General features: G+C 71.9%; 56 protein-coding genes and 1 tRNA gene (1 of these 57 cut by a window edge). 28 read left to right on the forward strand and 29 right to left on the reverse strand.

The window, feature by feature from the left end; translation table 11 throughout:
* Positions 1-800 carry the 5' portion of a UDP-N-acetylmuramoyl-tripeptide--D-alanyl-D-alanine ligase gene (locus tag EIW28_RS13645; RefSeq protein WP_125248226.1) on the reverse strand. It extends 556 nt beyond the left edge of the window, so the window shows 800 of its 1,356 coding nt (coding positions 1-800); its start codon is at positions 798-800; its stop codon lies off the left edge, out of view.
* A 190-nt stretch (positions 801-990) separates the two neighbouring features.
* On the opposite strand from EIW28_RS13645, the gene EIW28_RS13650 reads away from it, so the two are divergent.
* From EIW28_RS13650 to EIW28_RS13665, 4 genes are read left to right on the forward strand one after another with little or no spacing between them, the layout of a single operon-like run.
* Complete coding sequence (locus EIW28_RS13650; RefSeq protein ID WP_125248227.1) at positions 991-2,046, forward strand: D-isomer specific 2-hydroxyacid dehydrogenase family protein; 1,056 nt, start codon at positions 991-993, stop codon at positions 2,044-2,046.
* A complete protein-coding gene (gene vanA / locus EIW28_RS13655) occupies positions 2,043-3,089 on the forward strand; it encodes a D-alanine--(R)-lactate ligase (protein WP_125248228.1) in 1,047 nt (348 codons plus the stop codon). Before EIW28_RS13650 ends, vanA begins: the two co-directional genes overlap by 4 nt.
* Positions 3,086-3,715, forward strand: a complete 630-nt coding sequence (gene vanX, locus EIW28_RS13660) for a D-Ala-D-Ala dipeptidase VanX (RefSeq protein WP_125248229.1) — start codon at positions 3,086-3,088, stop codon at positions 3,713-3,715. Before vanA ends, vanX begins: the two co-directional genes overlap by 4 nt.
* Entirely contained in the window at positions 3,709-4,188 is a 480-nt protein-coding gene (locus EIW28_RS13665) for a GNAT family N-acetyltransferase (protein ID WP_232013975.1), read from the forward strand. The genes vanX and EIW28_RS13665 overlap by 7 nt, the downstream gene beginning before the upstream one ends.
* Here the strand turns inward: EIW28_RS13665 and EIW28_RS13670 are convergent.
* Positions 4,160-5,254: a sensor histidine kinase gene (locus tag EIW28_RS13670; RefSeq protein WP_125248231.1), complete on the reverse strand. Its 1,095-nt coding sequence runs from the start codon at positions 5,252-5,254 to the stop codon at positions 4,160-4,162. The genes EIW28_RS13665 and EIW28_RS13670 overlap by 29 nt on opposite strands.
* 7 nt (positions 5,255-5,261) lie before the next feature.
* Positions 5,262-5,933, reverse strand: coding sequence for a response regulator transcription factor (locus EIW28_RS13675; protein WP_125248232.1), 672 nt, complete (start codon positions 5,931-5,933; stop codon positions 5,262-5,264).
* Positions 5,934-6,020: 87 nt separating this feature from the next.
* On the opposite strand from EIW28_RS13675, the gene EIW28_RS13680 reads away from it, so the two are divergent.
* The 4 genes from EIW28_RS13680 (at position 6,021) to EIW28_RS13695 (ending at position 11,007) form a co-directional block, all read left to right on the forward strand.
* Positions 6,021-6,608, forward strand: a complete 588-nt coding sequence (locus EIW28_RS13680) for a M15 family metallopeptidase (protein WP_125248233.1) — start codon at positions 6,021-6,023, stop codon at positions 6,606-6,608.
* A gap of 381 nt (positions 6,609-6,989) precedes the next feature.
* Positions 6,990-8,090, forward strand: coding sequence for an RICIN domain-containing protein (locus EIW28_RS13685; protein ID WP_125248234.1), 1,101 nt, complete (start codon positions 6,990-6,992; stop codon positions 8,088-8,090).
* A gap of 175 nt (positions 8,091-8,265) precedes the next feature.
* Positions 8,266-9,726: a non-reducing end alpha-L-arabinofuranosidase family hydrolase gene (locus EIW28_RS13690; protein ID WP_125248368.1), complete on the forward strand. Its 1,461-nt coding sequence runs from the start codon at positions 8,266-8,268 to the stop codon at positions 9,724-9,726.
* Positions 9,727-10,071: 345 nt separating this feature from the next.
* On the forward strand, positions 10,072-11,007 hold the full coding sequence (locus EIW28_RS13695; RefSeq protein ID WP_125248235.1) for a DUF6414 family protein: 936 nt from the start codon (positions 10,072-10,074) through the stop codon (positions 11,005-11,007).
* A 693-nt stretch (positions 11,008-11,700) separates the two neighbouring features.
* On the opposite strand, the gene EIW28_RS13700 is transcribed toward EIW28_RS13695, so the two are convergent.
* Both EIW28_RS13700 and EIW28_RS24980 read right to left on the reverse strand, forming a co-directional pair.
* The gene (locus tag EIW28_RS13700) at positions 11,701-12,876 is read right to left on the reverse strand and encodes a helix-turn-helix domain-containing protein (protein ID WP_125248236.1); all 1,176 of its coding nucleotides are present in this window, start codon (positions 12,874-12,876) and stop codon (positions 11,701-11,703) included.
* A 181-nt stretch (positions 12,877-13,057) separates the two neighbouring features.
* A complete protein-coding gene (locus EIW28_RS24980) occupies positions 13,058-13,267 on the reverse strand; it encodes a hypothetical protein (RefSeq protein ID WP_125248237.1) in 210 nt (69 codons plus the stop codon).
* Between the two features lie 12 nt (positions 13,268-13,279).
* On the opposite strand from EIW28_RS24980, the gene EIW28_RS24985 reads away from it, so the two are divergent.
* Complete coding sequence (locus EIW28_RS24985) at positions 13,280-13,930, forward strand: site-specific integrase (RefSeq protein WP_232013976.1); 651 nt, start codon at positions 13,280-13,282, stop codon at positions 13,928-13,930.
* Positions 13,822-14,169 carry a tyrosine-type recombinase/integrase gene (locus EIW28_RS25665; protein ID WP_408612217.1) on the forward strand — a complete coding sequence of 116 codons (348 nt, stop codon included), beginning with the start codon at positions 13,822-13,824 and terminating at the stop codon, positions 14,167-14,169. Before EIW28_RS24985 ends, EIW28_RS25665 begins: the two co-directional genes overlap by 109 nt.
* Before the next feature lie 4 nt (positions 14,170-14,173).
* Here the strand turns inward: EIW28_RS25665 and EIW28_RS13715 are convergent.
* Positions 14,174-14,249, reverse strand: a tRNA-Ala gene (locus EIW28_RS13715).
* Between the two features lie 398 nt (positions 14,250-14,647).
* Here EIW28_RS13715 and pcaD point away from each other — a divergent pair.
* Positions 14,648-15,421, forward strand: a complete 774-nt coding sequence (gene pcaD / locus EIW28_RS13720; RefSeq protein WP_158630401.1) for a 3-oxoadipate enol-lactonase — start codon at positions 14,648-14,650, stop codon at positions 15,419-15,421.
* A gap of 89 nt (positions 15,422-15,510) precedes the next feature.
* Positions 15,511-16,308: an IclR family transcriptional regulator domain-containing protein gene (locus EIW28_RS13725; RefSeq protein ID WP_125248239.1), complete on the forward strand. Its 798-nt coding sequence runs from the start codon at positions 15,511-15,513 to the stop codon at positions 16,306-16,308.
* Positions 16,309-16,363: 55 nt separating this feature from the next.
* On the opposite strand, the gene EIW28_RS13730 is transcribed toward EIW28_RS13725, so the two are convergent.
* Positions 16,364-17,731, reverse strand: a complete 1,368-nt coding sequence (locus EIW28_RS13730; protein WP_125248240.1) for an amidase — start codon at positions 17,729-17,731, stop codon at positions 16,364-16,366.
* Between the two features lie 51 nt (positions 17,732-17,782).
* A complete protein-coding gene (locus EIW28_RS13735; protein WP_125248241.1) occupies positions 17,783-18,928 on the reverse strand; it encodes a cystathionine gamma-synthase in 1,146 nt (381 codons plus the stop codon).
* A 94-nt stretch (positions 18,929-19,022) separates the two neighbouring features.
* Here EIW28_RS13735 and EIW28_RS13740 point away from each other — a divergent pair, with 94 nt between their 5' ends.
* Positions 19,023-19,286: a hypothetical protein gene (locus EIW28_RS13740; protein ID WP_125248242.1), complete on the forward strand. Its 264-nt coding sequence runs from the start codon at positions 19,023-19,025 to the stop codon at positions 19,284-19,286.
* 193 nt (positions 19,287-19,479) lie between these two features.
* On the opposite strand, the gene EIW28_RS13745 is transcribed toward EIW28_RS13740, so the two are convergent.
* A complete protein-coding gene (locus EIW28_RS13745) occupies positions 19,480-19,890 on the reverse strand; it encodes a VOC family protein (protein WP_125248243.1) in 411 nt (136 codons plus the stop codon).
* Positions 19,891-19,955: 65 nt separating this feature from the next.
* Here EIW28_RS13745 and msrA point away from each other — a divergent pair, with 65 nt between their 5' ends.
* Both msrA and EIW28_RS13755 read left to right on the forward strand, forming a co-directional pair.
* The gene (msrA, locus tag EIW28_RS13750) at positions 19,956-20,561 is read left to right on the forward strand and encodes a peptide-methionine (S)-S-oxide reductase MsrA (RefSeq protein ID WP_125248244.1); all 606 of its coding nucleotides are present in this window, start codon (positions 19,956-19,958) and stop codon (positions 20,559-20,561) included.
* Positions 20,562-20,641: 80 nt separating this feature from the next.
* A complete protein-coding gene (locus EIW28_RS13755; protein WP_125248245.1) occupies positions 20,642-21,820 on the forward strand; it encodes a cryptochrome/photolyase family protein in 1,179 nt (392 codons plus the stop codon).
* Here EIW28_RS13755 and EIW28_RS13760 read toward each other — a convergent pair.
* The gene (locus tag EIW28_RS13760; RefSeq protein ID WP_125248246.1) at positions 21,793-22,302 is read right to left on the reverse strand and encodes a MarR family winged helix-turn-helix transcriptional regulator; all 510 of its coding nucleotides are present in this window, start codon (positions 22,300-22,302) and stop codon (positions 21,793-21,795) included. The two genes, EIW28_RS13755 and EIW28_RS13760, sit on opposite strands and share 28 nt — an antisense overlap.
* 102 nt (positions 22,303-22,404) lie before the next feature.
* Between EIW28_RS13760 and EIW28_RS13765 the strand changes: the two genes are divergently transcribed.
* From EIW28_RS13765 to EIW28_RS13780, 4 genes are all read left to right on the forward strand, one after another.
* Positions 22,405-24,486: an MMPL family transporter gene (locus tag EIW28_RS13765; protein ID WP_125248247.1), complete on the forward strand. Its 2,082-nt coding sequence runs from the start codon at positions 22,405-22,407 to the stop codon at positions 24,484-24,486.
* A 140-nt stretch (positions 24,487-24,626) separates the two neighbouring features.
* Positions 24,627-24,872, forward strand: coding sequence for a hypothetical protein (locus tag EIW28_RS13770; protein ID WP_125248248.1), 246 nt, complete (start codon positions 24,627-24,629; stop codon positions 24,870-24,872).
* 21 nt (positions 24,873-24,893) lie between these two features.
* Entirely contained in the window at positions 24,894-27,962 is a 3,069-nt protein-coding gene (locus tag EIW28_RS25405) for a helix-turn-helix transcriptional regulator (RefSeq protein WP_158630402.1), read from the forward strand.
* Between the two features lie 162 nt (positions 27,963-28,124).
* A complete protein-coding gene (locus EIW28_RS13780) occupies positions 28,125-29,651 on the forward strand; it encodes a multicopper oxidase family protein (RefSeq protein WP_125248250.1) in 1,527 nt (508 codons plus the stop codon).
* Positions 29,652-29,810: 159 nt separating this feature from the next.
* Here the strand turns inward: EIW28_RS13780 and EIW28_RS13785 are convergent, their stop codons facing one another.
* The 3 genes from EIW28_RS13785 to larB are packed head-to-tail and all read right to left on the reverse strand — an operon-like array spanning position 29,811 to position 32,567.
* On the reverse strand, positions 29,811-30,185 hold the full coding sequence (locus EIW28_RS13785; RefSeq protein ID WP_125248251.1) for a PH domain-containing protein: 375 nt from the start codon (positions 30,183-30,185) through the stop codon (positions 29,811-29,813).
* Positions 30,186-30,219: 34 nt separating this feature from the next.
* Positions 30,220-31,884, reverse strand: coding sequence for a nickel pincer cofactor biosynthesis protein LarC (gene larC, locus EIW28_RS13790; RefSeq protein ID WP_125248252.1), 1,665 nt, complete (start codon positions 31,882-31,884; stop codon positions 30,220-30,222).
* A complete protein-coding gene (gene larB / locus EIW28_RS13795) occupies positions 31,881-32,567 on the reverse strand; it encodes a nickel pincer cofactor biosynthesis protein LarB (protein ID WP_232013977.1) in 687 nt (228 codons plus the stop codon). The genes larC and larB overlap by 4 nt, the downstream gene beginning before the upstream one ends.
* Before the next feature lie 315 nt (positions 32,568-32,882).
* Here larB and EIW28_RS13800 point away from each other — a divergent pair, with 315 nt between their 5' ends.
* The 3 genes from EIW28_RS13800 (at position 32,883) to EIW28_RS13810 (ending at position 35,685) form a co-directional block, all read left to right on the forward strand.
* A complete protein-coding gene (locus EIW28_RS13800; protein ID WP_158630403.1) occupies positions 32,883-33,614 on the forward strand; it encodes a glycerophosphodiester phosphodiesterase in 732 nt (243 codons plus the stop codon).
* Between the two features lie 116 nt (positions 33,615-33,730).
* On the forward strand, positions 33,731-34,132 hold the full coding sequence (locus EIW28_RS13805; RefSeq protein WP_125248255.1) for an ATP-binding protein: 402 nt from the start codon (positions 33,731-33,733) through the stop codon (positions 34,130-34,132).
* Between the two features lie 254 nt (positions 34,133-34,386).
* A complete protein-coding gene (locus EIW28_RS13810) occupies positions 34,387-35,685 on the forward strand; it encodes a glycosyltransferase 87 family protein (protein ID WP_125248256.1) in 1,299 nt (432 codons plus the stop codon).
* A gap of 13 nt (positions 35,686-35,698) precedes the next feature.
* Here EIW28_RS13810 and dnaB read toward each other — a convergent pair whose 3' ends face one another.
* Positions 35,699-37,132 (reverse strand): replicative DNA helicase, encoded by a 1,434-nt coding sequence (dnaB, locus tag EIW28_RS13815; RefSeq protein WP_125248370.1) that lies wholly within the window; start codon positions 37,130-37,132, stop codon positions 35,699-35,701.
* 323 nt (positions 37,133-37,455) lie between these two features.
* On the opposite strand from dnaB, the gene EIW28_RS13820 reads away from it, so the two are divergent.
* Positions 37,456-37,845: a hypothetical protein gene (locus EIW28_RS13820; protein WP_125248257.1), complete on the forward strand. Its 390-nt coding sequence runs from the start codon at positions 37,456-37,458 to the stop codon at positions 37,843-37,845.
* A 316-nt stretch (positions 37,846-38,161) separates the two neighbouring features.
* Here EIW28_RS13820 and rplI read toward each other — a convergent pair whose 3' ends face one another.
* From rplI to rpsF, 4 genes are all read right to left on the reverse strand, one after another.
* Positions 38,162-38,623, reverse strand: coding sequence for a 50S ribosomal protein L9 (gene rplI / locus EIW28_RS13825; RefSeq protein WP_106362738.1), 462 nt, complete (start codon positions 38,621-38,623; stop codon positions 38,162-38,164).
* A 14-nt stretch (positions 38,624-38,637) separates the two neighbouring features.
* Positions 38,638-38,883: a 30S ribosomal protein S18 gene (rpsR, locus tag EIW28_RS13830; protein WP_106362737.1), complete on the reverse strand. Its 246-nt coding sequence runs from the start codon at positions 38,881-38,883 to the stop codon at positions 38,638-38,640.
* Between the two features lie 62 nt (positions 38,884-38,945).
* Positions 38,946-39,461: a single-stranded DNA-binding protein gene (locus tag EIW28_RS13835; RefSeq protein ID WP_125248258.1), complete on the reverse strand. Its 516-nt coding sequence runs from the start codon at positions 39,459-39,461 to the stop codon at positions 38,946-38,948.
* Positions 39,462-39,500: 39 nt separating this feature from the next.
* A complete protein-coding gene (rpsF, locus tag EIW28_RS13840; protein ID WP_106362735.1) occupies positions 39,501-39,791 on the reverse strand; it encodes a 30S ribosomal protein S6 in 291 nt (96 codons plus the stop codon).
* A gap of 262 nt (positions 39,792-40,053) precedes the next feature.
* Here rpsF and EIW28_RS13845 point away from each other — a divergent pair, with 262 nt between their 5' ends.
* Both EIW28_RS13845 and EIW28_RS13850 read left to right on the forward strand, forming a co-directional pair.
* Complete coding sequence (locus tag EIW28_RS13845) at positions 40,054-41,715, forward strand: fumarate hydratase (RefSeq protein ID WP_125248259.1); 1,662 nt, start codon at positions 40,054-40,056, stop codon at positions 41,713-41,715.
* 345 nt (positions 41,716-42,060) lie between these two features.
* Positions 42,061-42,864 (forward strand): MHYT domain-containing protein, encoded by an 804-nt coding sequence (locus EIW28_RS13850; protein WP_125248260.1) that lies wholly within the window; start codon positions 42,061-42,063, stop codon positions 42,862-42,864.
* Positions 42,865-42,934: 70 nt separating this feature from the next.
* Here the strand turns inward: EIW28_RS13850 and EIW28_RS13855 are convergent, their stop codons facing one another.
* The 4 genes from EIW28_RS13855 to EIW28_RS13870 all read right to left on the reverse strand — a co-directional run bounded on the left by EIW28_RS13855 (position 42,935) and on the right by EIW28_RS13870 (position 46,766).
* The gene (locus EIW28_RS13855) at positions 42,935-44,110 is read right to left on the reverse strand and encodes a glycosyl hydrolase family 18 protein (protein WP_125248261.1); all 1,176 of its coding nucleotides are present in this window, start codon (positions 44,108-44,110) and stop codon (positions 42,935-42,937) included.
* A gap of 170 nt (positions 44,111-44,280) precedes the next feature.
* Positions 44,281-44,628, reverse strand: a complete 348-nt coding sequence (locus EIW28_RS13860; RefSeq protein ID WP_197717268.1) for an ArsR/SmtB family transcription factor — start codon at positions 44,626-44,628, stop codon at positions 44,281-44,283.
* Positions 44,629-44,675: 47 nt separating this feature from the next.
* Entirely contained in the window at positions 44,676-45,332 is a 657-nt protein-coding gene (locus EIW28_RS13865; protein WP_125248263.1) for an SRPBCC family protein, read from the reverse strand.
* A gap of 69 nt (positions 45,333-45,401) precedes the next feature.
* Positions 45,402-46,766, reverse strand: coding sequence for a cystathionine beta-synthase (locus tag EIW28_RS13870; RefSeq protein ID WP_125248264.1), 1,365 nt, complete (start codon positions 46,764-46,766; stop codon positions 45,402-45,404).
* 179 nt (positions 46,767-46,945) lie between these two features.
* Here EIW28_RS13870 and gndA point away from each other — a divergent pair, with 179 nt between their 5' ends.
* The gene (gene gndA, locus EIW28_RS13875; protein WP_125248265.1) at positions 46,946-48,376 is read left to right on the forward strand and encodes an NADP-dependent phosphogluconate dehydrogenase; all 1,431 of its coding nucleotides are present in this window, start codon (positions 46,946-46,948) and stop codon (positions 48,374-48,376) included.
* Between the two features lie 46 nt (positions 48,377-48,422).
* Here gndA and EIW28_RS13880 read toward each other — a convergent pair whose 3' ends face one another.
* From EIW28_RS13880 to EIW28_RS13900, 5 genes are all read right to left on the reverse strand, one after another.
* Complete coding sequence (locus tag EIW28_RS13880) at positions 48,423-48,626, reverse strand: NUDIX domain-containing protein (RefSeq protein ID WP_125248266.1); 204 nt, start codon at positions 48,624-48,626, stop codon at positions 48,423-48,425.
* A gap of 4 nt (positions 48,627-48,630) precedes the next feature.
* Positions 48,631-49,161: an NUDIX hydrolase gene (locus EIW28_RS13885; RefSeq protein ID WP_125248267.1), complete on the reverse strand. Its 531-nt coding sequence runs from the start codon at positions 49,159-49,161 to the stop codon at positions 48,631-48,633.
* Positions 49,158-49,715, reverse strand: coding sequence for an NUDIX hydrolase (locus EIW28_RS13890; RefSeq protein WP_125248268.1), 558 nt, complete (start codon positions 49,713-49,715; stop codon positions 49,158-49,160). Before EIW28_RS13890 ends, EIW28_RS13885 begins: the two co-directional genes overlap by 4 nt.
* Before the next feature lie 95 nt (positions 49,716-49,810).
* Positions 49,811-50,227, reverse strand: coding sequence for a DUF6220 domain-containing protein (locus tag EIW28_RS13895; protein WP_125248269.1), 417 nt, complete (start codon positions 50,225-50,227; stop codon positions 49,811-49,813).
* Complete coding sequence (locus EIW28_RS13900; protein WP_125248270.1) at positions 50,220-51,224, reverse strand: carboxymuconolactone decarboxylase family protein; 1,005 nt, start codon at positions 51,222-51,224, stop codon at positions 50,220-50,222. Before EIW28_RS13900 ends, EIW28_RS13895 begins: the two co-directional genes overlap by 8 nt.
* Before the next feature lie 215 nt (positions 51,225-51,439).
* Between EIW28_RS13900 and EIW28_RS13905 the strand changes: the two genes are divergently transcribed.
* Entirely contained in the window at positions 51,440-52,702 is a 1,263-nt protein-coding gene (locus EIW28_RS13905; protein ID WP_125248271.1) for a sensor histidine kinase, read from the forward strand.
* Positions 52,699-53,361 carry a response regulator gene (locus tag EIW28_RS13910; protein WP_125248272.1) on the forward strand — a complete coding sequence of 221 codons (663 nt, stop codon included), beginning with the start codon at positions 52,699-52,701 and terminating at the stop codon, positions 53,359-53,361. Before EIW28_RS13905 ends, EIW28_RS13910 begins: the two co-directional genes overlap by 4 nt.
* 134 nt (positions 53,362-53,495) lie before the next feature.
* Here EIW28_RS13910 and EIW28_RS13915 read toward each other — a convergent pair whose 3' ends face one another.
* Positions 53,496-54,365, reverse strand: coding sequence for a YihY/virulence factor BrkB family protein (locus tag EIW28_RS13915; RefSeq protein ID WP_125248273.1), 870 nt, complete (start codon positions 54,363-54,365; stop codon positions 53,496-53,498).
* Positions 54,366-54,413: 48 nt separating this feature from the next.
* On the reverse strand, positions 54,414-54,854 hold the full coding sequence (locus EIW28_RS13920; RefSeq protein ID WP_125248274.1) for a DUF7144 family membrane protein: 441 nt from the start codon (positions 54,852-54,854) through the stop codon (positions 54,414-54,416).
* Positions 54,855-54,930 lie beyond the last annotated feature (76 nt).

The raw sequence follows: 54,930 nt of genomic DNA on the forward strand, positions 1-54,930 counted from the left end.
GCCCGCAGTGTGAAGGACGGCCGGCCGAGCCGGTCCAGTTCCAGGCCGGTGACGCGCACGTCGGCGTGCTCGGCCGCGCCGAACGTCAGCACCGGGCCGTCCGTGAGCGCGCGCATCGCGACCACGGCCGGGTCGTCGGCGTTGAGGACCGCCGTGCCGCCCGGCGCGAGGCCCGCCACGAGTTCGCCCTTCGCCTGCGCGATGCCCTGCCGCGACCCGAAGTACGTCAGGTGCGCGAGCCCGACGTTGAGCACCACGCCCGCGTCGGGCGCGCAGAGCCGCGCGAGCGCGGCGATGTCGCCGATGCGGCGCGCGCCCATCTCCAGGGCGAGGAACCGCGTGTCCTCGTCGGCCCGGAGCATCGTGACCGGCACGCCCAGTTCGTTGTTCGCCGAGCCGTGCGCCGCGATCGTCGGCCCGGCGCTCGCCAGCACCGCCCCGATCAGGTCCTTCGTGCTCGTCTTCCCCTGCGACCCGGTCACCCCCACGGCCGTGAGCCGGTGGCGCAGCCGGCGCACGACCTCGGCCGCGAGCGCCTGGAGCGCGGCCTGCGCGTCGGCGACCACCACGGTCGGCAGCGCGGTCGGCCGCGACCCGAGGACCGCGACCGCGCCCGCCTCCCCGGCCTGCGCGGCGAAGTCGTGGCCGTCGACCCGCTCGCCCGCGAACGCGACGAACAGGCCGCCCGGTTCGGCCTCGCGGCCGTCGAGCACGGCCGGGGCGGTCACCCGCACGTCCCCGTCGCCCTTGACCGTCCCGCCGGTGACCGCGGCGATCTCGTCGAGGCGCAGGGGGATCATGCCGCGGCCCCGCGGGGCCGCTCATGCGTCTTCTCGTTGCAGCACATGCCGCCCAGTGAAGACCGCGGGGCGTTGCGCGGGCGTATGCGCTTCCCGATACGCCGGCGATATGTTCGCGCCCGGAGCTTATCGCCGGCATATGGAAAAGCCCATACGCCGCGACAACAGCGCCGCGGCTTCACTGGGCACCATGGCAGACACAGGCCGATCGACAGACCCGGGCCGCGGGCCCGAACCCGCGGCGGACGCGGGCCGCGGCGCACCGGACGGGCCGCCCGCCGGCATCACCGTGTACGGGTGCGGACGCGACGAGGCCGCCCTCTTCGCGGAGCTGGCGCCGCGCTTCAACGTGCGCCCCACGATCGCCGAGGCCCCGGTCTCGGAGGGCAACATCGAACTCGCCCTGGGCAACCGGTGCATCAGCGTCGGCCACAAGTCCCGGGTCACGAGCGCGACGCTGCTCGCGCTCAGCCGCGCGGGCGTCGCGTACGTGTCGACGCGCAGCATCGGCGTCAACCACATCAACGTGAAGTACGCCGAGAGCGTCGGCATCACCGTCGGGAACATCGCCTACTCGCCCGGCTCGGTCGCCGACTACACGCTCATGCTCATCCTCATGGCGCTGCGGCACGCGAAACCGGTGCTCCTGCGCGCCGAGGCCCACGACTACCGGCTGCACGAGACCCGCGGCCGGGAGCTGCGCGACCTCACCGTGGGCGTCGTCGGCACCGGCCGCATCGGCTCGGCGGTCATCGAGCGGCTCAAGGGCTTCGGCTGCCGCATCCTCGCCCACGACAGCCGCCCGGCGGGCGGCCGGTCCGACGGCGTCGACCGCGTCCCCCTCGACGACCTGCTGCGCGGCAGCGACGTCGTCACCCTCCACACGCCGCTCAACGCCGGCACGCACCACCTCCTCGACCGGCACCGCATCGAGCGGCTCCGTCCCGGCGCGGTCGTCGTCAACACCGGGCGCGGGCCGCTCATCGACACCGAGGCGCTCGTCCCGGCGCTGGAGAGCGGCCGCCTCGGCGGCGCGGCCCTCGACGTCGTGGAGGGCGAGGAGGGCGTCTTCTACACCGACCGCCGCCGCGAACCGATCGAGGACAAGACGCTGCTCCGCCTCCAGGAGCTGCCGAACACGATCATCAGCCCGCACACCGCGTACTACACCGACCGCGCGCTGCGCGACACCGTCGAGCAGTCGATCGCCGGCTGCCTCGACTTCGAGAAGGGAACCCGGCGATGACCGAACCGCACGCGAAGCTCCACCTCGGCGTCCTCTTCGGAGGCGCCTGCGAGGAGCACCCCGTGTCCGTCAAGTCCGCGCAGGAGGTCGCGCGCAGCCTCGACCCGGACCGCTACCGGCCCTACTACATCGGCATCACGAAGGCCGGCGCGTGGCGGCTCTGCGACGGGCCCGGGCCCGACTGGGAGGACGGCGACCACCGGCCCGTCGTGCTGTCCCCGGACCGCGCCGCGCCCGGCCTGCTCGTCCTCGACGACGGCAAGTACGAGTCGATCCGCCTCGACGCGGTGCTCCCGGTCCTGCACGGCCGCCTCGGCGAGGACGGCGCGGTCCAGGGACTCCTGGAGCTCGCGGGCCTGCCGTACGTCGGCTGCGACGTGCAGAGCTCGGCGGTGTGCATGGACAAGTCCCTCGCGTACGCCGTCGCCGCGAACGCCGGCGTCGCCGTCCCCGACTTCCGGACCTCCTACGGCGAGGGCGACATCGACCCCGACGACCTCGCGTACCCGGTGTTCGTGAAGCCGGCCCGCTCCGGCTCCTCCTTCGGCGTCACCAAGGTCGAGCGGAAGGAGGAGCTCCCCGCGGCCCTCGCGACCGCGCGCGAGTACGACACGAAGGTCCTGGTCGAGGCGGCCGTCGCCGGCAGCGAGATCGGCTGCGCGGTCCTCGGCCGCGGCGGCGACCTGCTCACGGGGGAGCTCGACCGGGTCGCGCTCTCCCACGGCTTCTTCCGCATCCACCAGGAGGACGCGCCCGAGACCGGATCGGAGAACTCGACGTTCATCGTGCCCGCCGACATCCCGGACGACGCCCGCGACCTGGTCCGCGAGACCGCGATGCGCGTCTACCGCGCCCTCGGCTGCGGCGGCCTCGCGCGCGTCGACCTGTTCCTCACCCCGGACGGGCGCGCGGTCCTCAACGAGGTCAACACGATGCCGGGCCTCACCTCGTACAGCCGCTACCCGAGAATGATGAAGGCCGCGGGCCTCCCGCTCGCCGCAGTGTTGGACCGGACGATCGCACTGGCCCTGGAGCAGCGTTGACTTTCCCGCACGGCTTCGTCTTCGTGGACGAGCACGTCCCCGGCGTACGCTGGGACGCCAAGTACGCCACCGCCGACAACTTCACCGGCGCGCCCGTCGACGGCTACCTGACCGGCCGCATCGTCGGCACCCTGGCCCTGTGCGCGGCCCTGGAGCACGTCCAGGAGAAGGCCGCCGCGCACGGCTTCGGCCTGCACCTGTGGGACGCCTACCGGCCGCAGCGCGCCGTCGACCGCTTCCTGCGCTGGACCGCGCAACCGGAGGACGGCCGCACCAAGGCCCGGCACCACCCGAACCTCGACCGGTCCGAGCTGGTCGCGCGCGGCTACATCGCCGCCGAGTCGGGCCACAGCCGCGGCGGCACCGTCGACCTGACGCTGTGCCGCCTCGACACCGGCGACCTCGCCGACATGGGCGGCGGCTACGACCTGATGGACCCCGTCTCGCACCACGGCGCGGCCGGCGTCCCCGAGGCCGCGGCCGCGAACCGGCGGCTGCTGCGCTCGCTCATGGAGGACTGCGGCTTCCAGGCGTACCAGTGCGAATGGTGGCACTACACGCTGCGGGACGAACCGCACCCGCGCACCCGCTTCGACTTCCCGATCACCGAGGAGCCGGAGTGCTGATCCGGGCCCTGCGCCCGGCCGACGCGGCGGCGGTCGACGCGCTCCTGGCCCAGCTCGGCTACCCGCAGGCCGGCCCGGCGGCGACGGCCGAGCGGATCGAGGCGTGGACGAACGACCCGTCGAGCGCGGCGTACGCGGCGGCCGTGGACCCGGCGCCGACCGGCGTTCCCGACGGCGTCGCCGGCCTGGTCGCGGTCCACGTCTGCCCGTACTTCGAGCGCCCCGGCGCGTGGGGCCGGATCGTGGCGCTCGTCGTGTCGGACACCGTGCGCGGCAACGGGATCGGCACCCGCCTGGTCGAGGCCGCCGAAGCCTTCGCGCTCGAGCGCGGCTGCGTCCGCATTGAGGTCACCAGCAACGACCGCCGGGCCGGCGCGCACGCGTTCTACCGCGCCCGCGGCTACACCGTCCAGACAGGACACTCGTCCCGGTTCCTCCGCGACCTCACGACGGGGCCGGCAGCGCCACGGTGACGCGGAGCCCGCCCTCCGGGCGCGCTTCGAGCAGCAGGGACCCGTCGTGCGCGTGCACGATGCTCTTCACGATCGCCAGCCCGAGCCCGACCCCCGCGTGGTCGGCGCGGATGCGGCGGGTGCCGCGCTCGAACGGCTCGGTGAGGGTCGCGAGCAGCTGCGGCGTGAGCCTCGCGCCGGTGTTCTCCACGACGAGCGTCACGGTCTCCGGCCCGGCGCCGGTCGCGACGTCCACGGTCCCGCCCTCGGCGAGGTTGTGGACGATCGCGTTGTGCATGAGGTTCACGGCCACTTGGAGCAGCAGCGCGTAGGAACCGGAGGCCGTCGCGACGTCCCCGGCGGTCCGGATCTCGACCCCGCGCTGCTCCGCGAGCGGCAGCAGCGTCTCGGCGGCCTCCTCGGCGAGCAGCGACAGGTCGACGGGCTCGTGCGTGAACGACCGCTGGTCGGCGCGGCTGAGCAGCAGGAGCGCCTCGGTGAGGTCGATCGCGCGCGCGTTCACGAGGTAGAGCCGCTCCACGAGCTCGCCGACCTCCTGCCGGGGATCGTTGCGGGCGACCTCCAGCATCGTCTGCGTGATCGCGAGCGGGGTCCGCAGCTCGTGGGAGGCGTTGGCGGCGAAGCGCCGCTGCTCGGCGACGTGCGCTTCGAGCCGCGCGAGCATCGCGTCGAACGCGTCGGCGAGCTCCCGGTACTCGTCGGCCCGCCCGGGCAGCCGGATCCGGTGCGAGAGCGAGCCTTCGGCGACCAGCCGCGTCGCCTCCGTGATCTGCGCGACCGGCGCGAGCATCCGCCCGGCCAGGACCCAGCCCCCGCCGAGCCCGAGCGCCAGCAGGAACACCGCGAGCACGGCCGCCTTCGGCGCGAACGCCCGCCACAGGTCGAGCCGGCCGGGGATGAAGTACCCCGGGCCGTGCCTCCCGTTCTCGTCGAGCTCGCCGCGGAGGCTGATCGCCTCGGCCGGCGCGTACCGCAGCAGGAACAGCCAGATGGCGGCGAGCAGCAGCACCCCCGCGATCATGAGCAGGCCCGCGTAGCTGAGCGTCAGCTTCAGGCGGACGCTCATGCCCGGCCTACGCACCGGCCTCCTCCTCGATCCGGTAGCCGACGCCGGGGACCGTGGCGATCACCCACGGCTCGCCGAGGCGCTTGCGCAGCGCGGACACCGTGATGCGAACCGCGTTCGTGAACGGGTCGGCGTGCTCGTCCCACGCCCGCTCCAGCAGCTCCTCGGCGCTGACGACCCCGCCTTCCGCCGCGACGAGCACCTCCAGGACCGCGAACTGCTTCCTGGTGAGCGCCACGTACCTGCCGTCCCGGAACACCTCGCGGCGGAACGGGTCGAGCCGCAGCCCGGCGATCTCGCGCACCGGCGGCCGGCTGTGCGCGCGCCGCCGGTCGAGCGCCCGCAGGCGCAGCACGAGCTCCCGCAGCTCGAACGGCTTCGTCAGGTAGTCGTCGGCGCCGAGCCCGAACCCGCTCTCCTTGTCGTCGAGCCGGTCGGCGGCGGTCAGCATCAGGATGGGGATCCCGCTCCCGGACGCGACGATGCTCTGGGCGACCTCGTCCCCGCTCGGCCCCGGGATGTCCCGGTCGAGGACGGCGATGTCGTACGAGTTCACCGACAGGAGTTCGAGCGCGGTGTCACCGTCCCCCGCCACGTCGGCCGCGATGGCCTCCAGCCGCAACCCGTCGCGGATGGCCTCGGCCATGAAGGGCTCGTCCTCGACGACCAGTACACGCATGCGCCCAATGCTACGAGTCCGGGCATATCGCCCGCATATCGAAATCCGCATACGGGCTCACAACAGCGCCGCCCCTTCACTGGAGCTATGACCCGAACCACCGCAGTCCCCCTGGCGCCCCGCCTCCGCCGCCGGGCCGCCGCCACCCTCCTCCCGCTCCTGGCCCCGCTCGCCCGCGCCCTCGGCTACCGCCTCCTGCGCATCCGCGACCGCGGCGGCCTCGGCCTCGACGACGGTGCGATTCCCTACGGCACCAGCGTCTTCGACGACGACGTCCCCGGCGTCGCCAACCTCGACCCGCCCTTCCTCGCGGCCCTGCGCCGCGCCGCGACGGACGCCGCCGCCGACGGCATCGCGTTCACCGTCAACAGCGGCTGGCGCACCCCCGCCTACCAGCGCCGGCTCCTGCGCGAAGCGGTCGCCGAACACGGCTCCCCCGAAGCCGCCGCCCGCTGGGTCTCCACCCCCGAGACGTCCTCCCACGTCTCGGGCGACGCGATCGACCTCGGCCCCGCCGACGCCCAGGCCTGGCTCGAGGCCCACGGCGCCGCGTACGGCCTGTGCCGCGTCTACCGCAACGAGCCCTGGCACTTCGAACACCGCCCCGACGCCCCCACCCGCGGCTGCCCGCCCCTGTACGACACCCCCGCATCAGACCCCCGCCACCAGAGGTGACCCGCTCGCCTCCACGTTGAACCGATGCCCGTCCGTCGGGATCAGGCACGATCATCGCCGGAGATCAGTTGCAGCCCAAGGATAACGACGGCGAAGGCGGCACATTGGGCAGCGACTTGAACCGGCCGTGCCAACAAACTTCGGCCGAGTCATTGACTAGACATAGATGCATCTCTATAGTTCGAGATGTCGAAATCGTCAAATGTTTCGAAGCCGACCTGCGCCATGTGAGCGATAACTACCGCATCGGCCGGGTCCGCGGCAAGACGCAGGCTCGGCTCGGATCTCTCGAGGTGACGGGCGGGCTCGGTACGGGGGCCGAGCCCGGATCCCTCCGGCCACCTGAAACGGAAATGACCCTACGAATGCAAGGGGCAAGGGATGCGAACAGCAAGGTGGCTCGGACCGATCGTGGCGCTCGGTCTCATGATGGGCCTGGTGGCGGCGCCGTTCGACACCGCCAGCGCGGAGTCGAACGGCGGGGTGCGGGTCATGCCGCTGGGCGACTCCATCACCGAGGGCACCGCCACCCCGGGCGGCTACCGGATCGGCCTGTGGCAGCGCCTCGCCGGCGGCGGGTACACCACCGACTTCGTCGGCTCGCAGTTCAACGGGCCGGGGAGCCTCGGCGACCACGACCACGAGGGCCACCCGGGCTGGCGCATCGACCAGATCCACGCGAACATCGTCAACTGGCTGAACACCTACCAGCCGCAGACCGTGCTGCTGCACATCGGCACCAACGACATCCTCCAGAACCACGACGTCGCCGGCGCCCCGAACCGGCTGTCCGCACTCATCGACCGGATCACCACCACGGCGCCGAACGCCGAGGTGTTCGTCGCCCAGATCACGCCGCTGGGGTGGAGCGAGGGGGACGCGGCGGTGAACCGCTTCAACGCGGCGATCCCCGGCATCGTGCAGGCCAAGGTCGACGCCGGCAAGAACGTGCACCTGGTCGACATGCACAGCGCCCTCACCGCCGCCGACCTGGACGACGGCGTCCACCCGACCGCCGCCGGATACGACAAGATGGCCGCGGTCTGGTACGCCGCGTTGCAGTCCGTGCCCGGCAGCATCGGGACGCCGGGGAACAGCACCGAGATCGTGGGCGCCCAGTCCGGCCGCTGCCTCGAGGTCACCGGGCTCGGCACCGCCAACGGCACCGGCGTGCAGCTGTGGGACTGCTGGGGCGGCTCCAACCAGCGGTGGACCTACACCGCGGGCAAGCAGCTCGTGGTGTACGGCAACAAGTGTCTGGACGCCCAAGGTCGGGGCACCGGCAACGGCACCGCGGTGATCATCTGGGACTGCAACGGGCAGGCCAACCAGCAGTGGAACCTCAACGCCAACGGCACCATCACCGGCGTGCAGTCCGGCCTGTGCCTGGACGCCTCGGGCTGGGGCACCGGCAACGGCACGAAGGTCCAGCTCTGGACCTGCGGCGCCGGACAGGCCAACCAGCAGTGGACCAGACGGTGACCGCGGCTTCAGGCGCGAGTCGCAGTGGTCCCGTGATCGCGATCGCCGATACGACCGCTCAACGCGCTGCGATCCGACCGAACGCCGGTCCGCGACCCCCCGGTCCCCTCCATAGCAACGATCCCGCATCCCCATGACCCGAAGAATCTCAACGAAGGAGGCCACCATGGCCTGGATGGAAAACCCCAAGAGCCGCAGGCGGATGCTCCTCGGCGGAGCCGGCGTGCTCGCCGGGGCCGCCGCCGCGACCGTACTCAGCCCGTTCACCGCGGCAGCCGCCACCGTCGACACCGCCGCCTGGTATGTGCTGGTGAACCGCAGCAGCGGCAAGGTCCTGGACGTCAGCGGTGCGTCCACCGCCGACGGGGCCCTGCTGCAACAGTGGACCCGCACGAACTCCAACAACCAGCAGTTCCAGTTCGTGGACGCCGGCGGCGGCTACTACCGGATCAGGGCGCGGCACTCGGGCAAGATGCTCGACGTCTCCGGCTGGTCGACCGCCGACGGTGCCGCCATCCACCAGTGGACCGACCACGGCGGCGCCAACCAGCAGTTCCGGCTGGCCGACTCCGCCGGCGGCTACGTCCGCCTGATCAACCGCAACAGCAACAAGGCGGTCGAGGTCCAGGGCGCGGCGGCCAACGACGGCGCGAGCGTCGTGCAGTACAGCGACTGGGGCGGCGCCAACCAGCAGTGGCAGCTCGCCCTCGTCGGCGGTGGCGCCGCCTGCGGGCTCCCGTCGACGTACCGCTGGACCTCGACGGGCCCGCTCGCGCAGCCGAAGAACGGGCAGGTCTCGCTCAAGGACTTCACCGCCGTCCGCCACAACGGCCAGTACCTCGTCTACGCGACGACGCACGACACCGGAGACGCCTGGAACTCGGTGGTCTTCAGCCCGTTCACCAACTGGTCCGACATGGCCTCGGCCGCCCAGACCAGGGTGACGAGCTTCAACCCGGTGGCCCCGACGCTGATCTACTTCGCCCCGAAGAACATCTGGGTGATCGCCTACCAGTGGGGCTGGCCGTACAAGTTCTCCTACCGCACGTCGACCAACCCCGCCGACCCCAACAGCTGGGGCCCGCACCAGGAGCTCTTCAACGGGCAGATCCCCGTGAACAACCCCATCGACCAGACCCTCATCGCCGACGACCAGAACATGTACCTGTTCTTCGCGAACGACGAGGGCCAGATCTACCGCTGCAGCATGCCCCTCGGGAACTTCCCGAGCAGCTTCGGCACGAGCTACCAGCTCGTCATGAGCGACACGAGGGAGAACCTGTTCGAGGCCGTCGAGGTCTACAAGGTCCAGGGCCAGAACCAGTACCTCATGATCGTCGAGGCCATGGGCAGGCAGGGCCGCTACTTCCGCTCGTTCACGGCCACCAGCCTGAACGGCACCTGGACGCCGCAGGCCGCGACGGAGAGCAACCCCTTCGCCGGCAAGGCCAACAGCGGTGCCACGTGGACCAACGACATCAGCCACGGCGACCTGGTGCGCACCAACCCCGACCAGACCAAGACCATCGACCCCTGCAACCTGCAATTCCTCTACCAGGGCCGCGACCCCAGCTCCGACGGCATGGACTACGGCCTCCTCCCCTACCGCCCGGGCCTCCTGACCCTCCAGCGCTAGCACCCCAACCCAAGTCCAACTCGAATATCCCGAACCAACCGGGCGGGCTCCCCACGAGCCCGCCCGCATCAGCCCAGAGACTTCCCATCCGCAATCACTCCTGGAACAGCAAAGAGCGGCCATCACCACGATGACCGCTCTTCTGCTCGATATCCGAGTCTGTGGAGCTTAGGGGATTCGAACCCCTGACCTTTTCCATGCCATAGAACTAGACGTCTAGGTCTCCTAGATGTATCGATTGGATGCGGCTTGGACTAGGGATCTGTCCGAACGGCTACCATGCTCGATCCGAATCGCTGACCACTACGGGCTTCGCAAGCCATATCACGGGCTTAAGCTCCATGCATGGCAACAGCATCCACGTCAGAGCACGATGACGAGCTTCCCGAGGCTGCCCATGAGTTCGCGTACATCGATGCGGCGCGCACACAGTCTCTGCTCGCGTACCTCTTCGATGGCCTTCCCAACGCGGTCCAGACCGTCAGAAACTCCGGCAAGTTCAAGCTGGGTCTGAGGTACATCGCCTCGGCTGAATACGAAGCCCGAAGCGGCCAGGAAAGTGAAACTAGGTCACAGGATCTAGACTCCCTCCACTACCAGGTTCTGGAGTTGGCTCTCGAATCCGTAGGTTTCCTGCGTGATATCACTGACGAACTTACCGGGGCTGAAGTCTGGAATACAACCATTCAGGAGCTAGCGCCGCCGGGCAAACTGATCAGAGTTACGGGACCGACGACGATGATCGACTACCGCAAGGTCCTGCAATCATTTCAAAAGATCTATCCATACTTCAATTCTGATAGCTCATCTAAGAAGGGGCCCAGGCCCAAGAGTTTGGCCGACAAGTTCGCAAGCGGCGATACTCTAACAATCATCGCTGCTCTTGAAGAGCTATCGCCTGAAGGTGTCAGTATCCGTATCGAGCCACATGGGTCGGATCTCCCGAACTGCGGCTTCGTCGGCACACTGGACCCGCGCTACTTCCGCGACGATGGAGGGTCCTTCGCGATTCGTCACGGATATAAGCCTCAACTGTGGACAACTGTGGCTTACATCAGCCGGTATGCTGACACCGATGTCGCAGATGTGACCGCCATCTCCGATCCTATCCAGAACCTGTATACCGGAGAACGGATCGACCGCGGTGCTCTCGCCAAGATTGTACAGGGAGTTGGAAACTATATGGGAGACTTCGGAATGACCGAGGCTCCAACTGCACCAGGTGGCGCTATTACGCCAATTGCGGTGTACAAACATATTACGAAATATGAGGTTGAATGACGGCCATGCGAATTCCTTCTGCATAGGTGGGACGGCTCGCCACCTTGCCGCAGCCGACGCTTGCGGCGGCAAGTAGCCCTCTCTGCTCCTGCGATGGTGCCGCCGACCGCCACGGTCTCGATCCCAAGAGACCCGGACGCCGTTCATTCGGCCTGGGCAAGAACGGAGCCGGAGTCTCGCGCGTCGACCACAGGCGGTGGTGTCGGATCGCGACGCTCGCCCCGATCCCTCTGTCGCTGCCCTGGCGCCCCTGCGCCCACCTGGATCGGAGTCCTGCCCGTGTCGGCCGTACTTCGTCTGGTTCGTCTCGTTGGCGCCGCCGCCCGCGGAACGGCCGGAGGCCGCACGCCCCGGGCGAGCGGCGTGCGCCAGGCGCGCGAAGCGCGCCCTTGATCCAGTAGAGAAAGTTTGAACACAAGCCGGGGCTACCAGGTTCATGAGCGCCGTTCGGCTAGTCTCAGATTCCACTGATGCTTCGGTTGGTCCGAATGTCGGTGAAAGCCCGTCCACCCCGTTAGGCGGTGTCTCTTGTTCGATCGAGATTCGGATATCAACGTAACCGCAATACTCATTGGTGTTGCGGTGCTGGTGCTTTGCGGCCTTGGTTGTCTTGGAATGACAGGAGGAGGCGGCGGTCCCTGGCAGTAGACATCGGGTGGCAGTCGAACCTTTGGCTGCCACCTACACGGAGACCTACCCAGCGAGGGCGCGGAGACGTTCCTGAAAGTCCTTGGTGGCGCTCTCTTCCGGGAATCGCTGCTGGAGTTCGCCGGACAGTTCGCCTGCGACCATGAGCAGGGACGGCAAAGACTTCCGCTCGGAGTCGAAGACTCGGTCCGCCTGCTCGATTGCCTGGTCAAGCTCGCCTTTCCGAGCGGCCGTGATCGCGAGGACCAGGCGGGCCTCCTGGTTCCTCATCGGCGAGATCTCAATGCCGTTCGGCGTGGTCCCGAACTTGATCACTTCGCCTGCGTACTGAGTCGCGAGGTCGTAGTCCTGTGCCTGCGAGTACGCGTCCATGGCGTAGAACTGCCACTTCGGAAGGTCGATCGCGAAGTGGTTATCTGACCGTGAGGGAGCCTCGAAGCGCTCAAGGATCTCCGCGCCCTCGTCTAGGGCCCTGCGGACACCCTGGACGTCCCCGAGTCGACCGAGCGCCTTGGCCTCCTGCCCGATGAGTTGGACGGCGAAGTTGTGTCCTGCCGCGAGGTGGCGGCCCTCGGCAACCGCGTTGAGAACATCGGGATAGCGCCCCTGGGTCAGAGCGATCCACGCCTTCATTTCGAGGGCCCAACCGTGGATCTCGGGCGCTCCGGCCTCGACGCCGAGGTTCGACGCCATGATGCGGGTTGCCTCGGCCGATGCTCGCATACCGAGGTCGTACTCAAGGCAACCGATGAGTAGTGCGAGCCACCCAGCGTTGACTAGCAGCTCCCTATGAGCTTGCAGCCCAATGGGTTGCTTGATCATTCGAGCGACCTCGCGGAGCCACCTGTGGCCCTCGGCGCGAAGCTGGGTCGGGTCGGTGGTGGCGTACTGGCAACAGAGGTCCTCGACCGTGGACCGGAGGGCTTCAATGGTGGTGCTGCTGGTGTCGGTCGCACGGATGCGCTCCAGAAGTTCGACCGTCTCGTTGGGCCGAAGATCCCGCGCGGCGGCGATATCGAGGTGTGCGGCTCCGATGAGATCGCCCCGGGCGTTCAGTAGCTCGTCACAGCGTTGAGCAACGCCCTCGGACGGTTTCTGCCGGCCGTTGATGAGCTTCGACAGGTGGCCCTTGTTGCACGGGATCGCGGCAGCAAGCTGGTTCTGTGACCAGCCCCGTTCCTGAAGGAGGCGGCGCAGCGTCTCGGCAAACAATGACCTCATGCCTCCATCGTGCGGTTGCCTAGTTGCCAACGTCAACGAGGCAACTTGGAACGTCTGGGCAACTTCTGTCCCGCCTGGGACCTTGGTCCCATGATGGCACAGATTTCGAACACCCAAGCGACGGAGATCATTGAGCGGATTGAGGCGATGCGAGTTCAGGTGCGCGGGATCAAGAAACGCGTCATGGCTCTTGAGTCCGCTGGCTCTCCAGCTGAGCAACCCGCTCGGACAGGTCGTTGATCTCGGCCTGCAACCCCTCGAGTTGGGTGAGGATGGCCTCGCCGGGGTTGACCTCGACCGGGTCGGGGGCCTCGGCGCCGTCGCGTTCCAGGACGAGTGTTCCACGCCCCTGGATCGCGCGGACAAGGTCCTCGCTCTCGCCAAGGATCATGCCACGTCGACCGTGAAGCTGCTGCTTAGCCTGCTGCGGCGGATCATCCGGTTCGCCGAGGCGCGCGGCAAGGTCATGCGGAACGTCGCCGAGCTGGTCGACCCGCCCGAAGGGCAGGAGGGCCGCCCGTCCAAGTCCATGACTATCGAGCAGGCGCACGCCGTGCTCAAGGTCAGCCGCGGATCCTGGCTTCACGGCTACATCGCGTTGTCGGTCTTCACCGGTGTCCGTACCGAGGAGGCACGGCCGCTGAGGTGGCGGAATACCCACCTGAACCCGGTTGCCGGGCAGCTCTGCACCTGCGGCGAGCGACACCGCGAGACCATAGCCCCGCACGTCGAGGTGTGGCGCTCAGTGCGCACCAAGGGAGAGACCAAGACGCCCAAGTCGCGGCGGACCATCGCGCTGCCGCGCCAGGTGGTGACGGTCCTGACCGCCGTCCGCGTCTCAGCCGAGATCGACGCCGAGGACGCCGGGCGGGCCATCCGGCCCGAGCACTACGTGTTCGCCACCGGGGTCGGCACCGTGCGCGACGCAGCCAACGTCCGCGTGACCTGCGCAAGGCGGTCAAGGATGCCAAGATCGAGGGCACCTGGACGCCTCGGGAGTTCCGGCACACCTTCGTGTCGCTCATGGCGTACGCGGGCGTGCGAGAGGAACTGATCGCCGACCTCGTCGGCCACCAGCGGACCAGTACCACGAGAACGGTCTACCGCCACCAGCTCCGGCCGGTCATCACGGCCGGAGCCGAAGCCCTGGATGACCTCTTCGACAGTGGACAGCTTGGCGCGTTAGGTAACAAGAATCCGGGGTCTGACCTGCGGATACGCCACCCGATAGGTAGCAAATTGGGTAGCGAAAAGGCCACAAGGGATAACCTTGTGACCTGTTTTGCCTGGTAGATCATGGTGGAGCTTAGGGGATTCGAACCCCTGACCTTTTCCATGCCATGGAAACGCGCTACCAACTGCGCCAAAGCCCCTTGAGTGGCGTTCCAGAGGTCGTAGACCTTGGAACCGGGACTAGTTTACACAGTGTTCGGCGGGGGTCCCAGGGTGGGGCGCGAGACCGGGGTCACGTTGGTGAGCTGGGGTTTTGCTGGGGAGGAGTTGGGCGAGGATGCGGCGGGTGTCGGGAGGCATTTGGGGGCTGGCGGTCGGGCACTTCGGTCTGGGGGCTCGGTGGAGGTCGGCTTTCCCGCCGGGGCGCGGGCTCCGCTCTTGCTGCCGGTGTCACGCCTGCTGCCCGGTTGTCTGAAGAATTGCCTTGCTCGGTGGGTTTGTGGTGCGCTGGGTGGGAGACTCTTTCGGACTTCCGGGTCCGCGGCCTTGTGGGGCCGGAGAGCGACTTGACGGCATGCAGACTCCGGGAGGACTGAGGATGATCCCCGTTCACGAGATCGATGGCGAAGGCACGCCGCTCGTTCTGCTCAACTCGCTCGGGGCCACGCTCGAGATGTGGCAGCCGCAGGTGACGCCCTTGAGCGCCCGGTTTCGGTTGGTTCGTTTCGATGCTCGGGGGCATGGTCGTACGCCGTATGAGGGGGACGGTGCCCTCGCGTTGGACGAGCTTGTCGGAGATGTGATCGACCTGCTGGACCACCTCGGGATCGAGCGGGCGCACGTCGCCGGGGTGTCGCTCGGGGGTGGGGTCGCGATGCGGTTGGCGGTTGCGCATCCTGAGCGGGTCGATCGGTTGGTGCTCGTCTCGGCCGCGGCGAAGGTCGGGACCGTGGATAGTTGGCGTGAACGTGCTGCGAACGTGCGGGCCGACGGAACCGAGTCGATCAGTGAGGCCGCGATGGGCCGCTGGTTCTCGGCCGCGTTCCGCGAGTCGCAGCCGGACACGGTCGAGGCGTTCCGGGAGCGGTTCGACGCCTGCGACGACGAGGGGTATGCCGCGTGCTGCGAGGCCCTGGGCGGCATGGACCAGCGGGGTGACGTGGAGCGGATCGCGGCGCCCGCGCTCATCGTGGGCGGCACCGCCGATGAGGTGACGACGCCGGCCGATGCGGCGTTCCTCGATGAGCGCATCCCGGATTCGCGCATGCTCCTCGCCGAGGGCGCCAAGCACATGGTGACCGCGGAGCGGCCGGACTGGTTCAATCGGGCGCTCGTCGCGTTCGTCGACGAGGGGGAGGCCGGCGGGCGGTGAGGTCCTTGGCTCGCAGTCGGATCGGGCCCAGGAGGCGGGCGGGGCGCTCGGTCGCGCGCGCCGGCCGGGTGCGCGGCTAGGCTGAGGGCATGCAGGACCGCGATGAGGCGGCGCCGAGACCGCGCAGCTCCGACTTCGTGCGGACGCTGGCGCGCGGGCTCGCGGTCATCCGGTCGTTCTCGGCCGAGCGGGAGGCCATGACGCTGAGCGAGGTCGCGAAGGCGACCGGGCTGACGCGTGCCGCATCGCGGCGGTTCCTCTTGACGCTCACCGAGCTCGGGTACGTGCGGTTCGACGGCCGCCACTTCGCGCTCACACCGCGGGTGCTCGAACTCGGGTTCGCGTACCTGTCGAGCCTGTCCCTGCCGGAGGTCGCGCAGCCGCACCTGGAACGCCTGGTCGCCGAGGTGCAGGAGTCGGCGTCGGTCGCGGTGCTCGACCAGGGCGACATCGTCTACGTCGCGAGGGTCGCGACGCGGCGGATCATGCGCGTCTCGATCAACATCGGCACCCGCTTCCCCGCGGTGAGCACTTCGATGGGCCGGGTGCTGCTGGCGGACTTGGACGCCGAGCGGTTGGACGCGGTGCTCGCCTCGTCCGAGAAGACCGTGTTCACCCCGCACACGATCACCGACGAGGATCTGCTCCGCGCCGAGTTGGACCGGGTCCGGGCGCAGGGGTGGGCGTTCGTGGACCAGGAGCTGGAGGAGGGGCTGCGGGCGATCGCGGTGCCGATTCGGGACCAGTCGGGGAGGGCGGTCGCGGCCGTGAACGTCTCTTCGCATGCCAGCCGCACCGATCTCGACTCGGCGCGGCGCGACCTGCTGCCGCCGCTCAAGGCGGCCGCCGCGCGGATGCTCGCCGACATGGCCGTGCGGTTCGACTGAGATCGGCCGGGGCGACGCGGTTCGGGCCGGGCCGCACCGCGGCCCGGCCCGGGCGTCAGTCCCAGCTCAGGCCCGGCGCGTAGCGGCGCGGGCGGAGTTTGGCGATCAGCTGGGCCGCGACGTCGAAGAGGCGGCCGGTGGAGCCGGGCGGGCCGACGAGTTGGACCGTAGCCGGTGCGCCGTCGGAGCGCATGCCGACCGGGACGACCAGCGCCGGGAGGCCGGCGAGGCTGAACGGGGCCGTGAACGCGGCGGCCGAGGCGAGGTGGGCGACGTTGGAGCGCAGCGGCTCCAGCGACCACTCCTTCGCGGCGGGCGGGGCCGCGGGCAGGCCCGGGGTGATGAGGACGTCGTAGTCCTCCAGGTCGAACCAGTCCTCGAGGTGGCGGCGGACGCGGTTGCCGTCGCCGAGGACGCCGCCGAACAGGCCCCGCAGGTAGGTGCGCTCGCCCACGGACACCAGGCGCTTGGTGCGCCGCTGGAGTCCGTCGGGGCCGCACTTGAGGCTGCGCAGGTACGCGGCGCAGCTCCACGCGCCCGACGAGGCCGGCGTGAGGCGCGCGCCGAAGCGCGGCCTGGCGCGGAAGGTGTCGTGGCCGAGGTCGGTGAGGGACCGGACGGCCTTGAGCAGCCACTTCGTGGCGTCGTCGTCGACGCGGGCCGGGAGCGGGGCGATGTTGGTGGCCGCGATGCGCAGGCGCCCGGGGTCGCCCGTCGAGCGCGGGGCGCGGTGGGTGAGCGCCGCGTACGCGAGCGCCGCGTCGTCCACTGTGGTCGCCATGACGCCGACGTGGCCGCCGAGCCAGTGCTCGGGGTCGGTGTTGATGTCGGCGGGGACGTGCTCGGGGCTGTAGGCGACGATGCCGCAGGCCGCGGCGGCGGTGCGGACGCCGCCGGCGGAGCCGGGGCCGTCGAGGCCGATGCCGATGGGGGCCGCGCCGGTGGCGACCGCGAGGGCGGTGCCGCCGGAGGGGCCGCCGACGCCGCGGTCGGGGCGCCAGGGGTTGGCCGGGACGTTGCCGTCGTCGTCGGTGGCGGGCCAGAGGCCGAGCTCTGAGGAGCGTCCGAAGGCGACGACGACCGCGCCGGCACCGCGGATGCGCTGCACCGCACGGTGGTCGGTGTCGGCGATCGGGAGGACGGCGGCGTTCGAGCCGAGCCGCGGAGCGTGCCCGGTGACCGGCAGCTGCTCGCACACCGCGACGGGGACGCCCGCGGCGGGGAGGGCGTCGCGGTTCTCGATCTCGTCGACGGCCGCGGCCTCGGCGAGGGACTCGATCTTGCGGACGCTGGTGAGGGCGCCGTCGATCTCGCGGTGGTCCTCGATGCGGCGCAGGTGGTGGTCGACGACGAACGCCGCGTCCGCGTCGCCGCGCCGGACCGCCTTCGCTATCTGCTGCGCGGTGGTTCCCGACCAGCTCACTGATCGTCCTTTCTCGCGGGGGACTGGGGTTTCGACGGGAGGACGATCGGGTCAGCCGAGCGCCTGGCGCAGGTCGGCCAGGAGGTCGTCGGCGTCTTCGATGCCGACCGACAGGCGCACGAGGTCCGCGGGGACCTCGAGGTCGCTGCCGGCGACCGAGGCGTGGGTCATCCGCCCCGGGTGCTCGATGAGGGATTCGACGCCGCCGAGGGACTCCCCGAGCGTGAACACCTCGGTGCGGGCGCACAGGTCGAGTGCGGCCTGCTCGCCGTCCTTGTGCCGGAAGGAGACCATGCCGCCGTAGCGCTTCATCTGCTTGCCGGCGACGTCGTGTCCGGGGTGCTCGGCGAGGCCGGGGTAGCGCACCTCGGCGACCTTGGCGTGCCCGGAGAGGAACTCGGCGACGCGTTCGGCGTTGTCGCAGTGGCGGTCCATGCGGACGCCGAGCGTCTTGACGCCGCGCAGGGTCAGGAACGCGTCGAAGGGGCCGGCGACGGCGCCCATCGCGTTGTGGTGGAACGCGATCGACTCGGCGAGGGCCTCGTCGCGGACGACGACCGCGCCGCCGACGACGTCGGAGTGCCCGCCGATGTACTTGGTGGTGGAGTGGACGACGACGTCGGCGCCGAGCGCGAGCGGCTGCTGGAGGTAGGGGCTCGCGAAGGTGTTGTCGACGACGACGAGCGCGCCGCGGCGGTGCGCGGTCTCGGCGATCTGCTCGATGTCGGCGATGTTGAGCAGCGGGTTGGTGGGCGTCTCGATCCACACCAGCTTGGTGCCCTCGCACATGACCGCGGCGAGCGCCGCGAGGTCGGTGAGGTTCGCGGCCGTGTACTTCAGGCCCCAGCGGGCGGCGACCTTGTCGAACAGGCGGAACGTGCCGCCGTAGGCGTCGTTCGGGATGATGACGTGGTCGCCGGGGGCGAGCAGCGCGCGCAGGACGGTGTCCTCGGCGGCGAGGCCGGAGGCGAACGCGAAGCCGCGGGTGCCGCCCTCGATCGCGGCCAGGCAGGTCTCGAGCGCCGTGCGGGTGGGGTTGCCCGACCGGGAGTACTCGTAGCCGCCCCGCAGGCCGCCGACCCCGTCCTGCTTGTACGTGGAGGTCGCGTAGATCGGCGGAACGACCGCTCCCGTCAGCGGATCCGGCTCCTGACCGGCGTGGATGGCGAGTGTCGAGAACCCGTGACCGTCATGCATGTCCCTAAGCTAGCCGACGCGAGTACCACTGGCCATGGATAGGCGCGCTATCGTGCAGACGACACTTACCACTTCCGTATTTAGGAGATGCCTCATGGGCTTCGACGAAGTGCACCAGATGGACATCACCGGCGACGGTGTCGACGAGACGGTCGGCGTGCGCCGCAACGAGGACGGCTCCGTCGAGTACCACGTGGACGTCGACGGCGACGGCACCGCGGACCTCCTCGCGGTCGACAAGGACGGCGACGGCGTCATCGACCACGTGCTGGTCGACCACGACGGCGACGGCAAGTACGACACGGTCGGCGTGGACGCCGACGGCGACGGCGAGATCGACGCGATCGCCGAGAAGTAGCACCGCCGCACGGCGGTGCCGCCGTGAAGGAACGGCTCCGAGCAGGCGAGGCGCCTCGAAGCGGGCCCTTCAGGCAGGAACGCCCACAGACTTCGCACCGCGGGCGCCCCCGCGCGCGCCACCGGCCCTCACGGGACGGGCACGCGGCAGGGGCGCCCGCGGTCGTCGCTTTGTCGAGGAGCCTTCCGGTCCCCTAGGACGCCTCGCCCTTCGCGGCCTCGGCCGCGGCGCGCTCGGCGTCGGAGCGCTCGACGCAGAACTCGTTGCCCTCGGGGTCGCGCATGGTCACCCAGCCGGTGCCGTCGGGCTTGCGGTGGTCCTCGTAGACCGTCGCGCCCAGGGCGAGGAGCCGGTCGACCTCCTCGTCGCGGGTGGTGTCCGGGGAGATGTCGAGGTGGAGCCGGTTCTTGATCTCCTTGCCCTCCGGGACGTTGATGAAGAGGAGCCCGGGGTGCTCGCCGCCGGGGCCGATGAAGTTCTCCTCGTCCTCGGGGCTGTTGGGGTACTTCGGGTGCTCGGTGTAGCCGGTGACCTCGGCCCAGAACTTCGACAGGGTGTAGCCGTCGCGGGCGTCGAACGTGACCTGGTTGATCTTTGAAACCATCCGCACACCGTAGCGGCCCCGCCCGACGCATGGCACTGGATGTCCGCGCGTGACAGACTTGCGGGATGACCACCATGCACCCGGTGCTCAAGCACCCCATCGAAGGCACCCCCGGTCCCGGCGCCGCGATCGCCTACTTCGGCATGGGCTGCTTCTGGGGCGCCGAGCGGCTGTTCTGGCGCGTCCCCGGCGTGTGGACGACGAGCGTCGGCTACATGGGCGGGAGCACCGAGAAGCCCTCCTACGAGGAGATCTGCACCGGGCTGACCGGCCACGCCGAGGTCGTCAGGGTCGTCTACGAGCCCGCGAAGGTCGGCTTCGACGACCTGCTCAAGGTCTTCTGGGAGAACCACGACCCGACCCAGGGCATGCGCCAGGGCAACGACATCGGCACACAGTACCGGTCGGTCGTCTACACGACGACGCCCGAGCAGCAGGCCGCCGCGGAGGCGAGCAGGGAGGCGTTCGAGCCGGTCGTGCGCGCCGCCGGGCTCGGACCGATCACCACCGCGATCCGGCCCGCCGGGGCCTACTGGCTCGCCGAGGACTACCACCAGCAGTACCTGCACCACAATCCGAACGGCTACTGCAACCACGGCCCGAACGGCCTCTCCTGCCCGGTCGGCGCCGCCAAGGCGCAGACCGAGGTCGAGCCGCCGCGCGCCCGCTGACGCGCCTCCGCGCCGCGGGCGCCCCCGGCGGCTAGGCTGCCGGGGCCGCCCGCCCGGGCGGCCGCACCGTGGGAGCCGCCATGACCCGGACCGCCGTCCTGCTGTTCACGCGCGACCTGCGCGTCCACGACAACCCGGCCCTGGCCGCGGCCTGCCGCGCGGCCGACCGGGTGGTGCCGCTGTACGTCGAGGACCCCGGCCGCCGCACGAACGAGAACCAGCGCGCCTTCCTCCTTGCGGCCCTTGACGACCTGCGCGACTCGCTCGAGGCGCTCGGCGGCGGCCTGGTGGTCCGCGCCGGGGACACCGCGGCGCAGGTCGCGGAGGTGCGCGAGGCGACCGGCGCCGACCTCGTCGTGTGCGCCTCCGACGCCGGCCGGTTCGCCGCCAGCGTGCTCGAACGCCTCGGCGGGGACGCCGAACTCCGGGTCGCCCCCGGTCCGGCCGTCGTCGAGCCCGGCCGGCTCCTGCCCAGCGGCGGCGGCGACCACTACAAGGTCTTCACCCCCTACTGGCGCGCCTGGTCGCAGGCCCGCTGGCGCGAGACCGCGCCCGAGCCCGAGCGCCTGCGCGTCCCCGACCTCCCCGACTCGCACGCGCTCGCGCCCGCCGAGCCGACCGCCGCGGACCTGCCGCCGGGCGGCGAGCGGGCCGGGCTCGCCCGCCTCGACGAGTGGGCCCCGGCCTCGGGCGACTACGCCGACCGCCACGACGACCTCGCCGGGGACCGCACCTCCCGCCTGAGCCCCTACCTCGCCCTCGGCTGCCTCTCCGCGCGCGAGCTGGCCGCCGACCCGCGCCTGCCCGAGGCGATGGTGCGGCAGCTGTGCTGGCGCGACTTCCACCTCCAGGTCCTCGCCGCGTTCCCGGCCCTCACCGACACCGCGTACCGCAGCGGCGCGAACGACGTCTGGGAGACCGACATGACGGCGCTGGAGGCGTGGAAGCACGGCACCACCGGCATCGGCATCGTCGACGCCGGGATGCGCCAGCTCCTCGCCGAAGGCTGGATGCACAACCGGGCCCGGCTCATCACCGCCGGATACCTGGTCAAGACCCTCGGCCTCGACTGGCGCGACGGCGCGGCCCACTTCGCGGCGCACCTGGTCGACCTCGACGAGGCGAACAACTGGGGCAACTGGCAGTGGACGGCCGGCACGGGCAACGACACCCGCCCGGGCCGCGGGTTCAACCACGAGCGCCAGGCCGGCCGCTTCGACCCCGACGAGGCCTACCGGCGGCGCTGGTCGCTGCCCTGAGGGGACTCCCATTCGGCGCTGACCTCGCGCATCGCCTCGGTGCTCACCTCGAGGAAGCGGGCCACGACCGCCCGCTCCTCGGGCGTGAACCCGGCCCATGAGCGCGCGAACGCGATCCCGAGCGGCACGAACAGGTGCCGGTTCGCCTCGACCGCGGCCTCGGGCACCTCGAGCGCGACGCGGCGGCGGTCGCCGGCGGGGCGCGAGCGCTCGACGTGGCCGAGGGCCTGGAGCCGGTCGATGAGCGCGGTCGTGGCAGAAGGGCTCAGGCCCAGCTCCTTCGCGAGCGCCCCGGGGGACATCGGCTCGCCGCGGCGGGCCGCGTCCATGATCACCGCGAGCGCGTTGACGTCGGTGCGGTGCAGCCCGTGGGCGGCGCCGAAGCGCTCGGCGTAGCGGTCGGACTCGACGGTGAGGTTCTGGAGGAGCCGGGTGAGGTCCCGGTCCGTGGGGGCGTCCGCACCGTCGGTGTCGTGCGTCATAGGCGAGGTCCTGTCCTGGTCGGTGGTCGACCTGTATCTTACTATTTCGACCATCGAAATATTCTTCGATGGAAACACCGTCTGGACGCGAGGAGACCCCGCATGGCCCCCGAACGACCGCGACCCGTCCGCCGACTGCGCTGGCTCCTGCCGGCGCTCCTGGCGCTCGCCTGGCTCGCCCTCGGCGCGTTCGCGGGGCCGTTCGCCGGGAAGCTCAGCGAGGTCGCCAGTAACGACGGCTCGGCGTTCCTGCCGTCCTCGGCGGAGTCCACCGAGGTGAACGAGCTGCGCGCCGCCTTCGACGACACCGGGGCCGCGGTCGCGATCGTCGTCGCCGAGCGCGCCGGCGGGCTCGCCGAGGACGACCTCGCCTACCTCCAGGCCGCGAGCGGCGAGCTCGCCGCACTCGACTTCAACGCCGGGCCGCCGATCCCGCCGCAGCCCTCCGAGGACGGCGAGGCCGCCCAGCTGGTCGTCCTCATCGACGCGGGCGCCGACGAGGCCGAGGCCGTGGCCGAGATCCGCTCGGTCCTCGCCGAGGACCGCCCCGACGGCCTCGACGTGCTCGTCACCGGCCAGGCCGCGCTCGGCGCCGACCTCGGCGAGGCGTTCGCCGGCGTCGACGGGCTCCTGCTCCTCGTGGCCGCCGCGGTCGTCGCGGTGATCCTGGTCCTCGTCTACCGCTCCCCGCTCCTGCCGGTCCTCGTGCTCCTGTCGTGCGGGTTCGCGCTCGCGGCCGCCAGCGCCGCCGTGTACGCGCTCGCCGACGCGGGCGCGATCGACCTGAACGGCCAGAGCCAGGGCATCCTGTTCATCCTCGTCTTCGGCGCCGCCACCGACTACGCGCTCCTCCTGGTGGCCCGGTTCCGCGAGGAGCTCGACGCGGGCGCCGACCGCTTCACCGGGGTCCGCAGGGCGCTGCGCGGCACGATCGAGCCGATCGCGGCCTCCGCGGGCACCGTCGTCCTCGGCGTGCTGTGCCTGCTGTTCAGCCGGCTCGAGTCGAACCAGGGCCTGGGTCCGGTGGCGGCCATCGGGATCGGCGCGGCGTTCCTCGCCGCGGTCACGTTCCTGCCGGCCGTGCTCGCGATCTTCGGGCGGGCCGCGTTCTGGCCGCGCCGCATCGGCACGGCCGGGCCGCGCCGCTCGCGCCTGTGGTCGAACGTCGCCGCCCTCGTCGCCCGCCGCCCCCGCGTCGTGTGGGCGACGACGGCCGCGGCCCTGGCGATCGCGGCCGCGTTCACGGTGCAGCTCAAGGCGGACGGCACCGCGCAGACCGAGGTGTTCCTCACCGACGTGGACTCGGTCGCGGGCCAGGAGGTCCTCGCCGAGCACTTCCCGGGCGGCTCCGGCGCGCCCGCGGTGATCATCGCGAACGCGTCGGCGCTCGACGAGGTCCTCGCCGCCGCCGACGTCGACGGCGTCGCGGAAGCCGCTCCCGCCCTTGACGAGTCGGGCCGGGTGCGCACCGCCGACGGCCTGGTCGAGATCGAGGCCGTCCTGGAGGACGCCCCCGACTCCGACGCCGCCGTGGCCACTGTGGAGCGGTTGCGGGAGGCGGTGCACGCCGTCGACGGCGCCGACGCGCTCGTGGGCGGCCCCACCGCGATCCAGCTCGACACCCTGGAGACCTCCGAGCGCGACCGGGCCGTCATCATCCCGATCGTCCTCGCCGTGATCCTCCTGGTGCTCATGCTCCTGCTGCGCTCCATCGTGGCGCCGCTCCTGCTCACCGCCACCGTCGTCCTCTCCTTCGGCGCGACCATGGGCGTCTCGGCCCTGGTCTTCAACCACCTCTTCGGATTCCCCGGCGCCGACCCCACGGTCGTCCTCTTCGGATTCGTGTTCCTGGTGGCCCTCGGCATCGACTACAACATCTTCCTCATGACCCGCGTTCGCGAGGAGTCCGCGCGGCTCGGCACGAAGGCCGGGACGCTGCGCGGCCTGGTCGCCACCGGCGGGGTCATCACCTCCGCCGGCGTCGTCCTCGCCGCCACGTTCTCGGCCCTCGCGGTCCTGCCGATCCTGTTCCTCGCGCAGATCGCGTTCGTCGTCGCGTTCGGGGTGCTCCTCGACACCGTCATCGTCCGCTCGCTCCTGGTCCCGGCCCTCACCGTCGACATCGGGAAGGCCGTCTGGCGGCCGTCCCGGCTCGCCCGGGTAAGGCCCCCGGGCCGCGAGTAAGGGCCCTGAGGGCGCTGAGGCCCGGAACTAAGGCCGGTGCGGGCGGACGCGACGCGGACGCCCGATGCCCGCCCCCGGGCCTCAGCACGAGTATTGGTGTCAGGCCGGAAACGCCGGCCGACGACACCGAAGGAACGACGATGAACGACTTCGACCTGCACTACCTCCACTACGCCCGCGCCGAGGAGCTCCGCCGGGAGGCCGAGAACGAGCGCCAGGCCCGCCGGCTCATCAAGGCCGCGAAGGAGACCCGCCGCGGCGGCTCCCACGTGCGCCACGCCGGCGTCGCCGACCGCGTCGCCCGGGCCCTGGGCCTGCGCCACGCCGACGAGCACCGCGAGGAGGACGCCGCCTCCCGCGAAAGCGACCGGACCGCCGTGTCCTAAGGGCATGTCATGATTGCAGACATGCCGCGCCTAGGTTCCGACCTCCCGCTCTTCGCCCGCGACGCCGAGCTCGCCGCGCTGCGCGACGCGCTCGCGGACGCGGCGAACGGCAGGCCGGCCACCGTCCTCGTCTCCGGGGACGCCGGAGTCGGCAAGACCAGGCTCCTCCACGAGTTCAACGACAGCGCCGGTGACGGTGTCCTCACCGTCACCGGCCACTGCCTCGACACGGCCGACTCGGCCCTCCCCTACCTCCCCTTCGCCGAGATCGTCGGCGCCCTCGCCCGCGACGAGCCCGACCTCGTCGCCGCCCACCCCGGCCTGCGGCCCCTCCTCCCCGGCCACCCCGGCACGGCCGACGGCGACCTGGGCCGCCTCGGCCTCTTCGAGGCCTTCCACGCCGCGCTCGCCGACCTCTCGGCCACCCGCACCGTCGTCCTCACCCTCGAAGACCTCCACTGGGCCGACCGCTCCAGCCGCGACCTCCTCGCCTTCCTCACCTCCCGCCTCACCGGCCAGCGCCTCCTCATCCTCGGTTCCTACCGCGCCGACGCCGTCCACCGCGGCCACCCCCTGCGGCCCCTCCTCGCCGAGCTCGTGCGACTCCCCGCCGTCCAGCGCCTCCAGATCGACCCGTTCGACTCCCAGCACGCCGCCGACTTCGTGCGCGAGCTCAACGCCGGCCTCGACGAGGTCTCCGTCTCCAAGATCGCCGCGGCCTCCGAGGGGAACGCGTTCCTCGCCGAGGAGCTCGCCGCCGCCGAGACCCACACCGTCACGTTCGAACTCGCCGAAGTCCTCCTCGCCCGCCTCGAACGCCTCCCCGACGCCGCCCGCGGCGTCGTCCGCCTCGCCTCCGTCCTCGGCCGCCGCTTCACGTACGCCCGCCTGAACGCCGCCGCCTGGTCGATGCTCGACGAGACCGGCCTGCGCCACGAGCGCGAACTCGACGAGGCCCTGCGCGCCGCCATCTCGCACGGCATCATCGCGCAGAAGAGCGCCGACACGTACGCGTTCCGCCACGCCCTCCTCGGCGAGGCCGTCTACTCCGACCTCCTTCCCGGCGAACGCATCCGCTACCACCAGAAGATCGCCGAGTCCCTCGCCGGCGACGACGGCAAGGGCGCCGCGGCCGAGCTCGCCCACCACGCCTACGAGTCCGGCGACCTCCGCTGCGCCCTCACCGCGTCCGTGCGCGCCGCCGACGAGGCCTTCGAACTCGCCGCCCCCGCCGAAGCCCTCCTCCACCTCGAACGGGCCCTGTCCCTGTTCGAGCGCGTCCCCGAGGCCCAGCGCCCCGAAGGCGTCACCGAACTGCGCCTCACCCTCCGGGCCGCGATCGGCGCCGAAGCCTCCGGCGAGGTCAAGCGCGCCCAGTCGTACTCCGCCGCCGCCGTCCGCCTGGCCGACGCCGCCGGCGACCGCGTCGCCGGCGCCTCCGCGCGCCGCAAGTACGCCAAGCACCTCCTCACCGTCGAGGGCAACGAAGCCGAGGCCTACAAGGTCGCCTGGGAGGCATGGGAACTCGTCAAGGACGAGGAGCCCCGCGCCGTCAAGGCCTGGGCGCAGGCCGTCGTCGCCCGCGCCACCTGGTCCAACCGCCGCCACAAGGAGGCCTCCGAGTGGGCCGCCCAGGCGATCGCGACCGCCGACGCCGTCATCGACTCCGGCGCCGAGGACGAGCACGGCGGCGCCCGCGCCGCGAAGGCCGACGCGATCCTCACCATGAGCATGGCCGCGTTCCGCTTCGGCGGCCTCTCCACCGACGACACCATCGCCCGCAGCGAGGAGGCCCTCGACCTCGTGCGCGGCCTCGGCTGGTACGAGGTCGAACTGCGCGCCCACTTCAACATGGGCCTGGTCCTGGTCGAGCACGCCCGCCTCGCCGAGGCCCTGGCGCACTTCGACCGCGGCATGGAGCGCGCCCTGTGCACCGGCGACAAGTGGAGCGCCTTCGGCCTCGAGATCGCCGTCCGCCAGGTCATCTGCAACTACATGCTCGGCCGCTGGGACGAGGTCGACGCGAACGGCGAGATCGCCTCCAGCGTCATGCCCGGCGTCGTCCTCACCCGCCTCGCCGCCGCCGTCCTCCTCGTCGACGTCGCCCGCGGCCGCTTCGAGACCGCCGACCGCCGCCTCGACTACCTCGCCGACCGCTGGCAGATCGACGGCCAGGTCCTCGCCCTCACCGCCCTCTGCGGCGCCGAGCTCGACCGCTGGCGCGGCCGCCCCGCCGACGCGCTCCGCCGCGTCGAGCGCGCCACCGAGTGGATGGCCGGCATGAAGGGCTACCACCTCGCGGGCGTGTCCGTGTGCGCCGCCGGCATCGGCGCCGCCGCCGACCTCGCCCACCGGCGCCGCCGCGACGGCGACACCGCCGGAGCGAAGGACGCCGTCGCCGCCGGCGAGCGCCTCGCCGAACGCGGCCGCTACTTCCTCGAACACGGCCAGCCGCTCTCCGGCACGCTCGGCCCCGAAGGCCTCGCCTGGGCCGCCCAGCTCGAAGCCGAGGCCTCCCGCCTCGACGGCGACGGCGACCCGGCCCTGTGGCGGCGCGCCGCCGACGCCTTCGACTACCGCGGCGCCGCCGACCGCGCCGAGACCGCGGCGGCCCCGCCGACAGCGCCCGCGCGGCTCGACGCCGCCGAGACCGGCGCGATCCCCGTCGCGCCCGCCCGCGACTGGGCCGAGCCCTACCGGCAGGCGTACGCGCGCTGGCGCCTGGCCGAGGCGCTCCTCGCCGCCCCCGGCGCCGACGCCCGCGCGCAGGCCGCCGAGGTCCTGGTCGCGGCCAAGCGCACCGCGATCGCGCTCGGCGCGCAGCCGCTGCGCGAGGAGCTGTGCGCGCTCGCCGAGCGGGCCCGCCTCGACACGGCGATGCCGTCCTCGACCCCGTTGACGCCCAGGGAGCTCGCGGTGCTGCGCCTGGTGGCGCGCGGCCTGACGAACCGGCAGATCGGCGCCGAGCTGTTCATCTCGGAGAAGACCGTGAGCGTGCACCTCTCGCGGGCCATGGCGAAGCTCGAGGTCGCCGGCCGCGCCGCCGCCGTGAACGCCGCCCACCTCCGCGGCTACCTCACCGAGGAGTAGACCCGCCCCGCGCCCGCCGAATCGGCGCGCCCGGGTGCTCCCGGCCCCGGCGGCACCGCAACCGGGGGTTGACGCCGGGTCCGCGCGTAGCCCTGGGGGTGTACGCGCAATGCCTTCTCCGGCCCGATGCCGCGGCGCGGCCCGGGAACGACCATTGCGTCCATGAAGCGGCGTAGAGCACTGAAGTGGACCCTCATCGGTGTCGGCGGCGGCGTGGGCGCGATCGCCCTCGGCGGCGTCGGGACCGTCGGCTACCTGTGGGCCGACGCGAAGACCGACACCGCCGGCAAGGTCGACTTCGACACCCCCCTCGCGATCCCCCCGCTCGCCGAGGCCGAGGAGGACCCCTCGGGCGCGCGCGTCTTCAACCTGGAGATCAAGGCCGGGACGACCCCCCTCAAGGCCGGCCGCGAGACCGCGACCTGGGGGATCAACGGGAACTTCCTGGGCCCGACCATCCGCGCCAAGCGCGGCCAGGAGGTCGCGTTCTCGGTGTACAACGGGCTCGACGAGGGCACCTCCCTCCACTGGCACGGCATGCACCTGCCCGCGGTCATGGACGGCGGGCCCCACCAGGAGGTCGAGCCCGGCGGCGACTGGACTCCCCAGTGGACTATCAATCAGCCGGCGGCGACCCTCTGGTACCACCCGCACCCGCACGGGCGCACCGGGAACCACGTCTACCGCGGCCTCGCCGGGATGTTCATCGTCGACGACGAGGAGTCCGAGGCGCTCCCGCTCCCCAAGACGTACGGCGTCGACGACGTGCCCCTCATCGTCCAGGACCGGAAGTTCCACGACGACAACCAGTTCGACGACAAGAGCCCGTTCATGAGCATGCAGGGCGTCCTCGGCGACCACATCATGGTCAACGGGACCCTCGGCCCCTACTTCGACGTCACGACCCGCCTCGTGCGGCTGCGCCTGCTCAACGGCTCCGTCTCGCGCCTCTACAACTTCGGGTTCGCCGACGGCCGCCCGTTCTCCCTCGTCGCCACCGACGGCGGCCTCCTCCCCTCCGCGTGGGAGACCGACCGGATCCAGCTCTCCCCGGGCGAGCGGGTCGAGATCGTGGTCGCGTTCGAGCCCGGCGAGACCGCCGTGCTCCGCTCCCACCCGGCCGACGAGGGCTACGAGGGCCCGCTCGGGCGCGTCAACGGCGCCGAGGACCTGCTCGACATCATCGAGTTCCGGGCCGCCGGCACCCTGGCCGACGACACCGCGATCCCCGAGGCGATGGGCGCCGCGCCCGACCTCGACCCGGCCGACGCCGTCGAGGAGCGCTCGTTCTCCCTCTCGGGCTTCAGCCAGATCAACGGCGAGTCGATGGACGCGGGCCGCATCGACTTCGGCGTGCGCGAAGGCACCGTCGAGGTGTGGGAGGTGAGCAACGCGGACGGCTACATGCACAACTTCCACGTGCACGACGTCCAGTTCCAGGTCGTCTCCGTCGACGGCGACGAGCCGCCGGAGCGCCTGCGCGGCTGGAAGGACACCGTGCAGCTCGTGCCGAAGCGCAAGTACCGGCTGGCCATGCGGTTCGCCGACTACACCGACCCGAACCTGCCGTACATGTACCACTGCCACATCCTCGCCCACGAGGACACGGGGATGATGGGCCAGTTCGTGGTCCTCGGCGAGGGCGAGGAGATCGGCGCGGTCCCCGCGCCGGCGCACTCCCACGGCTGACAGGCGGCTCCCCACCGGGAGCGAGCGGCGCGGGCGGGCACCAGGAGTAGCCGCCGACCCCCGCCCCGCCGCGGCACCAGGGCAGGCGGCGCCGGTCCGGCCGATTCCGTAGGCACCACGGGGTCCGGACCGGCGCCGCCGCTCACGTCGTCACGGGCGTCAGAGGGAGCTGGCGGCGATGTGCTTGGCGATGGCGGGCAGGTCGACGTTCTCCTTGAACTCGAACCGGACCTTGCCGAGGCCGCTGAACCACAGGTCCAGCTCGCCGTCGTTGTCGGCCAGGCCGTCGGTCTCGATCGAGAACGCCTGGATCTTGTTGAACGGCAAGGAGGCGTAGTCCTTCTTGCGTCCGGTGATGCCCTGGACGTTGACGGCGATGACGCGCTTGTTCGTGAACACGATGAAGTCGCGGACGCCCTCGTACGTCAGGACGACCTCCTCGCCGTCGACCAGCAGGGGCTGGACCTCGTCGCGGAAGCCGGGGTCGTCGGACTGCTTGAGCTTGAAAACCGAACCGTTCTCGAAATCGATCATGCGGGCAGGATATCGCCCCGGCCCCATGGACGCGTCAACGCGGATACTCCTGCGCCGCAAGGGCCGTGGCCTGCGCTACGACCACTTTGAGCGGCCGCCCGAGCACGGCCGCGGCGGCCGCGGCGTCCTCGTACTCGACCGAGGCGTTCACGATCTCGCCGTGCTCCAGTGCGATCTTCACCCCGACCGCCTGACCGTCCACATCGACCCGCGTGTAGCGGCGTTCGAGCGCGTACTTGTCGATCTCGTAGGAGCGCATGCCGATCGTGGTCGTGTGCCGCACCAGCGCCGACCGCACCGCGTCGACCGCCTCGGCCCGGCACAGGACGTGGACCGTGTGCGCGGGGCGGCCCTTCTTCATGAGGATCGGGGTGAGCCACGCGTCCGAGGCCCCCGCGTCGAGGAGCGCGGCGAGGGCCGAGGGCCACAGCCGCGGGTCGAGGTCGTCGACGTTCGTCTCGATGACCACCGGACGGCCGCCCTGCCGCGGCCCGGTCTCCGATGCGGGACCGGCATGGTGGTGGTCCTGGTGAGGGCCGTGCTGGTGGCCGGAGTTCGAGTGGTGTTGGCGGCCTTGGGGTCCCGGTTCGGCGTGGTCGTCGTTGTGGTCTTGGCGGTGGTCGTGCGCTCGATGCTCGGGGTGGTGGTCGTGATGGTGGCCTTGGGGTCCGGGCCCAGTGTGGACGTCGCTGTGGTCTTGGTGGAGATCGTGCGCTCGGTGTTCGGGGTGTTGGTGATCGTGAGGGAGGTCTTGGTGGTGGTGGTCCCGGGTGTGCGCCCGGCCTTCCGCCTGCTCGGGCCCGTGCGGGTGGCCGTGCTCCTCGCTGTGGTCGGGCCCATCTGCGTGCCCGTGTCTCTCGCCGTGGTCGGACCCGTGCGAGTGGTTGTGCTCCTCGGCGTGCCCGTGATCATGCGCATGGCCGTGCCCGGCCGCCTCGCCGGAGCTGCGGTGGACGTGGCCCGACCGCTTCGGGGCCGCGACCTCGTGGCCGATGACGAGCCGCAGCAGGTTCGCCCGCTCCTGCGGGTCGCGTCCGCCCGCGCCGACGCCGACGCGCTCCACGACCATCTCCGGCAGGGGCCCGTACGCGTCAGCTGCGGCTGCGATGATCGCCGCGCCGGTCGGCGTGCACGCTTCGTACGGCACCGCGCCCACCACGGGCGCGCCCGCGTCGGCGAGCACCCGCAGCACCGCCGGGGCCGGCAGCGGGATCGACCCGTGCGAGCCGCGCGTGGTGCCGCCGCCGACGGTCACCGTGGACGCGGTCAGGCGCGTGACGCCCAGCGAGGCCAGGCCCGCGGCCGCGCCCACGATGTCGGCGATCGAGTCGAGCGCCCCCACCTCGTGGAAGTGCACCTCCTCCTCGTCGATGCCGTGCGCCGCGGCCTCGGCCGCCGCCAGCCGCGAGAACGCCCCCAGCGCGAGCGCCCGAGCGGCCTCGTCGAGGTCGGCGCCCTCGAGCATGGCGCGGATCGACCGCCAGCGGCGGTCATGCCGCGACTCCGGCACCTCGACGTCGACCTTCGTCCCCGCCAGGCCGTGGCGCGCGGTCCGCTTGGCGCGCAACCGGATCGGCTCGGTGTCGAGGGTGTCGACGGCCGCCTGCATCACTTCGAGGGGCACGCCCGCGTCGGCGAGGGCGCCGAGGACCATGTCGCCGCTGGCGCCCGCCGAGCAGTCGAGCCACGCGATCGTCATCGTTCCGCTTTCACGTTCAGGATCCGGGCCGCGGCCATCGCCGCCCCGAAGCCGTTGTCGATGTTCACCACGGTCACCCCCGGTGAGCAGGAGTTCAGCATCGTCAGCAGCGGCGCGAGCCCGCCGAACGCGGCCCCGTACCCGACCGAGGTCGGCACCGCCACCACCGGCGCGGCGACGAGCCCGGCCAGGACGCTCGGCAGCGCCCCGTCCATGCCCGCCACGACGATCACGCACGCCGCCTCCCGCAGCTCAGGCAGCTTGTCGAGGAGCCGGTGGAGTCCGGCCACCCCCACGTCGGCGGTCAGGCGGGCGTCGATGCCGTTCGCGCGGGCCGTGATCTCGGCTTCGCGCGCCACCGGCAGGTCCGAGGTCCCGGCGCACACGACCGCGAGCGGCCCGGCCTCCGGGGCCGGGAACTCCCCGACCGCGCACACGCCCGCCTCGACCAGGACCTCGGCGCCGAACGCCTCCCGCACGGCCGCCTCGCACGCCGCGTCGCAGCGGGTCGCGACCGCCACCCGGCCCGGGTGCGCCTCGCGCAGGGCCTTCAGCGCGCCCACGACCTGCTCCGGGGTCTTCCCCGCCGCATACACGGCCTCGGCCGTCCCCGTCCGGGCCGGCCGCCCGACGTCGATCTTCGCCCACCCCAGGTCCCGGTAGGCCCCCTCCTCGTAATGCACGACCCCATCCTCCCACCCGTCACCCGCCACCACCCAATCCCGAGCCAGGGACGGCTCCGGGACCCGCTCCCCGCCACCACCGATCCCGAGCGCTGACGGCTCCGGAACCTGCCGGCGGGGGCGGCCGTCGAGGCCGTGCCCTCACCGCTTACCACCAGGCCGAGCCGCTCTGCGGCACCAGCCCCCGGACCGCCACCACCCGATCCCGAGCCGGACACCGCCCGTTCACGCCGAACCGGACGTGTTCACCGCCGCCACGCGAACCGGACACCGCTGTGCGGCACGGACGTCGTACCGAGCGACTATCGTCGAGGGGTGTCCCAGCCGCTGATCGCCGCCCACCGCGGCGCGAACGAATACCTCCCGGAGCACTCCATCGCCGCGTTCCGGCAGGCGATCGTGGAGGGCGCCGACGCGTTCGAGTTCGACATCCGCCTCACCGCCGACGGGCACCTCGTCCTCCACCACGACCGCACCGTCAAGCGCACCTCCAACGGCAAAGGCGCCGTGGCAGACCTCACACTCGCCCAGCTGCGGGCGTTCGACTTCGCCCACCGCTACCCCGCCTGCGCCGGCAACCCCGAAGCCGAGCGCATCCCCACGATCGAGGACCTCTTCTCCCTCGTCGTCGACTCCGGCAAGGACATCAAGCTCCTCATCGAGGCCAAGCACCCCTGCAAGTTCGGGCCCCGGCTCGAACTGCGGCTCTGGGAGACCCTCCGGCGCTGGCCCGGCCTCGACGTCACGGTCATGTCGTTCTCGCGCGCCGCGCTCAAGACCTGGCGCGGCCTCGACACCAGCACACCCCTGGTCTGGATCTTCGAATACCCCTTCCGGCGCCCCCCGGAGGGCGTCCAGGTCCTCAGCTCCCGCGTCGACTACATCGATTCGACCCCCGAATTCGTCGAACGCAGCCACGAGGCCGGGTACGAGGTGTACACCTGGACCGTCAACGACGCCGACACCGCGCACCGCATGGCCGGCCTGGAGGTCGACCTGATCTTCACCGACCGCCCGGCCGCCATCCGGCAGACCCTCACCGGCTGACCCCCGAACCGGCCCAAGACGGACTCAGGGTCCGCCGGTAATGCTGGCGTCGCGCCATTCGAAAAGGTAGGTTGCTGTATAGCTCCGACCGGAACCGAGTAGGGAAGGGGACCGCGATGCCAGCTGCGATACCGGCGCCAGAGCGGCTGCGCGTCCCCCACCAGTCCGGGGCCCCCAGCCAGGTCCGCCGGTGGCTCCGCGACGCCCTCCCCGACCTCCCCGACGAGGCCCGCGACGACCTCCTCGTGTGCGCGACCGAGCTCGTCTCCAACGCCGTCCGCCACGCCCGCCCGCTCCCCGGCAACGAGGTCTGCGTCACGTACGTGCTCGGCCCCGCCGACGTCGAGGTCCGCGTCATCGACGGCGGCTCCCGCACCCACCCGCACGTCTGCGCGGTCAACCTCGACTCCGCCCACGGACGCGGCATGTTCATAGTGTCCAAACTGTCCAGCGACTGGGGCGCCCGCACCCTCGGCGACGGCACCCAGGAAGTCTGGGCCCGCATCCCCCTCCGCTGAACCCCGTCGCGGCCCCGCCCCACCACCGCCGAACGCCGCCTCGGCAACCCGAAACTGTCGGACCCCGCTGGCACTCTTGCGACCGGGGGCCCACCGAACCCGCCAGGACAGCGCACGAGCCTGCGTTCGAACCAACCCGCACCGATGTCGGACCACCGTGGCACCCTTAACAACCGGGGGCCCGCGATCCCGGCCCCGCGAGGGCCGGTGCCTGCCGTCCAGCGGCGCGAGACCCGTCCCCGTACGCTGGGCGGGTGTCGAACCGTCCGATCTTCATCGACCTCACCTTCTACGCCGTCGCCGCGCTCTTCGCGGGCGCCACCGCGCTGTGGACCACCCTCGAACCGCACGCCCAGTGGGGCGCCGTCGCGTTCGGCGGCTACCTGCCGGCCGCGATCTGCGCCGCCGTGCTCCTCACCCAGACCGGCGCGGTCTGGCGCGGGCGCGCCTTCGTCGCCGCCGGCGCGGCCGTCGCCGTCACCGCGATGCCCTTGGCGTTCATGGCCGTCGACCGCGCCAACGGCACCGCCGGCCGCGCCCAGGAAGAGGTCCTCGTCGTCGAGTCCTCCGGCGCCCGCCTCCTCGACACCGGCAGCCCCTACCTGCACGCCGACGCCATCGCCGCCCTCCCCGAGCCCCTCCTCGGCTACAACCCGTACCAGCCCGGCATGGCCGTCTTCGGCCTCCCCGCCGCCGCCTTCGGCGAGCACTGGTGGACCGACGCCCGCGTCTGGTTCCTGCTCACCGCCGCCGCCTGCGCGGCCGCCGCCGTCAACCTCCTGCGCGGCCGCCCCGGCGACCTCGGCGCCGGCAAGGGCCCGCTCCTGCGCGCCTTCCAGGCCACGTTCGTGTTCCCCGTGTGCGCGTTGACGTTCGCGACCGGCGGCGACGACATGCCCGTCGTCGCCCTCATCGTCCTCGCGCTCGCCTTCGCCCACCGCGACCGCGCGCTCGCCGCCGGCCTCGCGGTCGGCGCCGCCGCGGCCCTCAAGCTGTTCGCCTGGCCCGCCGCCGTCGTCATCGCGTTCCTCATGTGGCGCAAGGGCGGCCTGCGCCCCTACCTCGCCGGCTTCGCGCTCCCGGTCGCCGTCTCGATGCTCCCGGTGCTCCTGGTCGACGCCCGCGGGTTCTTCGACAACGTCATCGCGTTCGGTCTCGGCCACGGCGTCGTCACCTCGCCCGCGCAGTCCCCGCTGCCCGGGTTCCTCATCGCGCAGCACGTGCCGGGCGGCGACCTCATCGCCCCCGCGCTCCTGGGCCTCGCCGCCGTCGTGATCGCGGTCCTGCTGTGGACGCGGCCCCCGGCGTCCGCCGCGTCGGCCGCCCTGTGGTGCGCCGCCGGGCTCTCGACCGCGTTCCTGCTCATGCCCTCGACGCGCTTCGGGTACCTGCTCTACCCGGTGGTGCTCCTCGGCTGGTGGCTCCCGCTGCGCGACGCGATCTCGGGCGCCGCCCACGGCACCCTGTTCGCCGGGCTCGACGACGAGGCGGTCGACGAGCTCGAGCACGAGACCGGCCCCGGTCCCTCGCTCGCCGTCGAATGGTGGCGCTGAACCGCGCGGCCGGTCAGACGGCCATGTCGACGAAGCGCGACAGGTGCAGCTGGGCCGCCACGGTGATCGTGTCCGTGGCGCCGTTGCGGTGCTTGGCGACGATGAAGTCGGCCTCGCCGGCGCGCGGCGACTCCTTGTCGTAGTAGTCCTCGCGGTGCAGGAGGATGACGACGTCGGCGTCCTGCTCCAGCGAGCCGGACTCGCGGAGGTCGGACAGCTGCGGGCGCTTGTCGGTGCGCTGCTCCGGTCCGCGGTTGAGCTGGGCGACCGCGATCACTGGGCACTGCACCTCCTTCGCGAGGAGCTTGAGCCCGCGGGAGATCTCGGAGACCTCCTGCTGGCGCGACTCGACCTTCTTCGGCGAGGTCATGAGCTGGAGGTAGTCGACGACGATGAGCTTGAGGTCGTGGCGCTGCTTCAGGCGCCTGGCCTTGGCCCGGATCTCCATCATCGTCATCGACGCGGTGTCGTCGACGAACAGCGGCGCCTCGGAGATGTCGCCCATGCGCTTGGCCAGGCGGGTCCAGTCGTCGTCGGAGAGGTCGCCCGAGCGCAGGACGTGCATCGGGACGCGCGTCTCCGCGCTGAGCAGGCGCATCACGATCTCGAGCTTGCTCATCTCAAGGGAGAACAGGGCCGCGGCGTGGCGGTGGTGGAGCGAGGCGTGCCGCATGAAGTCCATTGCGGCCGTTGACTTTCCGGCACCGGGACGCCCAGCGACGATGATGAGCTGGCCGGCCTGGAGGCCGGACAGCAGCCGGTCGAGGTCGGCGAAGCCGGTGGGGATGCCGGTCATGACGCCCTGGTTGGCGCCGATCGCCTCGATCTCGTCCATGGCGGGCTGGAGGAGGTCGGACAGGACCGCGAAGTCCTCGCTCTGGCGGTTGTCGGTGACCTCGTAGACGGCCTGCTGGGCGAGGTCGACGAGGTCGTCGATGTCGCGCCCGCCCTGGCCGCCGCCGTAGCCGTACTGGACGACCTTGGTGCCGGCCTCGATGAGGCGGCGCAGGATCGCCTTCTCCTTCACGATCTTCGCGTAGTAGCCGGCGTTCGCGGCCGTGGGCACGGCGTTGAGGAGGTCGTGGAGGTAGGGGCCGCCGCCGATCTTGGCGAGGTCGCCGGTGTCGGCGAGGGCCGCGGCGATCGTGACGGCGTCGGCGGGCTCGCCGTTGCCGAACTTCTCGATGACGGCGTCGAAGATCATGCCGTGGGAGGGCTTGTAGAAGTCGCCGGGGCCGAGGACCTCGATGACGTCGGCGATCGCGTCCTTGCTCATGAGCATGCCGCCGAGGACCGACATCTCGGCCTGGAGGTCCTGGGGCGGGGTGCGCTCGTAGGTGCGGGCGGCGCCGCCGCCGAACGGGTCCTCCGGCGGGGCGTCGAAATAGGACCCGTTCGTGCCGTTGGCGCGGCGCGAGAAGACGCCGTCAGTCGACACGTCCGTCATGCCGTCCACCCCCTCGGTCACCGTGCGTTCATGGAGACAGTACCGCCCGCATACGACAGAAGGGCGGTGTCAACGACGCTATGTCGCGCCGCGCACGGTTGCAAACGCCCCTGTGGACAACCTGTGGACAAGGCTGTGGATAACCTGTGGATAACCGGGGGCGGGCCTGTGGACAACCTGTGGACAAAGAGGTGAGCGAGGCTCCGTTCATGGTGCGGAGCTGCGGCGACGTCATCCACTGCCTGTGGATGAAAATCCGTTCGTGCCAACTTGGCACTAGCATGGGGGGCGACCCCGGCACGGATCAGAAGAGAGACCGGCTCATGACCGCTCCGCAGCGCCCCGAGCGCAGGCCCCGGCTCGACCCCGAGGGCGACGACCGCCCGGGCGAGCGCGCGTTCACCCCCACGCTGCTCGTGACGCTCGCCTGGTACGCGGTGCCCGCGCTCGTCTACCTCACCTGGGTGCTGTCGCAGCCGCCGGTGGACGCGACGTGCGCCGAGACCGGCTGCTCCTTCGCCGACCGCATTGGCGCGGCCGTCTCGGGCGGTTGGGCGTGGACGCTCTCGGCGCTCACCGCGAGCCTCCTCGTGGCCGTCCTGCTGCGCCTCCCGCGCGCGGGATGGCGCGCCGGCGTGGCGGGGTCGGCCGCGGCGATCCTGGGGGCGGGCCTGGTGACGGTGATCCTGCGGACGGCCGGCTGGGTGATCTGAGCGGCTGGACTGGCCGGGACGGGCCGCCGGCGCGGCGCCGCCGCGCGGCGGCCGTACGGGCGGCCCCGGGTACCCGCCCGAACCCACCTTCACCACAACCGGTGAAAAGACCAAGGAGTCGAAAAGCACCAACCTCCCACACGGGGGCGACGGCGGTGGTCGGGTGTGGAAGGGGCAGGGCGGCAAGGGGTTCGAACACGAGTGGGCAAAGCGGGGCGAAACCGGCGAGTCGGGCGCGACGGGTTCACTCGAAGGTGTGGACGGACATGACGAAGGCCCGCGACCGGGGAGGTCGCGGGCCTTCGACGTGCCGTGCCTACTTCTTGCGGCGCTTGGCCGGGGTGACCTGGAGCTTGAACTTCGCGGTCACCTCCGGGTGCAGCTTGACCGTGACGTCGTAGGTGCCGACCGACTTGATGGTCGAGGCGAGCTCGACGCGGCGGCGGTCGATCTTCGGGCCGCCGGCCTCGTCGACGGCCTTGACGATGTCGGCCGCGGTGATGGAGCCGAACAGGCGGTCGCCGTCGCCGGTGCGGGCGACGATGTGGGCGTCCGTCTGCTTCAGCTGGTCCGCCACCGAGCGGGCCTTGTCGAGGTCGTGGATCTGGCGGGAGGCACGCGCGCGCTGGATCGCGTCGACCTCCTTCTGACCGCCCTTGGTCCACGCGATCGCGAGGCCCTGCGGCAGCAGGTAGTTCCGGCCGTAGCCGGGCTTGACCTCGACGACGTCGCCGGCCGAACCGAGGTTGGGCACCTCATGAGTCAGGATGATCTTCATGTTGCGCTCCTTCCTTAGCGGGTCTGGCTGGTGTACGGGAGCAGGGCCATCTCGCGGGCGTTCTTGACGGCCGCGGCGATCTGGCGCTGCTGCTGGGTGGTCACGCCGGTCACACGGCGGGCACGGATCTTGCCGCGGTCGGAGATGAACTTCCGCAGCAGCGCCGTGTCCTTGTAGTCGACGTAGGTGATGCCCTCTTTTTCAAGCGGGTTGGGCTTCTTCTTCGGCTTCCGCAGGGGAGCCGATTTCGGGTTCGCCATGAGTTGTCTTGCCTCTTACTCGAGATCGTGTTCCGGATGCCGCCGGCGAGGGCGGGCTCCGGTTAGAACGGCGGGTCCTCGTCGAAGCCGCCGGATCCGGCGCCGCCGCCGGCCGGGGCTGCCGAGGCCCAAGGGTCGTCGGGCATCGAACCGCCGGCGCCGGCACCGCCGCCGCCCCCGAAGGAGCGACCGCCGCCGCCTCCGCCGCCGGACGAGCCGGACCGGTTGAGCTTCGCGGTGGAGAACCGCAGCGCGGGGCCCACTTCCTCGACGTCGAGCTCGAACACAGTGCGCTTCTCGCCCTCGCGGGTCTCGTAGCTGCGCTGCTTGAGCCGGCCCTGCACGATCACGCGGGTACCGCGTGAAAGCGACTCGGCGACGTTCTCGGCGTACTGGCGCCAGACGCTGCAGGTGAGGAACAGGGCCTCACCGTCCTTCCACTGGTTCGACTCGCGGTCGAACGTGCGCGGGGTCGATGCGATACGGAACTTCGCGACGGCGGCACCGGACGGCGTGTAACGCAGCTCGGGGTCGTCGACGAGGTTGCCGATAACCGTGATGACTGTCTCTCCTGCCATGACCTATCTCCTTGACGGTCTCGCAGTTGCAGGGTCGGGTTACCGAAGCTCCGGTCGCAGCACCTTGGTCCGCAGCACCGACTCGTTGAGCCGCAGCTGGCGGTCCATCTCAGCGACGGGACCGGGCTCGGACTGCAGGTCGACGACGGCGTAGACGCCCTCGTTGCTCTTGTTGATCTCGTATGCCAGACGGCGACGGCCCCAGACGTCGATCTTGTCGACGGCCCCTCCGGCGTCCTTGACGCCCTTGAGGAACTTCTCCAGCGTCGGGCCGACCTGTGCCTCCTCGATGTTCGGTTCGAGGATCACCATGAGTTCATAGTGACGCAAGATCGATCCACCTCCTTCGGTCTCAATCGGCTGCGGTCTCTCCGCAGCAGGAGGAATCACTTGCGCGCTGCCCAGTGGGCAACCTGGCAATCGTACCTGCTTACAGGCGGTGCGGCCGGGGCCGCTCCGCCTGGGTGTGACGCTACCTGCCGGGTGCGACAGCCCGCAGCCCGACACCGCACCGAAACGGCGCCCGCGTCCCGTTCGCGGCGGGCCCGCGCCGCGCCCGGACCGCGCAGGCGGCCGCGCTAAGTTTGAACGCGTGACATCGGAGTTCCACTACACGGACCTGCTTCCCATCGGCCCGGACACCACCGAGTACCGCCTGCTCACGACGGACGGGGTGAGCACGGTCGAGGCCGCCGGACGGCGGTTCCTCACCGTGGAGCCCGAGGTCCTCACGCAGCTCGCCGCCGAAGCGGTGAAGGACATCTCGCACTTCCTGCGCCCCGCGCACCTCGCCCAGCTCCGCTCGATCCTCGACGACCCCGAGGCCAGCGGCAACGACCGGTTCGTGGCGATGGACCTGCTCAAGAACGCGAACATCGCCTCCGGCATGGTCCTGCCCATGTGCCAGGACACCGGCACCGCGATCGTCATGGGCAAGCGCGGGCAGCACGTCCTCACCGACGGGCGCGACGCCGAGCACCTCTCGCGCGGCGTGTGGCAGGCCTACCGCGACCTCAACCTGCGCTACAGCCAGATGGCCCCGCTGACGATGTGGGACGAGAAGAACACCGGCTCGAACCTGCCCGCGCAGATCGACCTGTACGCCGACGGCGGCGACGCGTACAAGTTCCAGTTCATCGCCAAGGGCGGCGGCTCGGCGAACAAGTCGTTCCTGTTCCAGGAGACGAAGGCGATCCTCAACCCGAACGCGATGATGCGCTTCCTGGAGGAGAAGCTCCGCCAGATCGGCACCGCCGCGTGCCCGCCCTACCACCTGGCGATCGTCATCGGCGGCACCAGCGCCGAGTACGCGCTCAAGACCGCGAAGTACGCCTCCACCAAGTACCTCGACGCGCTGCCGACCGAGGGCTCCCCGTCCGGGCACGGCTTCCGCGACCTCGCCCTCGAGCAGGAGGTCCTCGAACTCACCCGCCAGTTCGGGATCGGCGCCCAGTTCGGCGGCAAGTACTTCTGCCACGACGTGCGCGTGGTCCGGCTCCCGCGCCACGGCGCGTCCCTGCCCGTCGCGATCGCCGTGTCCTGCTCGGCCGACCGCCAGGCCATGGCCAAGATCACGGCCGAGGGCGTGTTCCTGGAGCAGCTCGAGCGCGACCCGAGCCGGTACGTGCCGGAGGTCCGCGAGGACGACCTCGAGGACGACGTGGTCCGCATCGACCTGAACCGGCCGATGTCCGAGATCCGCGCCGAGCTCTCCCGGTACCCGGTGAAGACCCGCGTGTCCCTGACCGGGACGCTCGTCGTCGCCCGCGACATCGCGCACGCCAAGATCAAGGAGCGCCTCGACGCGGGCGAGCCGATGCCGCAGTACCTCAAGGACCACGCCGTCTACTACGCCGGCCCCGCGAAGACCCCCGAGGGCTACGCCTCCGGGTCCTTCGGGCCCACCACGGCCGGGCGCATGGACTCCTACGTCGACCAGTTCCAGGCCGCGGGCGGCTCGTTCGTCATGCTCGCCAAGGGGAACCGCTCGCAGCGCGTCACCGACGCGTGCAAGGCGCACGGCGGCTTCTACCTCGGCTCGATCGGCGGGCCCGCCGCGAAGCTCGCGCAGGAGAACATCAAGGCCATGGAGGTCCTGGAGTACCCCGAGCTCGGCATGGAGGCCGTCTGGAAGATCGAGGTCGAGGACTTCCCGGCGTTCATCGTCGTCGACGACAAGGGCAACGACTTCTACGAGGCCACCCGCCAGCCGGTCCTCACCGTGGGCCGCCGCCGGCACCTCACCGTCACGTAGCAGCGCCACGTAGCACCGTCACGCAGCGGCGCCGCCGCCGCAGCGGCCGCCGACCCCTGGAGGTCGGCGGCCGCTCCTGTTGCGCCCGTTGCCATGCGAGCACTTTGCGGCGCCTCACAACGGTTGTCCGGTTCGGTGCGGACGGCCATTTCTCCGCGCCGCACGGCGCATTCCGCGGACCGCCCGTGTCGGCCATGTGCGGATTCGGCCCGGTTCGTACGGCGCCGGAACGCCTGCAAGCCAGGCGAAACCGCGCATCCGTGCGATTTCCGGCGTCCCATGCAAGGTCCTTTCCGGAGTTACGATCAGCTCCCCCCTACCGATCGGTACCCCCTCGGAAGCACGATGATCGAACACTTCTCCCACGGGTACGCGACCCTTCCCGTCGCGTTCCTCGTCTCGATGACCGGCTCGGCCCTCGGCCTCCTCCTCGCGAAGCACGCCCGCCGCCACGCCCGGCCCGCCCGCCGCGCGCTGTGGCTCCTGCTCGCCGCGTTCGCCATCGGCGGCACCGGCATCTGGGTCATGCACTTCGTCGCGATGCTCGGCTTCGCCGTCCGCGACGCGCGCCTCCTCTACGACCCCTGGACGACCGCGCTCAGCGCCCTGATCGCCGTCGCCGTCGTCGCCTGCGGCCTCTTCGCGATCGGCCTGGGCCGCTACTCGCCGGCCCGGCTCGCGGCCGCCGGGACGCTCACCGGCCTCGGCGTGGCCGCCATGCACTACACCGGCATGGCCGCCGTCAGCGCCGACGTCGACCTCGCCTACGGCCGCGGGTCCGTGGCCGCCTCCGTCGCGATCGCGATCGCCGCCGCGACCACCGCGCTGTGGCTCTCGTGGCGGCTCCAGCGCGCCTCCACGATGTGGCTGGCCGCGGCCGTCATGGCGCTCGCGGTGAACCTCATGCACTACACCGCGATGTTCGGCGTCCGCACCGACGGCGCCGCCGCGGCCGAGCCGAGCGGCGTCGAGGCCGCCGACCTGGTCTTCCCGATGGCGACCCTCACCGCGGTCGTGCTGCTGTTCCTCGTCTTCACCGTCGTCATGGTCCCCACCGACGAGGAGCTGCGCGCCGACGAGCACCTCTCGACCCTCCAGCGCCGCACCACCGACCGGCCCGTCGCGGGCCGCAAGCCGCCCCGCTACTGACCCACCGCGGACGCGAGGACCGGCCCCGCTCGACGAGCGGGGCCGGTCCTGCCGCGGGAGGGGGAGCGGATCAGCCGCCGACGGTGTTCGCGAAGTGGTAGCCGTTCGTGCGGTCCCAGTTGATCGACCAGGTCATGGCCCCGCCGATCCCCGGGTAGGCCTGCGACGGGACGAAGTCGCCGCATCGCTGGCGCGTCTCCAGGCAGGTGATCGCGTCGTTGACCATCGTCGGGTTCACGTAGCCCGAGCCCGCGGCGCTCGGCACGGCCGGGAGGCCGAGGCCGACCTGGCTCGGGGCGAGCCCGGCCTGGAGCTGGATGCACGCCTGGGCGGTGAGGAAGTCGATGTCGCCCTGGGCGTACACCTTCCCGTCGCAGCCGAGCATCGTGCCGGAGTTGTAGTACTGCATGTTGACGATGGTGAGGAGGTCCTTGGTGTTCACGGCGAGCCGGTAGTACCCGGCCGAGGTGGACTGGAAGTCGATCGTCTGCGGCGCCATCGTGTAGGTGAAGCCGGGCCGCCGCGAGTCGATGGAGCGGAGCGCGGTCTCGATCGCGCCGGCGTCGATGCCGTGCTCGAGGTCGATGTCGACGCCGTCGAAGCCGAACTCGGTCATGAGGGCGACCACGGAGTCCGCGAACGCCGCCGAGGTGGCCGCGCTGTTGATCGTGACGTTCCCGCGCTCGCCGCCGACCGAGACGACGACCTTGCGGCCCTGGGCCTGGATCGCGTCGATGTCGGCCTTGAACTCGGCCTCGGTGTACCCGGCGTTCGTGAGGCTGGAGTCGAGGGCGAAGTCGACCTGGCCGGGCGTGGCGGTGGACTCGGCGAAGGCCACGGCGATGATGTCGTACGTCGCGGGGACGGCGCTCAGCTCCATGACGCCGGAGCCGTTGTCGAAGTTGTGCCAGTAGCCGGTGAGGTGGTTGCCGCCCTGGCCGGGGCCGCCGGTCGGCTCCTCGCTGGTGGGCGGCTCGGCGCCGTCGCAGGCGCCGAGGTCCTCCCAGACGCCCCACTGGCCGGTGGTGCCGGGGGTCTCGCCGGTGGTCCACCACTTGGCGCGGTACTCGCGGTCCTGGTGGCTGACGCGGTCGCCGCCGACGTACACGGCGCTGGACCGCCAGGGCGCGCCTTCGCAGGCGGCGACGGCCGAGGCGCTCCCGGCGAAGGCGACCGGGATCGCGGCGGCGCCCGCCGCGGCGAGGGTGGCGGCGGCGATGACCGCCGCGGTGCGTAGGCGTCGCAAGGGACCTCCATATATTTAAAGATTCCTAAATGTATCTCCTTCATCGTGTCGGCCGGCGCGGCCGTTGTCAAGGGCCCGGCCCGCAGAAAAATCCGACTCGCCCGGATTGCGGGCCGCTTCCGCAAGCCCCGCAACCGAACGAGTCGGACTCCTTACCGTTCGCCGTGCGCCTACGCCGCCCCGCGCCCCCGCCGCTCCTCGCGGGCCCCGCCGCGCAGCCGCCGCTCGCGCTTCCCGCGCGCGAGCTCGGTCTCCAGGGCCCCGAGCGGCCCGGCGAACGCGTCCTCGAAGCGCGCCAGCCACGCCCGCACCGCCGCGAGCCCGGCCTCGTCGACGGCGTAGATCCGCCGCGTCCCCTCCGCCCGCACCGACACCAGGCCGGCCTCCCGGAGCGCCTTGAGGTGCTGGGAGACCGCCGGCTGCGAGAGGCCGCCGCGCCCCCGGCCGCCCGCGGGCAGCTCCTTCAGGATCGCGGACACCGTGCCGGCGGACGCCTCGCCCTCGGCGAGGAGCTCCATGATCCGGCGGCGCACCGGGTCGCCGAGCGCGTCGAAGACGGCGTCGCTCACGCCTCCGGCTCCTCCGGCGGCGCGACGGTGTAGAACGCCACGACCGCTTCGAGGGCCGCGTCGGCCGCCGCCGGGTCATCGCCGGCCGCGACCGCGGCCTTCGCCCAGTCGCCGCCGGTGGCGCGCGCGAACTCGATCCCGCCCGGGCCGGTCATCCACGCCTCGAACTCCGCGCCGTCGAGCGGCGTCCCGGTCTCGAGGTAGACGCCGAGGCCGTACAGGCTGCCGTCCCAGCCGATGCCGACCGCGCCCGGCCCGTACTGGCGCCACATCTCCGGGTCGACCGGCGCCTCGTGCACGAGCTCGAGGACGGTCCCGCCCTCGGCCTTGCTCAGGTTCACCTCCAGCCACGACACCTGGCCGCCGAACTCCCAGGTCACCGCCAGGGAGTCGGGGGCGTCGCAGCGCTCGACGAGCCCGCCGGCGTTGCCGTCGAACTGGTACCGGCCGCCGACCTCGAGGTCGCCGGCCACCGGCAGGAACCAGCGCGGCAGCCGCTCGGCGCTGGTGAGCGCGTCCCACACGTCGGCCTGGTCGGCGCGGTAGCGGCGGCGCGCGACGAGCACCTTCGTCGCGGCGCCCCCGCGCTCGCCGGAGCGGATCTCGCGGGCCACCAGTCCGGCGGCCTCGATCGGGTTCTGAGGATCGGGCATGTCGCCTCCTTGTATAAGTTGCTACTTATATTAGGGGGAGGCGGCGCGCCCGTCAACGGAACGCCGGAATCAGCGCTCCACGTAGCTCAGCAGGTCCTGCCGGGTCACCACCCCGACCGGCTTGCCCTCGGCGAACACCATGAGCGCGTCCCGGTCCTGGAGCGCGGCCACCGCCCGCTCCACCTGCTCGCCCGAGCCGATCGTCGGCAGCGGCTCCCCGATGTGCCGCTCGATCGGGTCGTGCAGCGTCGCCTTCCCCCCGAACAGCGCGTCCATCAGGTCCCGCTCGGCGACCGCGCCCGCGACCTCGCCCGACGTCACCGGCGGCTCCGCCTTGAGCACCGGCATCTGGCTCACCCCGAACTGCCGCATGATGTCGATCGCCTCGCGCACCGTGTCCTGCGGGTGCACGTGCACGAGCTCCGGGAGGTCCCCGTCCTTGCCTGCCAGCACCTCGCCCACGGTCGTCTCGCCGGACGCCCCCAGGAACCCGTACTCGGTCATCCACGAGTCGTTGAAGATCTTCGACAGGTAGCCCCGGCCGCCGTCCGGCAGGATCACCACGATCACGTCCTCGGGCGACGCCTCCTTCGCGACCGCCACCGCGCCCACCACGGCCATCCCCGCCGACCCGCCCACGAGCAGGCCCTCCTCGCGGGCCAGGCGCCGCGTCATCGCGAACGACTCCGCGTCGGTGACCTCCACGATCCGGTCGGCCAGCCCCCGGTCGTAGTTCGCCGGCCAGAAGTCCTCGCCCACGCCCTCGACCAGGTACGGCCGGCCCGTGCCGCCCGAGTACACCGACCCCTCCGGGTCCGCGCCCACGACCTGCACCCGCCCGCCCGACACCTCCTTGAGGTACCGGCCGATCCCGGTGATCGTCCCGCCCGTGCCGACCCCCGCCACCAGGTGCGTGATCCGCCCGTCGGTCTGCTCCCAGATCTCCGGGCCCGTCTGCGCGTAGTGCGACGCCGGGTTCGCCGGGTTCGAGTACTGGTCCGGCTTCCACGCGCCCTCGATCTCGTCGATGAGCCGGTCCGACACCTTGTAGTACGAGCGCGGGTCCTCCGGGTCCACCGCCGTCGGGCACACCACGACCTCCGCGCCGTACGCCTTCAGCACGTTCCGCTTGTCCTCGGACACCTTGTCCGGGCACACGAACACGCACTTGTAGCCGCGCTGCTGCGCCACCATCGCCAGGCCCACACCGGTGTTCCCCGACGTCGGCTCCACGATCGTGCCGCCCGGCCGCAGCGCCCCCGACGCCTCGGCCTCGTCGATCATGCGCTGGGCGATCCGGTCCTTGATGGACCCGCCCGGGTTCAGATACTCGACCTTGGCCAGGACGGTCGCCGGCGCGCCGTCGGTGACGGCGCCCAGCTTCACCAGCGGGGTGTCGCCGATGAGGCCGAGGACGGATTCGTAGTACTGCATCCCCACAGCCTAGAGCCTCACCCGAAAAGTACCGACTGGTCCGGGTCGCGCGTCACCGCCGCGCCCGACCGCGCGCGCACGTCCCGCTGCGTGGATACGATCGGCGGTGGTGCGCCCGCCGCCGGGCCGACCGGCGAGAATCGGGGCGCACACCTCTTTCGCAACGTAGGGAGACAGGCATGAGCACCGCCGACATCGGCGTGGTCGGGCTGGCCGTGATGGGCTCGAACCTCGCCAGGAACTTCGCCCGGCACGGCTTCACCGTCGCCGTCTACAACCGCACGTACGCCAAGACCACCGAGCTGATCGACGCGCACGGCGACGAGGGAGCGTTCGTGCCCTCCGAGGAGCTGGCCGACTTCGTCGCCTCCCTCAAGCGCCCCCGCAAGGCCATGATCATGGTCCAGGCCGGCCCCGCCACCGACGCCGTCATCGACCAGCTCGCCGCCCTCATGGAACCCGGCGACATGATCATCGACGGCGGCAACGCCCACTTCGAGAACACCCGCCGCCGCGAGGCCGCCCTCCGCGACCGGGGCCTCCACTTCGTCGGCACCGGCGTCTCCGGCGGCGAGGAGGGCGCCCTCCTCGGCCCCGCGATCATGCCCGGCGGCTCCGAGGAGTCCTACGAGTCCCTCGGCCCCATCCTCGAGGCCATCGCCGCCAAGGCCCCCGACGGCACCCCCTGCTGCACCCGCCTCGGCCCCGACGGCGCCGGCCACTTCGTCAAGATGGTGCACAACGGCATCGAGTACTCCGACATGCAGCTCATCGGCGAGGCCTACGACCTCCTGCGCCGCGGCGTCGGCATCGAACCCGCCGACCTCGCCAAGATCTTCGCCGTTTGGAACGCCGGCGACCTCGACTCCTACCTCATCGAGGTCACCGCCGAGGTCCTCGGCCACACCGACGCCGCCACCGGCAAGCCCCTCGTCGACGTCATCGTCGACCAGGCCGGCCAGAAGGGCACCGGACGCTGGACCGTCCAGAACGCCCTCGACCTCGGCGTCCCCGTCACCGGCATCGCCGAGGCCACCTTCGCCCGCGCCCTCTCCTCCGGCGTGAAGCAGCGCGAAGGCGCCGTCGACCTCCTCACCGGGCCCAGCGCCAAGACCGACTTCCCCGAGACCTTCGTCGAGGACGTCCGCCAAGCCCTCTACGCCTCCAAGATCGTCGCCTACGCCCAGGGCTTCGACCAGATCGCCGCCGCCTCCGCCGAGTACGACTGGGGCATCGACCTCGGCTCCTGCTCGGCCCTGTGGCGCGCCGGCTGCATCATCCGCGCCCGCTTCCTCGACCGCATCACCGAGGCCTGGCGCTCCGACCCCGAGCTCCCGACGCTCCTGGCCGCGCCCGAGTTCACCAAGATCGTCACCGACGCCCAGGACGCCTGGCGCCGCGTCGTCGCCACCGCCGCCCTCGCCGGCATCCCGACCCCGGGCTTCTCCTCGGCGCTGGCGTACTACGACGGCCTGCGCTCGCGGCGCCTCCCGGCGGCCCTCATCCAGGGCCAGCGGGACTTCTTCGGCGCGCACACGTACAAGCGCGTCGACCGCGAGGGCACCTTCCACACCGACTGGTCGGGCGACCGCGCCGAGCACGAGGTCTGAGCGACGCCAAGCGCCCCCGCCCGGACCGGGCGGGGGCGCCGTCGCGTCAGGCGACGAACCAGGGCCCGTAGGAGCCGCCGAGGTCGACCGGTTCGGCGGCGAGGTCCTCGCCGTCCTCGACGCCGCCGCCGGGGGTGAACCAGCGCTCGACGCCCTCGCGGCAGCGGTTGCCGCCGACGTGGAGGACGGTGTCGTCGGGGGCGAGGACGAGGATGCGGGCGGAGGTGCGGTAGTCGCCTTCGGGGATCACGGCGTCAGCTCACCGACGTGTCGGCGGTGCGGCTGCCGGCGGGGACGAGGCGCAGGGGCGCGGCGGGGACGTCGCCGGCGATGAGCCGCTTGATGAGGTGCAGGAGCGGGTCGAACGGGGCGTCGTGGCCCTCGGCGGCGGCGAGCTCGTCGACGCCGATCCACCGGAACTCGAGGTCGAGCTCGTACGGGTCGCCGCCGGAGACGCGCGGCTGGAACCGCTCGACGCGGATGAAGAACAGGTAGTTGTCCTGGGTGAAGACCGCGCCGTCGCGGGCGCGGCTGAAGGAGCGCCGGGCCACCGGGCCGGCCACGTCGCCGGGGTCGACGCGCAGGCCGGTCTCCTCGAACAGCTCGCGCACGGCGGCGTCGAGGGGGGTCTCGCCGGGGTCGATGCCGCCGCCGGGGAGGAACCAGCGGGCGGGGCGTTCCGCGGTCGCGGACCGGCCGATGAACAGGACCGCGTCCTGTTCGTCGATCACGATGCACCGCGCGCCGTACCGGTCGATTCGGGTGGGTTCGTTCGTCGCGCTCACCGGTCAAGTATGGGGGCACGCTCGGTAGTCGTCCAGCCCCTATCGGTGTCCCACGTCCAAGCGCCCCATGGGATGCGAAGCGGCGCAGCGGGTCTCGCTCCGTCCAGGAGGCCCCTCAGCAGGGCCGAGGGGCCCGCGGGGAACACCAGCGCGTCGACCTCGGCGACCTCGGCGGCGCTCAGCCACCGCGCGGCCGTGAACTCGCGCCGCTCGATCGCCTCGAGCCCGTCCCGGGCCGGCTCGAAGTGCGGCACCCGCACGAAGAAGTACGCGTCCTCGGACTCGATCACCAGGCCGGGGCCGTCGGACCAGACGCCGGCGGTCTCGGCCACGACCGGACCCAGGTCCCCGGTGAGCCGCAGCCCGGTCTCCTCGAACACCTCGCGGACCGCGCCGTCCTCCAGGGACTCGCCCTCGTCGAGGCCGCCGCCGGGCGTCACGTAGTACTCCACGCCCGGGCCCATGTAGTCGCGGCTGTGGAACAGCAGCACCCGGTCGTCCTCGTCCACCAGCAGCACCCGCGCGCACCGCCGCCGCCACACCCTGGTTCCCATCACCCGAGCATCCCACCGCCGGGCCGCGCCGCCAAACGGGTCGGGCCCGCGGCGCATCGCGCCGCGGGCCCCGGTCTCCTGTCAAGTCTCGGCCGTCACGCGGCGGCGGGCACCGCCGCCGCGGCGCCCCTGCGCTCCTCGACGAGGCGCTTGGCCAGCCGCCCCGACGCCTCGGCCACGCCCATGATCATGAGGGCGTTGATCGCGTGGAACCCGAAGATGAACTGCCCCGGCACGGTGCCGGCGACGCTCACCAGGGCGATGAGCGACTGGAGCACGACCAGGCCGAACACGCCCGCGGCGAGGCCGGTGAGCTTCTTCCCCGACCGCGACAGGGCCGCGAACAGGATGCCCAGCAGCGCCACGACGGCGATCACGCGCCCGTTCATGATGTGGAAGGCGAACGACTCGTCGGGCGAGCCCGTGCCGAGCGCGCCGTACCCGGCCAGGAAGAACTGGATCCCGATCAGGGCGTGCAGCAGCCCGACCCACACCCGATAGAACTTAAGCATCGACATTCCTCGTTTCGATCTCGTCTTGGACGGCGTCCACGGCGGTCATCGCGCCGTACGTCAGCAGGTGGACCACGCAGTGGTCGGTGAACACCCCGCCCCGCCACGAGTCCACATCGGACTCCGTGACGGCGCCGGGCGCGAGCGCCGCCGCCACCGCCAGCCGCGCCCCCAGCCCCGCCTCCCGCGGCAGGCCCGCCCCGCCCACCAGCTCCGGCAGCGACTCCCCGACCTCCGCGCCCCGCCGGCCCACCGTCCGCTCCACCGCGTCCGCGGCCGCGTCCGACAGCAGCATCGACCCGTACGCGGCCATCGACCGCACCGTCCCGTACGCCCGGCCCACCGGCGACCCCGCCGCCCACGCCGGCTCCCGCACCGTCATCGCCGCGGCCCAGTCCGGCCGCTCCTCCAGCAGCGCCAGACTCGCCCCCGGCTCCAGGTCCGCGGCCATCGACTGCCGCAGCAGCCGCGACCCCACCGACCGGCCCAGCCGCGTCGTCAGCACCGGACTCGGCGACTCGTTCTCCGCCAGCGCCTTCACCAGACGCGTGATCAGCTCGAACACCAGGACCGTGCCCAGGAACCGCGGCGCGGCCTCCGCCGCGAACGGCCCCGACACCGACGGCTCCGCCGCCCAGTCCGCCAGCGCCGCCCACTCCGGCGGCGCCACCCCCGACCGCAGCCCCTCCGCCAGGTCCGGCTCCCCGGCCGCGTGCAGCAGCGTCGCATGCGCGTCCGTGCAGAACCGGCAGCCGTTCCGCACCGCGACCACGGTCGCCACCACCTCCTTCGCCTTCCGCTCCTCCGGGCCGCCGACCAGCAGCGACTCGCGCAGCAGCGACCACACCGGCGCGAGCAGCTCCGGCGCCGGCGAGAACATCGTGACCGCCGGGCCCAGCACGCCCAGCTCGCTCCTCACCTGCCGGTACACCTCGGCCACGACGCCGTCGGCCAGCTTGGGATCGACAGGGACGACATGCCTGACTGCGGGGGACATGGGGGCGCCTCCTCGGTTGAAGCCTCCGGGCGGCCCAGCGGCCGCCGCACCACTCCAGACTCCCCGCCGCCGCGCCCCGCCGCGTCCGCCCCGAGACGGCAATCGCGGCCTCCCCCCGCGCAGCACCGCACCCAGCGGCGTACACCCTGCGGGGTACGCCCGAGCTGCACCGCGAGCCGACGCCGCAGGTCCCGGGCCGCCCTAGAATCGAGCACATGTCTCAGCACCCCGAGCCCCGGACGGCCGGCGCGCGCCCCGAGATCCTCTCCGGCCGCCGGCTCGACCTCGTCGTCACCGGCGTCATGCTCGCCGACACCCTCGCCGCCGGCCTCATCAAGGACGTCCGCGACGGCATGCCGACCTGGGGCTGGCTCCCGCTCATGCTGGGCCCCCTGGTGTTCCCGCTGTGGCGGCGCCACCCCCGGCTCGTCCTCGTCGTCAGCGTCGGCTCGGTCCTCGCCTCCGGGCCCCTCGGCGTCGGCCCCCTCGCGGTCGTCCCGGCCCTCGTCGCCATCGCCGTCGCCATGTACACCGGCTACCGGGCCCTCAGCGTCTCTACGGTGTTCGCCCTCTCGGCCGTCACCGCCCTCGGCAACCTCCACAACGCGGGCTGGGAGGTGAACGGCCAGGTCGTCGAGCGCACCCTCCTGGTCATCGGCTGGCTCCACGTCGCCCTCATCTCCGGCCTGTCCCGCCGCCAGCGGGACGCGTACATGGCCGAGGCCGAGCACGTGCGCGAGGAGGCCGTCAAGCGCAAGGCCGCCGACGAGCGCGTCCGCATCGCCCGCGAGCTCCACGACTCCCTCACCCACTCGATCTCCGTCATCCGCGTCCAGGCCGGCGTCGCGATCCACTTGGCGCGCAAGCGCGGCGACGAGCCGCCCTCCGCGCTGGTGGCGGTGGAGGAGGCCGCGAAGGACGCGACCCGGGAGCTGCGCGAGACCCTCACGATGCTCCGCGACGACGACGGCCACCGCCTGGCCCGCGTCGAGGACCTCGCCGACCGCTACCGGGGCCTCGGCTTCACCGTCGAGGTCGACTGCGCGATCGACTGCGGCGCCGACTGCCCCGTGGCGCTCGACGCCGAGGTCGACCACGCGGCGTACCGGATCGTCCAGGAGGCGCTCACGAACGCGGTCCGCCACTCCTCCGGCGACGCGGTGCGGGTGCGCGTCGCCCGCGAGGACGGCGCGGTCGTCGTCGAGGTCGCCGACAACGGCACGCCCGGCCGGGTCGTGCCCGGCCGCGGCCTCACCGGCATGCGCGAACGCGTCGACGCGCTCGGCGGCACGCTCCACGTCGGACCCGGCGAGTACGGTTTCACCGTCCGCGCGTCCCTCCCCGACGACACCGCGGCAACCGGCACCGCGGCAACCGGCACCGCCGAAGCCGATGCCGCCGAAGCCGATGCCGCGGCGCCCGGCCGCGCTGCCAGGCCCGCCGCCGCGGCCGAGCCCGAACTGGAGGAGTCGCGTTGATCAGGGTGCTGCTCGCCGACGACCAGCCGCTCATGCGCGGCGGGTTCCGGGCGCTCATCGACGCCGAGGACGACATGACCGTGGTCGCCGAGGCCGCCGACGGCCCCACCGCCGTGCGCCTCGCCGCCGACACCCTCCCCGACGTCGCCCTCCTCGACGTCGAGATGCCCGGCGGCGACGGCATCGGCGCGGTGCGCGCCATCGCCGCCGACGACCGGCTCGCCGGGGTGCGCGTCGTCATGCTCACCAACTACTCCTTCGACGCGTACGTGTTCGACGCCCTGCGCGCCGGCGCCGCCGGGTACCTCGTCAAGGACACCGAGCCGGAGGAGCTGCTGCGCTGCGTGCGCGCGGCCGCCGCCGGCGAGACGCTCCTGTCGCCCCAGATCGCCGCGAAGCTCGTCGCCGAGTACGTCGCGCACCCGCCCTCGCGCCTCGCCGGGCAAGTCGACGGGCTCACCTCCCGCGAGACCGAGATCGTCGCGCTGGTGGCGCGCGGCCTGACGAACACGGAGATCGCCGAGCGCCTGTTCATCAGCCCCGCCACGGCGAAGACCCACGTGCACCGGGCGATGATGAAGCTCGCGGTCCGCGACCGCGCGGGCCTGGTGGTGTTCGCCTACGAGTCGGGCCTGGTGCAGCCCAAGGGAAGCGCCTGACCCGGCCCGAGCCCGTGTCCCCTTTTCGGGTGACATTCCGGCCCGGGCCCCCGGTTCTTGTCGGACCCTTCGGCAATGCTCGTGCCTACGGTCCCCCTTCTGGGAGGGCGGGGGTTAGCGACGGCATACGGCCTTCAGCGCTCAGCGGCGCTCGGCTCCGTCGCCTCGCCCTCGGCCGTCCCGGCCGTGTCCGTCGCGGGGTCGCCGGTCGCGTTGTACTCGAAGCCGAACACCAGGGCCGCGTTCGTGATCCACAGCCACACCAGGAACACGATCACGCCACCGAGCGGGCCGTACGTCTTGTCGTAGTTCCCGAACGTGGCCGCGTACAGCCCGAACCCGGCCGAGGCCGCCAGCCACAGCACCACCGCGAGCGCCGCGCCGGGCGCGCGGCGCCCGAACCGGGACCGCTTCGCCGGGGCGAGCCAGTACAGGAGCGCCACGATCACGATGACGAGCACCGTGATCGCGGGCCACTTCACCCACGTCCACACCGCGACCGCCGCGTCGTCGGCGTGCACGGCCCGTCCGATCACGCGCGCCACGGACCCGCCGGCGGCCGCCACGACCGCGCACACCGCGGTGAGCGCGCCGACGACGACGGTGAGCACGAGCCGCACGATGAGCACCGTCCACCACTTGCGGGTCTCCTCGGTCCCGTTGACCGCGTTGAGGGCCCGCGAGAACGCGGCCACGTAGTTCGAGGCCGCCCACAGGGCCGCGACGAGGCCGAACAGCGCCACGAGCCCGGCCCGCGCCGGGTTCATCTGGAGCCGCGCGACGGCGTCCTCGATGATCGACATCGAGTCGCTCGGCAGGAGCGTCCCGGCGCCCTCGAGGAGCGACGCGGTCGCGTCCTCGTCGAGGAGGCCGATGAGGCTGGTGCCCACGAGGATCGCGGGGAACAGCGAGAGCACTGAGTAATATGTGAGAGCCGCCGCGGTGTCGCCGCGGCTCTCCGCGGCGTATCGCTTGGCGGCTTTGACGATCGAGCGTCCACCCATCCCTCCACCGTCTCAGACCTGATGCGGCCGTGGGGCGGTTCGCGGGGATTAGTCGCCCGCGGCGCCGGGCTCGCGGCCCGCGCCCGGACCGGTGGCGAGCGCCCAGATGACGAACACGTCGACGGCGATGACAAGGGTCGCCCAGAGGGGGTACTGCGGCGCGAGGAAGAACTGGTTCATGGCCGACACCACCGCGACCAGCAGCCCCGCGTACCCGCCGCGGCGCAGCCGCTCGAGTCGCCGCGGCCGCACCGCCCCCAGTTGCAGGAACCCGATCCCGATGGCGGCCAAGCCGATCGCGAGGTTGACCCAGCCCCAGCCGGTGTTGTCGGCGCGGTACCAGTAGCCGCCGCCGGCGAACAGGTACGAGTCGCCGCTCGCCACCGCGTACCCGATGAACACCTGCCAGGCCCCGACGAGCAGCAGGAGGATCCCGGCGAGCGGGGAGCCGGTGCCCCGGCGGCGAGGATGCCAGTCCTCTTCGGTCATGCGCGGTCCCCCCGGACGTGGACGGGCGCGGCCCGGCCGCACCCCTGCGCCCCCAGCCTAGGCGACGACGGTCCGC

Origin of the sequence: Glycomyces terrestris, from assembly GCF_003933745.1 — a bacterium.
GTDB lineage: Bacteria > Actinomycetota > Actinomycetes > Mycobacteriales > Micromonosporaceae > Glycomyces > Glycomyces terrestris.

Excerpts from the sequence above, each read along its gene's own strand:
- EIW28_RS13760 (WP_125248246.1), bottom strand. The coding sequence starts at position 22,302 with ATGACGCACGACACCGACGGTGCGGACGCCCCCACGGACCGGGACCTC.
- EIW28_RS13905 (WP_125248271.1), top strand. The coding sequence starts at position 51,440 with ATGTCTCAGCACCCCGAGCCCCGGACGGCCGGCGCGCGCCCCGAGATC.
- EIW28_RS13675 (WP_125248232.1), bottom strand. The coding sequence starts at position 5,933 with ATGCGTGTACTGGTCGTCGAGGACGAGCCCTTCATGGCCGAGGCCATC.
- EIW28_RS13680 (WP_125248233.1), top strand. The coding sequence starts at position 6,021 with ATGACCCGAACCACCGCAGTCCCCCTGGCGCCCCGCCTCCGCCGCCGG.
- EIW28_RS13860 (WP_197717268.1), bottom strand. The coding sequence starts at position 44,628 with ATGGAGCTCCTCGCCGAGGGCGAGGCGTCCGCCGGCACGGTGTCCGCG.
- EIW28_RS13805 (WP_125248255.1), top strand. The coding sequence starts at position 33,731 with ATGCCAGCTGCGATACCGGCGCCAGAGCGGCTGCGCGTCCCCCACCAG.
- EIW28_RS13870 (WP_125248264.1), bottom strand. The coding sequence starts at position 46,766 with ATGCAGTACTACGAATCCGTCCTCGGCCTCATCGGCGACACCCCGCTG.
- gndA (WP_125248265.1), top strand. The coding sequence starts at position 46,946 with ATGAGCACCGCCGACATCGGCGTGGTCGGGCTGGCCGTGATGGGCTCG.
- EIW28_RS13920 (WP_125248274.1), bottom strand. The coding sequence starts at position 54,854 with ATGACCGAAGAGGACTGGCATCCTCGCCGCCGGGGCACCGGCTCCCCG.
- EIW28_RS13685 (WP_125248234.1), top strand. The coding sequence starts at position 6,990 with ATGCGAACAGCAAGGTGGCTCGGACCGATCGTGGCGCTCGGTCTCATG.
- msrA (WP_125248244.1), top strand. The coding sequence starts at position 19,956 with ATGACCACCATGCACCCGGTGCTCAAGCACCCCATCGAAGGCACCCCC.
- EIW28_RS13755 (WP_125248245.1), top strand. The coding sequence starts at position 20,642 with ATGACCCGGACCGCCGTCCTGCTGTTCACGCGCGACCTGCGCGTCCAC.
- EIW28_RS13850 (WP_125248260.1), top strand. The coding sequence starts at position 42,061 with ATGATCGAACACTTCTCCCACGGGTACGCGACCCTTCCCGTCGCGTTC.
- EIW28_RS13745 (WP_125248243.1), bottom strand. The coding sequence starts at position 19,890 with ATGGTTTCAAAGATCAACCAGGTCACGTTCGACGCCCGCGACGGCTAC.
- EIW28_RS13700 (WP_125248236.1), bottom strand. The coding sequence starts at position 12,876 with ATGAGGTCATTGTTTGCCGAGACGCTGCGCCGCCTCCTTCAGGAACGG.
- EIW28_RS13740 (WP_125248242.1), top strand. The coding sequence starts at position 19,023 with ATGGGCTTCGACGAAGTGCACCAGATGGACATCACCGGCGACGGTGTC.
- EIW28_RS13670 (WP_125248231.1), bottom strand. The coding sequence starts at position 5,254 with ATGAGCGTCCGCCTGAAGCTGACGCTCAGCTACGCGGGCCTGCTCATG.
- EIW28_RS13690 (WP_125248368.1), top strand. The coding sequence starts at position 8,266 with ATGGAAAACCCCAAGAGCCGCAGGCGGATGCTCCTCGGCGGAGCCGGC.
- EIW28_RS13735 (WP_125248241.1), bottom strand. The coding sequence starts at position 18,928 with ATGCATGACGGTCACGGGTTCTCGACACTCGCCATCCACGCCGGTCAG.
- EIW28_RS24980 (WP_125248237.1), bottom strand. The coding sequence starts at position 13,267 with ATGATCCTTGGCGAGAGCGAGGACCTTGTCCGCGCGATCCAGGGGCGT.
- EIW28_RS13895 (WP_125248269.1), bottom strand. The coding sequence starts at position 50,227 with ATGCTTAAGTTCTATCGGGTGTGGGTCGGGCTGCTGCACGCCCTGATC.
- EIW28_RS13915 (WP_125248273.1), bottom strand. The coding sequence starts at position 54,365 with ATGGGTGGACGCTCGATCGTCAAAGCCGCCAAGCGATACGCCGCGGAG.
- EIW28_RS13650 (WP_125248227.1), top strand. The coding sequence starts at position 991 with ATGGCAGACACAGGCCGATCGACAGACCCGGGCCGCGGGCCCGAACCC.
- EIW28_RS13890 (WP_125248268.1), bottom strand. The coding sequence starts at position 49,715 with ATGGGAACCAGGGTGTGGCGGCGGCGGTGCGCGCGGGTGCTGCTGGTG.
- pcaD (WP_158630401.1), top strand. The coding sequence starts at position 14,648 with ATGATCCCCGTTCACGAGATCGATGGCGAAGGCACGCCGCTCGTTCTG.
- EIW28_RS13785 (WP_125248251.1), bottom strand. The coding sequence starts at position 30,185 with ATGATCGATTTCGAGAACGGTTCGGTTTTCAAGCTCAAGCAGTCCGAC.
- EIW28_RS13865 (WP_125248263.1), bottom strand. The coding sequence starts at position 45,332 with ATGCCCGATCCTCAGAACCCGATCGAGGCCGCCGGACTGGTGGCCCGC.
- EIW28_RS13770 (WP_125248248.1), top strand. The coding sequence starts at position 24,627 with ATGAACGACTTCGACCTGCACTACCTCCACTACGCCCGCGCCGAGGAG.
- EIW28_RS13725 (WP_125248239.1), top strand. The coding sequence starts at position 15,511 with ATGCAGGACCGCGATGAGGCGGCGCCGAGACCGCGCAGCTCCGACTTC.
- rplI (WP_106362738.1), bottom strand. The coding sequence starts at position 38,623 with ATGAAGATCATCCTGACTCATGAGGTGCCCAACCTCGGTTCGGCCGGC.
- EIW28_RS13695 (WP_125248235.1), top strand. The coding sequence starts at position 10,072 with ATGGCAACAGCATCCACGTCAGAGCACGATGACGAGCTTCCCGAGGCT.
- dnaB (WP_125248370.1), bottom strand. The coding sequence starts at position 37,132 with ATGACGGACGTGTCGACTGACGGCGTCTTCTCGCGCCGCGCCAACGGC.
- EIW28_RS13765 (WP_125248247.1), top strand. The coding sequence starts at position 22,405 with ATGGCCCCCGAACGACCGCGACCCGTCCGCCGACTGCGCTGGCTCCTG.
- EIW28_RS25405 (WP_158630402.1), top strand. The coding sequence starts at position 24,894 with ATGCCGCGCCTAGGTTCCGACCTCCCGCTCTTCGCCCGCGACGCCGAG.
- rpsR (WP_106362737.1), bottom strand. The coding sequence starts at position 38,883 with ATGGCGAACCCGAAATCGGCTCCCCTGCGGAAGCCGAAGAAGAAGCCC.
- EIW28_RS13780 (WP_125248250.1), top strand. The coding sequence starts at position 28,125 with ATGAAGCGGCGTAGAGCACTGAAGTGGACCCTCATCGGTGTCGGCGGC.
- vanA (WP_125248228.1), top strand. The coding sequence starts at position 2,043 with ATGACCGAACCGCACGCGAAGCTCCACCTCGGCGTCCTCTTCGGAGGC.
- EIW28_RS13900 (WP_125248270.1), bottom strand. The coding sequence starts at position 51,224 with ATGTCCCCCGCAGTCAGGCATGTCGTCCCTGTCGATCCCAAGCTGGCC.
- EIW28_RS13835 (WP_125248258.1), bottom strand. The coding sequence starts at position 39,461 with ATGGCAGGAGAGACAGTCATCACGGTTATCGGCAACCTCGTCGACGAC.
- larC (WP_125248252.1), bottom strand. The coding sequence starts at position 31,884 with ATGACGATCGCGTGGCTCGACTGCTCGGCGGGCGCCAGCGGCGACATG.
- EIW28_RS13820 (WP_125248257.1), top strand. The coding sequence starts at position 37,456 with ATGACCGCTCCGCAGCGCCCCGAGCGCAGGCCCCGGCTCGACCCCGAG.